We start from the raw sequence: 56,796 nt of genomic DNA on the forward strand, positions 1-56,796 counted from the left end.
GATGTTATGAGGTACAGTAATCGAAATGTTCCTTGAGAGTGTTGTCCCATGAAAAGCCTGAAGAATGGGCACTCTAGCGTAAAAAATGGTTTTCCCATTACCCATTACCCATTACCCATTACCGCGCGAAGCGCTGTAAGCGCTCACCTCCGAATCTCTGCAACACCTGCCGATGTATTGCCTCAACGCCGACCTCCTCGCTGACGAAACCCGCGAAGGGGAAATCGCCCTCACCCTCAGCGAACTGATTTGGGAAATCACTTGTCCCGACGAAGACCCCCCGGAACCCGCCACCCCCGCTGAACTGCGCCGCGACCTCAAAACCCTAAAACGCCGTAACCTCCTCCCCCACCGTGCCATCCTCTTCGGTAGCGAAACGGTTTCCACCCCGACCCAACCCACCCCAGAAGCGATCGCCTTTTGCCAAAAACTGACCGGGGTAATCGCCGTAGCCTTCCTCACTGACAACCCCCTAGAAGCGCCGTTAAAAGGCTTTCCCCCCAATCAACCAAATCTGTTATCTGCCATTGAAACCTGGTTAGAGGCGATTTAAGCAGCCAAGAAACCGGGACCCGTGCGACAATTTCAGCGACAAACCAGAGATTTTGCTAGAAACCCGGTTTCTGAACCCCTTAGTAAACTTCATCATGGCTGCCAATATCAACAAAAGTCGCTTGGCCATCTTCTGTGAAATAGAATAATACTCTTTCATCATAATCTACAGTAAAACTCCATAAATCCTTCAGCTTTCCCGATAGCTTATGGGTTTTCAATCTCGGGTCGTAAGGGTCTAAAGTAAACATTTCTAATTTCTGCCAAAATTTTGACTCCTTATCTTCATTCCCTTTAATCCTTTTTTTAAAAGCCCGTTTAAAAGCAGAACTAAAACTGACTTCCATGATTATTCCTCAATCAGTTGTCTCAATTCGTTAATCTGGTTAGAAAACTTGAGGTTTCCTTGTTTTTGTTCTTGCTGGGCTGCTTGGAAATTCTCATAAATCTTGTCACGACCTTCTTCTCGGAGATACTGCTGCAATAAGGATTGAATTTCTTCTTTTTCATCCGTAGAAAGACCTTTGATTCCCTCAACTACATCATTAAATGTCATCATTGACTAAGCCTCACGGTACTGACTTACTTTGAATCATATCCTATTTCACCACTTAGCAAGCCCCACCAAGGCGAACAAACTTTCGCCTCTTCTTTCACCTGGGAATCCCTGCAACACCTGCCCCTGTATTGCCTCAACGCCGACATCCTCGCTGACGAAACAAACCCCAGGGAAATCGCCCTAACCCTCTGCCAACTCATCTGGGACGAAGCCTGCCCCAATGAAGCCTATCCCCAAGCAGTCACCAAGCCTAGCCAAGCCAACACCTGAAACAACTCAAACTGCGCCAAAATCTCCCCAAACTCGCCATTCTCATCACCCATTGCCCTCCCAGGGATGAACTCATCGCCTTTTGCCGCAAGCTGACCAACATTGTCGCCATCGCCTTCCTCACCGACGCACCCCTAGAAGCGCCGTTAAAAGGCTTTCCGCCCAATCAACTGAATTTGATATCCGCCATTGAAGCCTGGTTAGAGGAGGTTTAAGAAACCGGGTTTGTGCCTGAAACTTGGGATACAATGACAATTAAGATCAAATCCGGTGAAATGACTAGGTTATTTTAAATGGTCAACACTCTAGCTAAATCTCTGACTCTCGAAGAATTTTTACAACAACCTGAAACCAAACCAGCCAGTGAATATATCGATGGAGTAATTATTCAAAAACCAATGCCACAGGGAGAGCATAGCGCAATTCAAGGCGACTTAATACCATTTATTAATGCAGCACTCCGGTCTAAAAAGATTGCTCGTGCTTTTCCTGAATTACGCTGTATTTTTGACGGACGAGCTATTGTTCCTGATGTTTCTGTTTATACCTGGGAACGAATTTCTCGCAAAGAAAATGGTGAGGTTGCTAATGTTTTTTCGGGTTCACCTGATTGGATAATTGAAATTCTTTCTCCCGAACAAAGCCAAACACAGGTGATTAAAAAGATTCTCCATACCTTAAAACATGATACTCAAATGGGATGGCTGATCGATCCTCAAGAAAAATCTGTTTTAGTTTATGCTCCGAACAAAAAAACTGAGATTTTTGATGAGCCAGACTTTATTTTACCTGTGCCAGAATTTGCCGGGGAATTAGAGTTAACTGTAGGTCATTTATTTGCTTGGTTATTAGAATAATCAGAGTGAGTTTTTGGTAAATAGTGATTATTGTAAAATTCAAGAAACCGGGTTTCTGCCATAACTTTCCCTGCTTACCCAAGATTCAAAGAAACCCGGTTTCTAGTCCCGCGAAAATTAACGATCTACTGCTGAAGTTTATCGATTAATTGAGCCTTGATTTCTTCAGCCTTGTCATTATCAATTTGACAAGTTCCGGCATTGGCGTGACCTCCTCCTCCGTATTGGAGCATTAACTCGCCAATGTTGACGGTTGAAGTCTTGTTCAAAATAGATTTACCAACGGCAAAGACTGTATTTTGCTGTTTCAATCCCCACATAATGTGCATGGAAATATTACACTCAGGATACTGGGCATAAATCATAAACCGATTTCCGGCATAAATGGTTTCTTCTTTACGCAGATCGATGACTACCAAGTGATTGTAGGCTTGGGAACAACGATCTAATTGTTGCTTAAATTGTTCTTGTTGCTGTTGGTAGAGGTTGACTCGCTCTTGGACATCGGGAAGGCCAAGAATTTGGTCAATGGTGTGGGCTTTACAATAATCAATTAATTCCATCATCAATTGATAATTGGAGATTCTAAATTCTTTGAATCGGCCTAATCCGGTGCGGGCATCCATGATAAAGTTGAGGAGAACCCAATCAGTGGGATGAAGGATTTCTTCGGCTGAAAATTGGGCAGAGTCAGCTTTATCGACGGCGCTCATCATTTCTTCGGAAATCTGGGGAAACTTGTCTTTTCCGCCATAATAGTTATAGACGACCCTGGCGGCAGAGGGGGCATCGGGATCGATAATATAGTTGTCGGGTTTAGAGTCGATGCGTAGGGTTTCACTCAAATGGTGATCGAAGACGAGGTGTGCCCCTGGAACATAGGGTAAATTGGTGGTGATGTCGCGATCGCTAATTTCGACTTTACCATCCTGCATATCTTTGGGATGGACAAACTTAATCTCATCAATCAAATTCAGCTCTTTGAGCAGAACCCCGCAGACTAATCCATCAAAATCACTGCGCGTGACTAACCGGTATTGTGAATCAACCATTACCAACCTCTTATTCAATGACAAACTGCAATCAGCCAGGGACTCTGGGATAACTATCGAGTATAGTATAGTCAATGGCTGTACGCTCAACCAAATGAGAAACCCATGAGACTCTGGATTAGCTGTTTTGTTCTTGTATTAGTGTTAGCTGAAATATTTCAACAGCTCAAAGCGCTATCAGTTCCCCTTCCTGTGTTTATGGTTGCAGGGGGACTCTTGGCTGTTGCCTCTAATTTTGAGCAAGTACGTCAATGGACTCAAAAAGCGATCCGCCAACCAGAGACTACCCCGGCTGAACCGACGGAAGTAATTGACGCGATCGATGTTACTAGCTATGAAGTAATCGATCCCCCACCAGATGGGGGGATAGGGGGATAGGGGTCAATTTTTAATTTTTAATTGAATTGACCCCATCACAACCTAATCAACTCTCTCAAGTTGCCATAGGATTTGATTTCCCTCTCGTCGAACCCTGGAAACCACCCAGTTTCGCCAAACCCAGTGATCGCCGCGACTGGTCACGGCACTCGCATTGACATCCATTAAGTCTGCCAATTCTGAGCTAGTAATCAAATAAGCATTACTGGCAATTTCGTCAGCAATGCGTAAGGTTTCGATTAGGTTTCGCAGTTGTCCAACCCGTACATCACGGGGTAAATTTTCCGCATTGTCGGAGGAAAGAGGACTCGAAGAAGCACTTACATCTGTCATGCCACTGTTTAAAGCAACATCCGTGGATTGTAGCGCGTTCTGCCTGTTTAGGGGGGAAAGACTCGATCGCTGTTCGATAGCAAGAGGTTGTTTTAAGTCAGGAGAGCGACCACTGGCAAAGGCTTTGGCGATCGCATCACAGCGTTCATTATCGCGATCGCCCGTATGGGCTGGCACATACTGCCAGGTTACCATCATAGAATTCAATTGGTCTAAACTTTCCCACAAATCCTGATTTTGTACCGGTTTTCCTTGAGAGGTTTTCCAGCCCTTATTTTTCCAGCCTCGAATCCATTGAGTAATCCCCTTACGCACATATTCACTATCGGTGAACACCTCCACCGCTTCCGTCTGTCCCAACGCCACCACCAGCCTTAAACCAGCGATCGCCCCCTGTAACTCCATGCGGTTATTCGTCGTTTCGCCCTCCGAGCCTCCCATTTCATAAACGGAGCCATCCGTAAAATTGACCACCACAGCCCATCCCCCCGGGCCAGGATTTCCTAAACACGCTCCATCGGTGTAGACGCTCTTAACCTTACGTTCAGATTCCATTAACTGCACAAACATCTCGATTTAAACCTAAATTTTATACTATAACCCTTATTTCTTTTAATCTTAAGCCTTCTCCATGGTAAAATTATCCCGGACTTCTTAACTGCCTCAACCCATGCCTTCCGATCCTCCCCGCTCCAAACCTGGGCGCAAATCCTCCCTCAGTCCAGAAAAGTATGCTCGCCTCAAAGCAGAAGCTAAAGCGCCCTATCGAGGATTACGTCAATTTATTTACGCCACCTTTGCCACATCCGGTTTCATCGGAGCCTTCATTTTCCTGGCTAAACTTGCTTCCGGAGATCGGATAACTACCAATTTAGGCAACTTAGCCGTACAAATTGGTGTCATTGCCCTCATGGTGTGGCTCTTTCGCCTCGAAAACCGAAAATAGATCCTCGCCCTGAAAAAATTTATTTTGTATGGCTCGTTGGGTATGAGTTACTCTTTGAGTTCAGTGTAACAAACTGAAACAAAAGTAAACCATTGTCCTGGGATTAGACTTAAAATAGTTAAAGACACGATCGTTGGGAGGTTAAAAACATGAAGCGCCTCCCTAGGCTGATGGAGTTGAGGCAACAAGATTAATTGCTCTACAATAATCTATGACTAATGCAAACCCATATCATTTTCCTGATAATCCTTTTCAACCTTTATCTGATTTAATTGCCAGTCATGAAGAGTGGTTAATGAATCAAATCTTGCACTATGCCAAGCGACAGGGATATGCAGTCTATACCTCAACATTGGCAGAAGCTTGGCGAGTCTCGATTTGTGGGTTATCCACCCCTTTGATGGAGGCGATCGCCGAAAATGCTGGAATTCAAGAATTAACCCCCCATCCCCCCAAAACTCTGGATATCGGGACTAGGTTTGGCATTCTTGAGGCGCAACGCCATCGCAGTCGGGGAATTACCATAGAATTATTTTTGGGACTATTTAAGTATTATCGCCAATCCTATCTCGATTTAATTGAAATAGGACAATTTACTCAGAAACAATCTCAGCACTATCGATTATTCATTCATCGGTTTTTTGACCGTATCGAACTAGGATTTTGTGGAGAATGGGTGAGTCAAAATACCAATAATACTATCCGAGAATTACAAGCAGAGAATCGAAATTTAGCGAACATTAAGAATAAATACTTGACTTTATTTGAAAGTCTCAGTGATTCAGTCTTTTTACTTGACAAAGACAATAAAATTGTTAACTTAAATACCTCTGCTGCTCGTGCTTTTACAGAACTGACCGTTCCCGGTTCTCTGTATTATAGTCCAGAACCGATTGAACTCGAACTCCCTTGGCTCACTCAACAGGTACTCAATTTTGTTAACTCTGAGCAATCAGAACAGCGCTATGAAACTCAATTATCGACTCAGACGGGTGAACGCTGGTTTGAAGTCAAATTCAAGCGGATGTTGGATGTCAGTGGTAAATTCACCGGCACAATTGCCCTGTATACGGATATTAGCGATCGCCATCAAGCGGATCGAGACCTGCGTCAAAGCGAACAACGGCTCAAAAATATTATTTCCACTCATATTCATGGTTTAGTAGTCTTAAATCAAAAAGGGCAAATCATTTTTGCCAATCCAGTGGCAGAGAATTTATTAAACCAGAAAAAAGAAGATTTAATTGGAACCTACTTTGCCGTGGACACCTCCGGAAAAACCACAGAAATTGTTTTAGAAAAATTCGGACAAATCCCTATTATCTTGCAAGTAAAATCTGTCGAAATTCCTTGGGAAAAAGAAATGGCTTATCTGGTCTCATTGATTGATATTACCAGCCTCAAACAAGCCCAGGAAAAATTACAAATTCTCTATCAAGCTTCTGAACAAAGTCCCGCTTCTATCGTCATTACAGATGCTGAGGGAAAGATTGAGTATGTCAATCCTAAATTTGAAAAAGTGACTGGATATAGCGCGGAAGAGGTCAAAGGAAAAAGTCCCAGAATTTTGAAATCTGGTCATACTACCGAGCAAGAGTATCAAACCATGTGGGATAGGATCGCATCCGGGAAAGAATGGTATGGAGAATTTAAGAATAAACGCAAAAATGGCCATATTTTTTGGGAATATGCGTCGATTTCACCGATTAGGAATTTAGAAGGAAAAATTACCCATTTTGTCGCAGTTAAAGAAGATATTACCCAACGCAAGCAAAATGAGGCGCTTTTAGAATATCAGGCAAACTATGATACATTAACAGCCTTACCCAATCGGATCTTAGCCCGCGATCGCCTCCAGCAGGCTATTGCCCAAGCCGAGCAGAAAAAAAATCAGGTGGCGATCTTGCTTTTAGATCTCGATCACTTTAAGCAAATCAATGAAAGTCTAGGTCATGAACTTGGGGATGAACTGCTGCAAGAAGTAGCCCAAAGATTACTCCTGTGTATCCAAAAAAGCGATACCTTAGCGCGATTAGGGGGGGATGAATTCTTGATTCTTCTGCCTAATCTTGAGTCCCTTTACGATCCAGAAAATATCGCCCATAATATTTTACAAATTTTGAAGACTCCATTTGAGATTCAAGGGGAAGAAATTTTTATTTCTGTCAGCATTGGTATTACCCTATATCCTGATGATGGACTCGATGCCATCATGCTGATGAAACATGCCGATTCTGCCATGTATCAAGCCAAAAACGAAGGGCGCAATACCTTTAGGTTTTTCACCCCTAAAATTAATCAGCAAGTGCAGACGCGCAACTTAGTCCAAAAATATCTGCGCCATGCTATTTTTCAAAATGAATTGTATATGGTCTATCAACCCTTTATTGACCTGAAATCTGGATGTGTTGTGGGTGCAGAAGCCTTAATGCGATGGTCGAATCCAGAACTCGGTCAAGTTAGACCCGACCAATTTATTCCCATTGCTGAAGAAACGGGATTAATTGTAGAATTAGGAGCCTGGTCTCTAGATCGAGCCTGTTCAGAAGTAGCTCAATGGCAAGAGTTATATGATTATTCTCTCTGGGTTGCCGTCAATTTATCCCCTCGTCAATTTCGGGAATCGAATTTTATCAATGAGATTTGGGCAACGGTTAAACGCTATCACTTGAGCAGTCATTGTTTAGAGCTAGAAATTACCGAACGCCTGCTCATGGAAGATATTCCCGATGCTAAAGAATTAATCGAACAATTACACAATTATCAGATTCGATTAGCCATTGATGATTTTGGCACAGGATATTCTTCTCTCAGTACCCTCAAACGCTATCCCTTCCAAGTCTTAAAAATTGACCGCTCTTTTATTGCGGAAATTCCTGAAGATCCAGAAGCTGTGTCTCTGGTGAAAACCATTCTGGGAATGGCCCAGGGACTGGGCTTAAAATCAGTTGCAGAAGGGATAGAAACGGCTGAACAGCAAGCGTTTTTGCAAAGCTTAGGTTGTGACTATGGTCAAGGCTATTATTTTAGCAAACCATTAACGGCTGAAAAGTTTCGGGACTATCTCAAGAGATACAGCGCTTCGCGCGGTAATGGGTAATGGGTAATTGCATTACCTATTACTGAGTTATTTCCGGTTGGCTAAAAAGCGAGCAGCGAGAACGCCACCAATGAGTCCAAAGAAGTGACCTTCCCAGGAAATTCCGGGTTGTCCGGGAAGTACGCCCCAGATTAGACCACCATAGACGAAACCTACGACTAGGGAAAGGGCGATCGAGGACAAATTGCGCTCAAACAAGCCTCGAAAGAGTAAAAACCCTAAATAACCAAAAATTAAACTACTCGCGCCAATATGAAAGGCTGGGGCCCCAAACAGCCACACGCCACCCCCAGCGACTAACATGGTAATGGCGGTTACCCAAAAGAAATCTGTGGTTTCTTGTACCATCACTAACCATCCCAAAATGAGAAAGGGGCCAGTATTAGCGATTAAATGGGGGAGATTACCATGTAAGAACGGAGACCAGAGGATGCCGCGCAAACCGATAAGATGGCGGGGATAAATGCCATATTGATCTAGTCTTCCTTGATAAAAGATTAGATCTACAATTTCGACCACCCAGAAGGTGGTGACAAACCCAGCCAAGATTAAGATCTGGGTTTTGAGTTCGTTAGCGATCGCCTTTCCTTCCTGACTACTCATGTTTGGTGACTCAAAGGATATCTTCTCTAGGGTAGCAATTTCTCCGGCTCTACTGGCGGAAATCGGCCTTGAAAATGGCTTGAGCGACCGGTAGAGGGGTTTTTCCACCATAACCGCCATTTTCCACCACTACGGCGATCGCCACTTGGGGGTTATAGCAAGTCTAGAACAGAATGCTCGGTTGTAGCTCACCCAAACCCCTTTAATTCAGAAAATCTTTATGATTAGATCAACTTTCCTGCCGGTAAATTATGCTAGAATCACGTTCAATTCTTTTTCTATTTCAACCTAAAGAGGCTAATAATGCCACGAACTTGGACTGATTCTCTGAAAATTGGCATTCCCTTGCTCGATCTTCAACATCAACAGTTACTCGATGAAATGGATCGATTGCTAGAAGGATTGAAGACGAAAAAATCGAGTCGAGAAATTAAAAGTATTTTGAAACTGTTGGATGGCTATGTGGCTGTCCATTTTCGTTATGAAGAAGGATGTATGAATAATTATCAGTGTCCTGTGGGTTGTGATAATCAAAAAGCCCATCAGAATTTTGTGCAGATGTTGACCCAAATTAAAAGCGAGATTGAAAATCATCAAAAATTCGATCTAGTTGCCGATCAAGTGCAACGCAATCTACTCGATTGGTTCGTCAATCATATTCGCCGCATTGATAAACAATTGGAACCTTTGGTGAAGCTGAGTAAACCGATCGCTAGTTAACGATCGCCTGTTCAAGCTGGTCTGGAGCGGTGGGGAGTTGCGCCGTTAGCACCTCTGCTCCCTGGTGTGTGACTAATACATCGTCTTCAATGCGAATGCCGCGTACATCCTTAAATTGGGCCAGTTTGTCCCAGTTGACAACATCATTATATTGGCTGCGAAATTCGGGATTGTCTAAAATCGCGGGAACTTGATAAAATCCGGGTTCAATGGTGACCACCATGCCCGACTGGAGCGGGCGATTTAAGCGCAAAAATTGTAAGCCAAAGCGATCGCTCCTTTTGCGTCCTGGGACATAACCGGCTAAATCCCCCAAGTCTTCCATATCATGGACATCTAAGCCCAGTAAATGACCGATGCCATGGGGAAAAAAGAGGGCGTGGGCATCCCGTTCGACCAAGATTTCTGGATTGCCGATTAAAATGCCGAGATCCACCAATCCTTCCGCCATTGCCAAGGCTGCTTCTAGATGGATATCCTCGTATTCTTGACCCGGTTTAACTTGGGCAATAGAGCGATCGTGGGCTGCTAAAACTACCTCATAAATTGCCTGTTGAGTCGGGGAAAATCGACCATTGACTGGCCAGGTGCGGGTAATATCGGCTGCCCATCCCCCCAGGGTTTCCGCCCCCGCATCCACAAGCAATAAATCACCAGGGGTGAGGGAATGGGGCGATCGGTCATGATGGAGAATTTCCCCGTGAACGGTGACAATACTCGCATAGGCTGGGGTCATTTCATGGGCTGTAAAGACGCTTTCAATGTGCGATCGCACCTGAGCCTCCGTTTTCGCCTGAGCTGTTCCCCTCATCCCCCTTAAGTGCCCTTCCACACTCACCGCGACAGCTTCCCGAATTTCCGATAACGCCGGTTCGTCATGGCACAAACGCAACTCAACTACCGCCCTCGCCAACTCTAAATCTTGACCCTCTAGAGGAGATACCGAACGACCTAAAATCTGTTCTTGTTGCTTGCGAGTTGCCCAATCTTGCACCGGTAGCGTCGCCCCATCTTTCCCCCTCTCAGCCAAAGCAGACAAGGGATAATGGGCATCCGCACCGATTTGTTCTGCCCACTGAGCGCCCGTCGGTTCCGGGCCGTGCCATAAGACCGAACCCGGCTCAGGATCGTTGACAAATAATGCTAACTTGCCCTGGTCGAGACGAATGGCAGCACGGGGAATGGAGAGACCGGCAAAATAGAGAAAATGGCTATTGGCGCGAAAGGGATAAACATTAGCCGGAAAATTGCGGGGACTCGGTTGACCCGACCACAAGATAACCGGAAAATCAATCTGTTGAGCTAGGTTAGAGCAGCGCGATCTCACCAAGTTAGCCAAAATCATAGGGTTATAATGCTTATCAGTAGACAACAGACAATTAGTAATGAATAATTATTCATGAATAATCGTTCATTATTCATTGTTCATTATTCATTATTGACTTGAGTACGCTGCTGAAACAAGTGCGGGCCATCAATCCGATCGCCCAAACTGACCAAATTCAAGATGTGTGGTTAGATCGTGGCGAAATTAAAGCCATGGGTGACTCCATCGATCGCTATCCCCCAGACACCGAAGTGCATGATGGCCAGGGGCTGATTGTGGGGCCGGGATTGGTGGATTTGTATAGTCAAAGCGGCCAGCCAGGGTTTGAGGAGCGAGAAACCCTAGAATCTTTAGTCCATGCAGCCAGGGCAGGGGGATTTATTCGCGTAGGGGTGCTGCCAACGACCGATCCTCCCATCGATAACCCGGCAACAGTATCTTTGCTGCAAGGGAAAACGCCCCAGTATCTGGGGGTGCAACTCTCGTTTTGGGGGGCCCTAACTCAAGGGGCGAAAGGGCAACAGATGAATCAGTTGGCAGAGTTAGCCAGTGTGGGGGTGGTGGGGTTTAGTGATGGTGCTGCGATCGCCAATTTACTCCTGTTACGCCGACTCTTAGAATATGCGGGGCCTTTAGGTAAACCGATCGCCATCTGGCCGTTAGCGGTAGATTTAGCAGCGAATGGAGTCATGCGCGAAGGTCATATTTCCACCCGGTTAGGGTTACCCGGAATTCCCGCGTCCGCCGAAACCGCAGCATTAGCAGCGCTTCTGGAATTGGTGGCCCAAACCCGAACCCGCGTCCATATTATGCGCGTCTCTACGGCTCGGTCTGTGCAATTAATCCAGGAGGCCAAGGAAGGGGGACTTCCGGTGAGTGCAAGTACGAGTTGGATGCATTTGCTGCTGGATACGGAGGCAATTTCCCCCCATAATCAAGATGGATTTATTCCCTACGATCCCAGTTTCCGTCTGGCTGCCCCTTTGGGCAATCGGGAGGATCGACAAGGGTTGATTTGGGGGGTGAGTCAAGGGGTAATTGATGCGATCGCTATCGATCATACCCCCTATACTTACGAAGAAAAGACGGTCGGCTTTGAAACCGCTCCGGCGGGGGCGATCGGCTTAGAATTAGCTCTACCTTTACTTTGGCAAGAATTGGTCGCCACCGGACAACTGACCGCCGTGCAATTATGGCGCAGTTTGAGTACCCATCCGGCTCTGTGCCTGAATCAAACCCCGCCCAGCTTGAATATAGGGCAACCCGCAGAATTGATTCTATTCGATCCTCAAGCGTCCTGGACTCCAGAACCGAACTCCCTGAAATCTCTGGCTTCTAATACCCCTTGGTTGCATCATCCTTTACAGGGTCGAGTCCTTCGCCGATTTGGGGTAATGGCGATAGAATAAACAAAAACGACGCTACTGTTTGCGATCGCATGGATTTACTGAATCAACGTCATGCTCGGTTAATCGGTTCTACGGCTCTTTTGGCTGGAGGAGCAGTTTGTGGTGGGGTTTTGGGTAGTTCCGTGGCTTCCGTGGTTGCGGGGATTATTGCCAATGATGTGATACCGCAGCACATGGAGAATCTCACGGTGCGGTTGCGCGATAGTCGGGGGCAATTGCATAATCACGATTTAGCGGAAGCCGTGGGATTGGCTATAGCATTGCTGATAAAAGCCAGAGCAGAAGCGGGCACGTATCCGGCATCGCAGAAGGGGATGGTATCCCTGGCTGAATATACCGTCAGACACTGGAAAACTATCGCCCAAGAGCTGAAAACGGTCTATCCTGAGAAATTTGCCAAAATTGAAGATAGCCAGGTTCCAGGCTTATTTAGCCAGGCTCTGGGAAATGAGCCGGGGCAAGTGTTGACGGAAGCGGATTGGTTGGAGTTGTTGCAGGAAGTGCGGGGGAAAGCCAATCTGGAATTACCGCAGCATGTGTTGCAAGAGTTGGCGCGGAACTTGCGGGATAACTTCGCGTTTGCCTTGCGGGAGGTGTTGAAAGCGGATTGTTCCGAGGGCGGGAAAGCCTTTGGGGGGTTGGTGATTTCCCTGTTGGGGGCGATTCACAACGGGTTGCAGCAGGTGCAGGTTCCCCAGGAGAGTCGGGAGGACGTGAACCGGGTATTGGCAGAACTGGAGAAGGTTGAGCAGGAGTTGGCAGGAATTAAGGCAGAAAATCAGGCGCGGTTTCAGGCGTTATCGACGCAGTTGGGGTTGGGGATAGAGGTAATTTTAGGGGAAATTGACAGAACTCAGGAGATTCTCGACAGCTTGCGGGAATGGTTGGGGGATGAGTTACGTCAGATCGGTAAAACATTGGCAGAGATTGAAAAAACGACTGGCGAAATTAAAGATATTAGTCTCGGAAATAGTGGGAAGCTGGATGAGTTGATCGACAGAGTTGGCACATTTACCCCCACATCCCAACCGGAAAGCACTTCATCTGTTGTCGGGGATGCGTTGCCCCAGATTAACCATTGGCAAGGAAGAGCGCAAGAGTTAGCGACGATTCATGGATGGTTGGATGATGAAAATCGGAAATTGGGGATTATTGTCGGCATAGCGGGGATGGGGAAAACCTCCCTTGCAGTCAAGGTGTATCGAGAGCGTGAGGATTTTACCCGCAAATATTGGGCAGAGTTGGGGGAACGCCCCCGGTTTGCAATTTTAGCGCGGCAGGTTTTGCAGCAGTTGGTGGGGATAGATCGGGATATTATAGAAAAAATGCCGGATGCTCAGTTATCGGCAATGCTGGTACAGGAGTTGCAACGGCAGCGATTTTTGTTGGTGTTGGATAACTTTGAGTCGGTAGTTGGGGATGAGGACTATTTAGAGTTTTTGCAACGGTGGTTAGGGAGTTGTCATCAGACGGAGATTTTGGTGACGACGCAGGTTGAGCCGAGGTTATCGTGGGGAGAGAAACCCCAGATCTTGCCCTTGAAACGGGGATTATCGAACTCAGAAGGAGCGCAGTTATTGGCAGCGCGGGGAGTTGAGGAACCCCTTGAGGAACGAGAGCAATTTTCCCAGAAAGTAAGCGGACATCCGTTAACGTTAAATCTAGCGGCAGGGATGTTAAGCACTCAGAGAGGAGAGGAGCGGATAACCCTGGCAGAGTTAACGACAGATATCAGTGAAGCGATGCAGCAGCTTGCAGGAAGGCATCGCCAAGAAAATCATGTCCAGTTGCTGGTGGTGTTGGATCGCTGTTTTGGTTGGTTATCTCCAGTTTGGCAAGAGCGGTTATTGCGGCTGACGGTATTGCGGCAAGGATTTAATCGCCCTCTGGTAGAAGCCATGGTGGGAGAGGGTATTGGAGATGAGGAACTGCCGAATTTAGGGATTCAAGGGTTTCTGGTGGCTTTGGCGAAAAAGGATCGGCAAGAGCGACAGCGCTATGAGTTTCAGCCGTTTATTTTGGAGTATTTGCACTGTCGCGCTGGGGAGGTGAAGGAAGCGCACCAGCGAGCGGTGGAGGTATATCGCAGTCGGTGTGAAATGCCCCAAGAGTGGAACAGGGCAACGGTTGAGGATGTACAGGATTATTTGGAGCTGTTTTATCACCTGTGCCAGTTGGGAGAGTATGTGCAGGCGTTTGATGCGATTTACAATCATCTCGGCAGTCATAAGAAATCTGTTGATAAGTTTCTAGAAGTACGCGGTTACAACTCTCTACGGGTTGAACTCTATCTGCAATTAATACCTCATTTACCCAACCGGCAAAACTGGCGCTATACTGCCTCTTTAACTAGCTTAGGCATCGCTTACTATGCCCAAGGAGACTACGAAGCAGCCCTATCCTTCCACCAGCAGTCTCTGGAAATCGAACAACAAATCGGCGATCGCTCTGGCATTGCCTCTTCTTTGGGCAACTTAGGCAACGCTTACAGTTCCCAAGGAGACTACAAAGCAGCCCTATCCTTCTACCAGCAGTCTCTGAAAATATCTCAAGAAATCGGCGATCGCTCTGGCATTGCCAATTCTTTCACGGGCTTAGGCATTGCTTACCGTTCCCAAGGAGACTACAAAAGCGCCATATCTTTCCACCAGCAGTCTCTGGAAATATCTCAAGAAATCGGCGATCGCTCTGGCATTGCCTCTTCTTTGGGCAACTTAGGCAACGCTTACCGTTCCCAAGGAGACTACGAAAGAGCCATATCCTTCTACCAGCAGTCTCTGGAAATCAAACAAGAAAGCGGCGATCGCTCTGGCATTGCCACTTCTTTCAACAACTTAGGCATCGCTTACGGTTCCCAAGGAGACTGCGAAAGAGCGATATCCTTCCACCAGCAGTCTCTGGAAATTGCACAAGAAATCGGCGATCGCTCTGGCATTGCCGCTTCTTTGGGCAACTTAGGCAACGCTTACGATTCCCAAGGAGACTACGAAAGCGCCATATCCTTCCACCAGCAGTCTCTGGAAATCAAACAACAAATCGGCGATCGCTCTGGCATTGCCGCTTCTTTGGGCAACTTAGGCAACGCTTACTATTCCCAAGGAGACTACGAAAGCGCCATATCCTTCTACCAGCAGTCTCTGGAAATCCAACAACAAATCGGCGATCGCTCTGGCATTGCCAATTCTTTCAACAACTTAGGCTTAGCTTACTATTCCCAAGGAGACTACCAAAGAGCGATATCCTTCTACCAGCAGTCTCTGGAAATCCAACAACAAATCGGCGATCGCTCTGGCATTGCCTATTCTTTCATGGGCTTAGGCAACGCTTACAAATCCCAAGGAGAGTACGAAAGAGCGATATCCTTCCACCAGCAGTCTCTGGAAATCCAACAACAAATCGGCAATGTTGCTGGTGAAGGAGTATTACGGGGTAATCTGGGAGAACTCTTAATCCAACTCGAACGCTATTCAGAAGCAGAAGAGTCCTTACAAACCGCCTTAACTCTTGCCACCCGCGTTAACGATCTTCCCAATCAAGCCCATGTTCACTACAACTTGGCCGTACTCTATCAAAAGCTGGGCAATCTCGATCGCGCTCGCAGCCATTGTCAGCAAGCCCTGGCGTTAGCCACCCAGTTAGGGATACCCCTGGTTGAAGAATGCCAGAGGTTGAATGAACAATTAACAATGAACAATTAACAACGTTGCCGCTAGAAACCGGGTTTCTATCCGAATCTAGGGTTGGAGTTGGAAGAGGGTGAGAAACCCGGTTTCTTTGGGTGGGGGGAGCGATCGTTACTCTCTCTCTTCATGTTCTAGTATAGCTTCAACACAACTTTTCAACGGTTCTAACTTAGTTTCAATAATACTCCATATAATTTGAGTATTGAGCGAGAAATAGGCATGGGCAATAATATCTCGCAGTCCAGCAATCTTTTTCCATTCCACTTGTGGATATTTAATCCGGATAGTCTCAGGAATCTGCTTCGTTGCTTCTCCAATGATGTAGAAGTTGTGAATGACAGCATCTAACGTTCGTCCATCTTCAATCAACTCATCATAGGTCATCGATCGCGTGTAGCTTTGGATATTGTCAATGCTGCTGAGAATATCAGCCAGATATAAACTGAGATTACGCGACATGGATGGCTTGATTAATCACGACTTCACGAATTCGAGGCTTCAGATCTTCTTTGATCACCAGATCGACTTTCTTCGTAAACAAGTCTTCTAGAAAGAATTTTAAATCCATATAAGCATCAAATGTGATTTGTCCTTCAAATTCTACCAGGAAATCCAGGTCGCTATCGGGTCTAGCTTCGTTGCGAGCAACAGAACCAAACAGCTCTAGAGATTTTACCCCCAAATTATGCAAAGTTTCTAGATGCTCTTTGAGGGTAGAAATGACGGTTTCTTGATTCATCATTTGAGGGATGGATTGTAGAATGGCTAGATGACGCTCATTATAGCAGTCTCGATTAGATCGCCATTATTCATTGTCACGATCCACATTCTCTAGGATTTCGGTCACCGTTTCTACTGGCAGATCCAAGATTTCGGCGATCGCTTCAGGAGATAAACCATAACGAGCCATCTGGGAAATAACCTCTTGTCGCGTCTCTTCTCGCCCTTCTTCTCGCCCTTCTTCTCGTCCTTCAGTTAAGGCTTCTTGGTAAACTTTAGTTTGTCGAATTTCGCTCAGTCCTAACATCACTTCAATCTCCTCCCGGCTTTTGGTGGGTAGCTTATAGACTATTATAGTCTCGATCAAATCAATCAGATTCTGTTGTACCTGTTGTTGGCTTAACTGAGATTTCGCTTGTGCTATCAGGGTTTTGGCTTTTTCCGGAGCGCTACTTTCATCTTCGATAATCAGTTTAACCACGCCTAACCCCAACGACTGTTGAGGCAGTTCATTCAGGTAAATGCGTCGCACTTGGGGAAGTTGGAGGGGTTCAGCAAAGTGTAGGGGATTTATCCTCTCCGTGTTCCGGTTGGGATAAATGACAACCACTTGCCAAGGGTGAGGAGGCTTATATTGTCTCAGATAGAGGAACACTTCACTAAATAAGCGGTAATAGAGATCTTCATCCGGTTGAAATTGCACCTCGGTGATATAGAAAGGAAGATCGGGGTTATTGCTACTGGGAAGAAACAGTCCATCCAGACGGAAAGCCAGTTGCTTCACTTCTACGGAGGTAAAAGTGTAGAGATTGGCTCTGGTTGAGGGAAGTCCACAGAGTTCAAAGAAGAATTGGGGAAAATCTTGGAAGACTTTGTAAAAGAGGGTATCGGTTTTCATCCGGTTATGGAGATTGAGGCATGAGTTTATTATCCCAGAAACCGGTGCTTATGGAGTTACAACCCAGTTTCTATCCGTATCTAGGGTAGGAGTTGGAATAGGGTGAGAAACCCGGTTTCTTTCGGAGTGCGTCCGACATGAATGGGTGGGGGGCGATCGCGCTGGCAACCAGAAACCGAGGCACTTGAGGATACAATGTCTCTACAGTATCAACTAAAAGGTTAAATACAACCGATGGTTTCCAAAATTACTAAATGGGGGAATAGTTTAGCCATTCGTATTCCTGAATCTCTAGCTCAGGAGATTGCACTTTCTGAAGGAACGGATGTCGATCTGCAAGTCATCGATGGCAACTTGGTGATTAAAGTGCGATCGCATTCCTCCTATTCATTAGAAGAATTGGTTACTGCTATTACTCCAGAAAATTGCCATCAAGAGCAAGAAACTGGTGGGGCTGTGGGGAATGAGATGTGGTGACTACGGAAGCAGAAGATCGATATGTTCCCAAGCGAGGGGATATTGTTTACATCAACTTTAATCCAACTAAGGGCCATGAACAAAAAGGCTCCCGCCCTGCTTTTGTAATATCGCCGTATAGTTACAATCTGAGAACCTCTCTGGCGTTATTCATGCCAATTACGCGACAGCAGAAGGGTTATCCTTTTGAAGTGATATTGCCTTTGCAGCTAGAGACTCAGGGAGTAATTTTAGTCGATCAAATTAAGTGCTTGGATTGGCAAGCTAGGAAGGTACGGTTTAAAGAGACTGTACCAGAGGAGGTTGTGGAGGAAGTCAAAGCTAAGATTACACCTCTAATTTTGTAAAGATTGACATGAATAGGTGGGGGGCGATCGCTTCTTGGTAAACTTTGGTTTGTCGAATTTCCCTCAGTCCTAACATCACTTCAATCTCCTCCCGGCTTTTGGTGGGTTATAGATAAGAGGATAAGCCAAATGGGGTTTTGTCGAAGCCACGATCGCCAACTTCCCCCCTTATACTCTATTTTGGGGGGGCCAACTAGGGGCTGTTCCTGATTATGGTATAGGGTGCAGTCCTTTGCCATTGGTCGTTGGGGAAAATCACAGCTATCATCGGCATGATAGATGCAAGTGTCACACAGATAGCCCTCCCCTTGGGAATGGTGCAGGGTAATACCTGGATGACCATAGGCTTTGAGGATAAATTGACAGTGGGGACAACTCACCGCATCAGAAGCGATCGCCTGTTCACATCTAGGACATTGAACCATAATTCCTATTACCTATTACCTATTATCAGCGCGAAGCGCTATAACCATTCTGATTGAGTCATCAACGAAGCAACGGCCTCAGACATTTCTACTTGTTCAAATTCAGTATAAAACCGGCTCACACTTAAAAATGGGTCAGGGGTCGCTAAAATAATCACCCGATCGCACCAAGAGCCTAACTGCTCCTCTAATCCTAGGGGAGCGATGGGGGTGGCGACCCAAACTTGGGCAGGGCAACGGGCGCGGGCGGCTAAAATAGCCACTGCCATGGTCATGCCTGTGGCTATCCCATCATCAACTAAAATGGCGATCGCCCCTTGAGGATCGATCTTAGGGCAGTGGGGGGCTACGGTGGCTAACTGCTCTTGGGCCCGTTGCTGGGCAACCGCTTGACGACTTTGCCATGTTTTCCCTGAACCTTGTTCTTGGGAGAGGGGAGACCAGACCACTTGTCCACAGGCCGTGACTGCGCCTACAGCTAATTCTTGGTTTTGGGCACTAGTGATTTTTTTGGCCACAATTACATCTAAGGGACAGCGAAGGGCTTTAGCAATCGGTTGAGCTACGGGTAATCCCCCCCTCGGAAGAGCATAAACAATTACCCGTCCTGAATGGGTCAAGTAAGCTTGCCACGATTCTAGTTCGGGTTGAATGGCGATCGCCAATTGTTCGCCCGCATCTTGGCGATCGCGAAATGGTAGGATGATATTGCTCATCTGCACAAATTGCCTAACTGCAATTAGCCATAATCATAAACAATCCAACTCGGTTAGCCGAGTATGAAGGATTGGCACAAACTTCAATCATCGATTACTCTATTATCCATGATCTCAAAACTAGCGATTCAACCTTGATTCATTCTAGTGGTAAATTATTAGTCATTCACGGTAGCCGAGACCCTCGCACCCATCAGGGCATTCAGGACTTGGCTCAACAGGTGCGTACTCGTTTAGAAAGCCAATGCAGTTCCTCCCATATAGTAGCAACCGCCACTCTAGAATTGGGGAAATACACTTTATCCGAACAAATTCAACAGTTGGGCGATCGCCTCTTGCGGCAAAATATTGCTCATCTGCAAATCATTCCCCTGTTTCTACTTCCGGGAATGCACGTCATGGAAGACATACCAGCCCAAGTACAGGAAGCGCACACCCTGTTAGCAGAGGATCTGCATTTAGAAACCTGTCCTTATTTGGGTAGCCATCCCCAACTGCAAAAACGATTGGCAGAACAAATCAACCCCACAGATCGAGAAATTTGGATCATCATGGCCCATGGTAGCCGCCGAGCGGGTGGTAATCAACCCGTAGAAACCCTCGCCCATCAATTGGGCATTCTGGATGCCTATTGGTCGGTGATGCCATCCTTAGACTGGAGAATCAGTCAATTAATGGATCTGGGATATCGTCGGATTGGGGTGTTGCCCTATTTCCTCTTTCCTGGCTATATTACGGATGCGATCGCCACAACTCTAGCGGAAAAACAAGCCGCTTATCCTCAATTCAAATATAGTCTTGGCTCTCCCCTCAATCAAAATCCCCATTTAGTCCAAATGGTACTGGACTTAACAGTATCTTCCCCAGTTTCTACCCTAATCTGAACTCTACACAACGTAACTCAAATCCCTATGACTTCTTCTCCTTCTCCCGTCGGTAAAGTCTATCTCGTTGGGGCTGGCCCTGGCGATCCAGGGTTAATGACGCTTAAAGGTAAAGACCTGCTTCAGATGGCTGATGTGGTGGTTTATGATGCCTTGGTGAGTCCTCCCATTTTGGAGATGATTAACCCGAATGCTACAAAAATTCATGGGGGAAAACGACGGGGAAGACATTCACTCAAGCAGGATGCAATTACCCAAATTTTAATTGAAGAAGCCCAACATCAGGCGATCGTTGTGCGTCTCAAAGGGGGCGATCCGTTTATCTTTGGGCGCGGTGGGGAAGAAATGAGGGATCTGATCGCTGCGGGAATTCCGGTGGAAATTGTGCCCGGTATTACCTCCGGAATTGCTGCCCCCGCCTATGCAGGTATTCCATTAACCCATCGGGGCTATAGTTCTTCAGTGACTTTTGTAACGGGTCATGAGTCCGTGGGCAAGTATCGACCCCAGGTCAATTGGCCGGCGATCGCCCAGGGTTCAGAAACGATTGTCATTTACATGGGTATTCACAATTTACCCCAGATTATCCCCCAACTGCTTGAGGCACAGTTATCTCCCCAAACTCCCATCAGTCTTATCCGTTGGGGAACTTGTCCCGAACAAGAAACTTTGGTTGCTACCTTGGAAACAATCATTGCCAAAGTGGAAGCAACGGGATTTACTGCACCGGCGATCGCCATTATCGGTCATGTCGTGGAAGCTATCCCAAACACTGAGTTTCTACGAGCATCGGGGATAGCCTAACATTCTTTTCTAGATTTGAGATAACGTCGGATAATCAATATAACCTTTGGCATCATGGGTGTAAAAGGTCGCTTGATCCGGTTCATTTAAGGCGGCTCCTTGTTGGAACCGTTCCACTAAATCAGGATTGGCAATAAAGGGGACACCGTAGGCGATCGCGTCAGCTTCCTGGTTGCGAAGGGCTGCGGCTCCCGTGTGAGCATCATAACCCCCATTGAGGATAATCGAATTTTTGAATTCCCGGCGCATATGGGGTGCGGCTCGTTCGACTCCTTCCACGCCAAAGAAATGACCGGGCAAGGGTTCCAGAATGTGGAGATAGGCAAGGTTGAAGGCGTTGAGCGCGGCTGCGGTATAGGTAAAGCTGGCGATCGGATCGCTGTCTTTCATGTCGTTAAAGGGGTTGTAAGGGGATAATCTCACCCCAACGCGATCGCCACTCCATTCTTGAATGACGGCTTCCGTCACTTCCAGCAGAAACCGGGCACGATTTTCGATACTGCCCCCATAACTATCGGTGCGGTGATTCACGCCATCCCGGAGAAATTGATCGATCAAATAACCGTTCGCTCCATGGACTTCTACCCCATCAAATCCGGCTTCTTTGGCATTACGGGTGGCAAGGACATATTCTTGAATCACACCGGGAATTTCTTCTAAGGTGAGAGCGTGGGGGATAACATAAGGCTTTTTACCTTTGGGAGTGCGAACTTCTCCTTGGGGAGCGATCGCCGAAGAAGACACCGGTAAACCCCCTCCCGGCTGAAAGTCGGGATGGGAAGCTCGCCCAGTATGCCACAGTTGCAACACAATTTTTCCGCCTTTTTGGTGGACAGCTTCCGTTACTTTTTTCCATCCTGCCACCTGTTCCGCCGTATGAATACCGGGACTTTGTTCCCATCCGGCAGCTTGTTCGGAAATTTGAGTGGCTTCTGAGACGATCAAGCCTGCACTCGCTCGCTGAGTATAATACTCAACCATCAAATCATTAGGAATTCGGGAAACTCCGGCACGCCCTCTGGTTAAGGGAGCCATCAAAATTCGATTGGAAATGGCGATCGCCCCTAGGTTGAGCGGTTCAAAAAGGACAGATAAGGATTCATCTGTGGGAGAAGAAACGGTAGCACCAGACATAATCGCAGCTCCTATGTTAGTTTTCTGTTCGATACTTCAATTTTATTGAACTATTAAACTATATGCTTGAATGTCTTTACAAAAAAACCCGCTAACTTAGCGGGTTTTTTCATCAACGGTATGATGGCTCAGTTTAAGCTAATCAGGTTTAAGCATCACTTTCAATGTGAATGAACAACAAACCCATAACCACAGCCGGAGTTACTAAACCGACTAAAGGAACCAAGATAAACGGTAAGAAAGAAGCAGCGTAAGCACCTGTCATGTCAAAAACTCCTTATGACCAATTTGCAGTTAAAACTTTATACTGTTTTCCTCAAAGGAAATTCTGGGCTGAACCAACTCAATTAGGTTAGTTATTCAGAGTCTATCCCACAGACCAGATTTTATTCACAACCTCTTGTAGAGGAGCTAGGTGGGGGGTGAGACAGAGGAAGTAGGCAAAGAATGCACCACCGCAAGCGCCTAGGAAGAAGCTGCTTGCAAAGTCACCCCAGCCATCTTTATCCCACAGATTAGAAGGAGCAGATGGAGTTGCCGATTCTACAGGAGGATATTTGACATCAGCCGCACCATGGAGAGACAGAGCGATGGTTAAAATCGAAATCAGACCAATGGTGGCTAATAAACCTGCCAGGTTAGCTAATTCTGTTTCGCGCAGGGGGCCGAGTACGAGAAAGGGGCCATACAGGAAGTAACCGTGAGCCATACCAATTTCAAGACCTCTGCGGCTGGCAGAAAGACCTTTACGATAGGCAGGAAGATTGCCAATAAAGGCGCGAGTGAATGCAGAATCGCTAATCGGAGTCGAGAGGTGACCAACCTGGGGATTGCCCCCATAGGCTGCGATCATCTCAATATCTCTGGAATCAGCCATGTGTTCTTCTCCTCATAATATATGTATGATCGATGGAAATTAGGCTCGAAGGCTTAACGTCATATCTTAAGCAAAAAGGGGAAATGTTGTTACAAAGTCACCTCTGTCCTTTAGAAAAGTTTATGTTTTGGGGATCAAAATCAGAATTGAGACAGAGTTAGAGCCAGATTTGTGGGATTATTGTAAATTTTTGTTAAGTCCTCCCCAGGAAAAAGTTGGGGATCGGCCGACATCGACTAAAGTTCACAGGTAAGTTATCAGAGATAGCACCAGAAGTGATTCACTTGGGTGTACGATCGATATCAGTTTTGGAGGAAATCAGATTATGTTTGCCATTATTGGCTTGATTGTCGGTATCGCCGCAGGGGTAGCCCTGTCCTACTGGCTCGTAGAAAAAAGACTCGATGAACAAAAAGAAGCCTTAGAACAAAAACATCAGAAGGCGATCGAAGACCTAGAGCGCAATCACCAATTCCGGTTAGACAAAACCGTTGAAGACATCCGAGAACAGGCGATCGCCGATGCGAAACAATCGGCTCAAACCACGCCCACAGACGGCAAAGCCCAAGTTACCCGTCCAGAAACAACCGAACCCTCTCAAGCCACACAAGAGACTCAACAGAGCCTTCAGGAAATGAAAACCCTGGTGGCCCAAGAATCCCGGATTCGCCAAGTTACCCTCGCCCAGCGAGAACACTATCAAAGCCAGGCTCAACAAGCGGTTCAATCCTTAGAACAACCCGAAGCCCCAGAAGACCCTCCCATTCCTGATACAGAAATCGCACCTTCAGTACCCGTTTCTAACCCCTCACCCCCCCCATCTCCGGAGTTGAACTAAACGCCAACACCGAAACCCCTCAGACTCCAGAATCTGAAACACCAGAAACGGTTAACCCCTCTGAACCTAGCCCAGTTTCTACTTCCCTCGACCCCAGTCAAATTCTGCGATCTTTAGGAACTTGGCCCCAACTGTCCGCATTACCCCAATTGCTCGGCTACACCCGCCATCAAAGTCCTCAAATTCGCCAGCAAGTCGCTTTAGCCCTCGGACAACTCGCCGCCTCCTGTCCCTTGCGCTCAGAAACCGAACGAATTATTTCCACCCTTGGGTCACTGAGTCAAGACTCCAGTCCCCTCGTGCGTGAAGCGGCCATGACTGCCCTGGGAAGTATTAAATCCGACCAAGTGTTGCCCTATTTACAACGGGGCTTAAACGATGCTGTGTCTGATGTTAAAAAAGCAGCGTCTTTAGCCTTGCAACACGCTAGACACTCCCAGTCCCCCTCTTCAAAACCTCGGTCTTTATGGGAAAACCGACCCGGAAGTGGGGGAATGGGGGAATAGGGGAATGGCGGGAGAACCCCTTACCATTTTCTTGTAGGTTGGGTTAAGCAACGAAACCCAACCTAACGATAGGATCGCCAACGATCGCACTCTAGCCGTATCTACCCGTTCAATTATGAATCAACAACTCGCTTTTTTAGGACTCGGAGTCATGGGTGGGCCCATGAGCGCTAACCTAGCTCGTGCTGGATACGCCATCAAAGGATGGAATCGTACCCCCGATCGCCCAGGAGTGAAAATTGCTCTAGAGGCAGGTGTAAACATTGTTTCCTCTATCCAAGAAGCAGTAGCCACAGCCGATATCATTTTCTCCTGTGTAGGTGATGTGCCCGACGTGGAGGAAGTCCTATGTGGTGCTGGCAGTGTGGCAGAATGGGCAAGACCGGGGACGCTGGTGGTGGATATGAGTACCATTGGCCCAAAAGCGGCACAGGCGATCGGCCAAACCCTATCCGCTAAAGATTTACACTTCTTAGATGCTCCCGTCTCTGGGGGAGATGTGGGGGCCCAAAACGGCACATTAACCATCATGGTGGGAGCAAATGAAGCCGATTTTCAGGACTGCCTACCCTTCTTTGAAATCATGGGAAAATCCATCCACCTCTGTGGCCCTGTCGGCAGTGGCCAAGCCGTTAAACTCTGTAATCAAGTCCTTTGCTCGGCTAATTTAATTGGTTTATGCGAAGCCATCAAACTTGCCCAAAAACAGAACATTGACCCCAATTTAATTGTCGAAGTCTGTAGTGGGGGTGCGGCCGGTTCTTGGGCCCTATCCAATCTTGGCCCTAAAATTAATCAGTCCGATTTTGCTCCTGGTTTTGCCATCAAGCATATTTTAAAAGACTTGCGCTTGGTTCTAGAAATGCTTGAAAACCAAGAATTTCCCGGAACCGAGTTAGCTAATCAATACTTTAAGCAAGTTGAAACCTTAGAAAATGGAGGAGAATTGGGAACTCAGGCTATGATGAAAATTTATAACCCCTAGGGTGCATTCCTTGGAAGATCAGGAAAAGGAATAGGGGTAGACGTTATGGCCACCATAACGATCAATTAGGGTCAACTAGGGTGGATTTCCTAGACTTGGAAAAACTGCCCCTACCAACCGGTCAACCGCTATCAGTCTATGTCATCATCATCCCCAAAGCGCCCTTCCTTAACCACAGGGTTAGCTGCACTCAAGCATCGAAAGTATGAGCAGGCGATCGCCCACTTAAACGGTGTTTATACCAATGAATCGGAGGGCATTCGCAAAAGACGGGCCCAACAAGGATTAGTCATTGTCTATCATAAACTCGGTCAAGGGCAAAAAGCGCTTAATTTATGCTACTTGCTCACCTACAGCCCGGATGCCACCTTCCAGACTTGGGCAAAAAAAACTTTACCGAAACTCAAGCATCAGTTCCCCGATCTTGAGCCATCAACCGATATCTCCCCGGATGCTCCCACGGATGCTTTGCCTGTTGCTCCTCCTCCAGTTCCTCAAGGGGAAGTGAAAGAAAACCCTCAGCCTGTATCCCTTTCCCCTGCTTCTCCAGAGGTGAGAACCTGGAAACAAGCGGGACGCGCTAAACGATGGGGTACGCTTCCAAAAACCTGGAAACTCGGATCGGAGAGGCGTTGGTTATGGGGTTTGCAAGGGATAACGGCGATCGCCTTTTTTGTCTGGATGGTGACTGTCGTTGAGATCAGCTTTTCCCTAGTCCAGTATCTGCTCTCTCTGCTGCCCTTACTCAGTCCCTGGCAAATTCTCTATCGAGACCCCAGTTTATTCCTATTTATCTTCTCCTTATTAATTTTTATCGCCTCTCCAGCTCTGCTCTCTCTGCTGCTCAAAAAAGAGTATGAACTCGAACCCCTGAATCTAGAGCATCTGAAAACTATCCGCCCAGAATCTGCCACTGTGATTGAGCGCGTCTGTCGTCAACGTAAACTTCCTCCCCCGAAATTGGGAATTTTACCGACTGCCTTACCCCTAATTTTCACGTATATTCAATATCCAATCGGTCACTTACGGCCTACGGGTTATATAGCGATCTCTCAGGGAATGCTCGATCGCCTGGACGATGATGAACTGGCTATCCTTTACTCTACCCAACTTGCTCATATCCTTAACTGGGATTTTCTCCTGCTCTCTTGTTGTGTCTGTTTCTTACAACTTCCCTATAGCCTCTATTGGTCGGTGTCTAAATTGGGAGAGCGTTTGGCCGATCGCCTGGAGATCCCTCTACTAGAACTCACCATCAGAGGGCTATCGACCCTCTTAGCCAATCTCAGTTATACCTACTATCATCTGTTCCGTCTCCCCCTCGTCTTACTCTCCCGATGGCGACTGCTCTATAGTGATGCCACAGCAGTGAGTATAACGGGTAACCCCAATGCCCTCACCCGTGGACTGTTGAAACTGGCTCAAGGTTGGCACAGGGGCATGATGGACGCATCGAGTATCCCGGAAGTTCTAGAACGCTTCGATCTCTTGCTTCCCCTGGGAATAGAACAGGCGATCGCCATCGGGAATTTAGCCCCCAATCAACCCTTTGAACCGCTTCTCCAGTGGGATATACGCCATCCCTATCGCTACGGAGTCACCCTGTTGAGTAGCCATGGACGGTTGGGCGATCGCCTGCAACGGTTAACGGATCTAGCCCGATTTTTCCGCTTAGAGACAGAGCTAGATCTGCCCTTTATCCCTCCCCGTCGCTTCTCCTTACCCTCTGATTTTCAATCATGGCTCAAAGCAGGGGTGAATTTCATTATCAGCACTGGGATCGCCATTGATCGAGGGCTGCCCCTACTTCCTCGCGCCCTCTGTCAAGCGCTCATTTTGGGGATTGGATTTCGTCTACTGCTGATGCTGGTGGGGAAGATCGCCGATGTTTTCTATGTTGGTCAACTGGTTTGGCTCTCCCAAGATCAAGATGGGGATTTAATCACTGCCTGTTATTTGATTAGTTTCAGCCTGATCTTGATGTTTCAGATTAATCGCTTTTATCCGGAAGTACGCCCCATTAAGCATCAGCGCATCGATCGCTCAGATACCTTAACCGCCCTACAAACTGATGCTACCTTACCCCCCAAAAAGCGCGAAATTATTCGCTTAGAGGGCAAACTCTGGGGGCGACGCGGGGTTCATAATGGCTTAGGACAGACGTTAATCCTACACTCTTCTGCGGGGTTGATTCGTTTACGCCATTGCCCCCGTGTCAGTGTTTTCGGGGATTGGGGGATTAACATCGTTTGTCCCAAGGATTTGATCGGACAGTCCGTGAAGGTGGGGGGGTGGTTGCGTCGCGGCGCTGATTTGGCCGTGGATTTAGCCTATTTGGAGGGCAGATCCCAACTGGGAGCCTATAGTTATCATCCCCCGATCCTGTCTGTGGTGGCGATCGCCTCCGGACTTTGGGGCGCTTATCTGGTTTGGCAAACTTAATGTAAAGATATTTGGCGAGATTTGAATCGATGTGTTACATTTCTTAACAAGAAGACTCAAGCCAGAACAGTCAATCAACCTAGCGATCGACAATCGATCAACCATAGTGCAGGATGGGCTGCTTTGGAATCATGTGTTCTTCCTCCCAACACAGCAAGTTGACCAGCCGCACAACCGGCTGGTTTTTACTATCCGTTAGCCAGAGAATGAGGAAAATTTCAGCACAAGGGGATGACAAATTCTCTAACTTAAGGGTAAAATAATTGAGTTTTGGGTAGCTCCATCTGCCAAAACGTGATAGGTTAAATATGGCATGAAGTAAACATGGTAGAGCCACCTAAAGAAGATAAATATGTGCTCGATCGCGATAGGAATATCCGGAAAATTTATAGTGACTCCAAAGGGAAAACCCGGCTCTTCCTTTTCCGAGTCTTCGGAATCGATAAAGCCTGCCATGAGACTCAATGAGCAACGAGATGCCTAACCCAATTCCAATAGTAAAGGTTTACCAACGAGGTGAATATTTTACTGTGTTTGCCAATCGTCTTCAGTGTGTCGAACGCTACATCAGCGATCGATACACGAGGTCATGCCATGTCTATAGTTAACTCAGACTAAATAGGGAGGTCTTATCAATGTCTGTTCGGTTATACGTTGGTAACTTACCGAAAGAAACGGAAAAGCAAGAGCTAGAAGCCGTTTTTGCTGAAACAGAACCCAAAGTTTCCACCAAGGTCATTACAGACCGTAAGACAGGAAAATGTCGCGGATTTGGGTTTGTGACGGTTAAAAATGAAGAGCAAGCCGACCAAATTATTGAGCAATTTAACGGTTATTTGCTCAACGAGAATGCCCTCAAAATTGAAAAAGCCCAGCCTCGGAACAAGGGTAAAGAGGGGGGAAGTGCCGAGGGTGGATCGGTTTCGAGTGGTTCGACTGCCAGTTCAAGTGGTGGCGGAAACCGCAAGAAAAATAAATCCAAGAAAAGCTCTTCTGGTTCTAGCCAAGATAGCGGTTCCATTCAACCCGATCCTCGTTGGGCTGCGGATCTGGAGAAACTTAAAGAAATGCTGGCAGCACAAACAGCTAAAAATTAGCCCAGTTTTACCAGCACTGCTTGCTGACGAAGGTAAAGGAATGAATCCTTTACCTTTATTTGCTATTGGCTTTGATCGATAAAACCCTGGACAATATCTTGTAGGGTTTGGGCATCAAAAGGCTTAGTCAGATACTGAGTGGCTCCAGCGAGTTGCCCTTGTACTTTATCAAACGGGCTATCCCGCGCCGTCACCATAACAATAGGAAGGGATTCAAACTCAGGGATACTGCGAATCGTGCGGCACAGTTCAAGACCATCAACCCCTGGCATGGAAACATCGAGTAAAACCAGAGTGATGGATTCATTATAAATCAGATTTAAGGCATCTACAGCATTATCAGCAGTTAAAACCTCTACGCCTCGATCCTTGAGTGCATTTTGAATCGATTTTTGGACGATCGCACTGTCGTCAACGGTAAGAACTTTCGGTGCAGATGGCGGAGTTGTGAACAACACGGTTGCCTCATCACGTACAGATTTAGGAATCCTCACAAGGGAAATTGGGTGAGTTTGGGAAATTTTAAGTCAAACCCTTGACAAATCCCTAGCACTTAAGGTTATCATATCAAAGGTGAAGGCAATGGGGTGTAGCCAAGCGGTAAGGCAGCGGGTTTTGGTCCCGCCATTCCTAGGTTCGAATCCTAGCACCCCAGTTTTAACATCATAGATACAACAGAGAATTAGGGAAATCCTTAATTAAAGTTCGCGATCAAAGTTCGCGATCCTGCAACGGCAGGCGATCGCCTGTTATCCTGGCCGGTAGTGTTGTAGCCAGCAAGCATTATGGACATTCCAGAGGTTCTCGCCCTAGATTTTGATGGGGTATTGTGTGATGGATTAATCGAGTATTTTCAAACCGCTTGGCAAACCTATAGTCAGGTATGGATGGTGGGTGAGAATCCTCCCCCAGAGGGAATGGCAGAACGATTCTATCGACTGCGCCCGGTGATTGAAACGGGTTGGGAAATGCCGGTGTTGATCCGAGCAATGGTGGAGGGAACTTCCTCAGAGGAGATTTTAGTTAATTGGCGCGGGATCTGCGAGCAAATTATGACTAGAGATGGACTCAAGGCTGGGGAACTTATGGATCGGGTTGATGGTAGACGCGATCGCCAAATCCAAACGAATCGTTCAGACTGGTTAGCCCTGCACCGATTTTATCCCGGAATTGCGCCCCAACTGCGATCGCTCTTGGCTAACCCAGATCTGGAACTGGCAATCGTCACCACCAAAGAAGCCCGGTTTGCCCAAGAATTGCTACAAATGGCAGAAATTGACTTTCCGGGCGATCGCATCATTGGCAAAAGCATCAAGCGCCCCAAAACCGAAACCCTACTCACATTCAACCCCGCAGAAAAACGGATTTGGTTTATCGAAGATCGCTGGAAAACCCTGCTTTCTGTAGCCCAACATCCCCAATTAACCTCCGTAGAACTCTTCCTCGCCACCTGGGGCTACAATACAGAAGCTGAAAAACAAGCCGCCAGCGCCCACCCTCGCATTCATTCCCTATCCCTAGAAACCTTTAGCCAACCCTTAAACCATTGGCTCTAACTTCTTTAACTAATTTCTTCTATATATAACTCATTTAGGTTTGCTATATATTATGCTCGATTTTAATAAACTTGCTCGTCAGATGGAAGGTATCAGCCAACATCTGCAAGACGAAGCCACCGCCACCCAGAAACGACTCAACCGCGCTAGAGAAACCCTAGCTCAAGCGAGCGATCGCCTAGATGAGTTAATCTCTTCCTATGAGCAATGGTCGAGTCATTTTAGCTTTAATGCCGCCTTTCCCATCGAACCCTTAGATACAGTCGTCAATATCCAGAGCGCCCCTCGAGTCCATAGTGTCATCTCTACCGACGGTTCCCAGATGGCTCCCTCTCACCATGAAATTGCCTATTGCTATCTGATCAATACGGGACAGGTGGTTTTACACTACGGCCAAAATCTTGCCCCCATTCTCGACAGTTTACCCGAAGCCTTTTATCGCCCAGAAGATCTTTATGTCTCTCGCCAATGGGGAATTCGCACGGATGAATGGATGGCCTATCGGCGCACGGTATCGGAGGCGACGGTATTGGCAGAATTGGGGGAGAGCGTCACTTCTGAAGATGGGGGAAAATTGCCCAAACTGGCGATGGTGGATGGTTCCCTGATTTATTGGCATTTAGAACCCCTACCGGTTGAAGCCCGCGATCGCATTTTGCCCCCCATTTTAGAAGCTTGGGAAACCCTGCAACGCCATCGTATTCCCCTGGTTGGCTATTTGAGTTCGTCTCGCAGTGGGGAGGCGCTTAATTTTCTCCGTCTTGCCCACTGCCCTTATCCCCAACCCAATTGTGCCAGTCACTGCGGTGGAAAGACGGATAAGGCTCCCTGTCAAGGGTTACATCCCCTGCGGGATAGTTCCGTCTGGGGCAGTTTACTGCAACCGGGACAGCGCAGTGGTTTGTGGCGGTCGTCGGCACGAATTTTAGAGCAATATCGGGAACAGGTGGTGTATTTTTGTTATCTCCATGTGGGCAAAGAGATTGCCCGTGTGGAGTTTCCCCAATGGGTGGTTGAAGATGCCCAATTATTGCAGCAGTCCTTAAGTTTAACCCTTGCACAAGTGGCGAAGGGCTATGGTTATCCGGTAGCCTTAGCGGAAGCTCATAATCAAGCAGTGGTGCGGGGAGGCGATCGCCATCGGTTTTTCGTATTGTTGGAGCAACAGATGATTAAATCTGGTTTGAAAAATATTGGCACATCCTATAAGGAAGCCCGTAAGCGTGGTTCGATCGCCTAATCGATCATCAAGCGATCAGAATTCGGGATCTTCGCTCAAGGTCTCAATCAGAAGATCCATTTGCGATCGCTTTTGAGCCAGAAAGCTTTCACACTGTTTGAGATATTCTACAGCGAGAGTAAATTGATCGAAAACTTCAGCCAAGTCCATATCTCCAGCTTCCATTTGGCTGATAATAGCTTCAACTTGGGCAACGGTTTCTTCATAATTCCAGTCCGATTGAGGTGTGGAGTTACTTTTGGAGGATTTAGGCATAATAAACCTGAAGAGGTGAAGTGAGTTTACGGTAGGACAGGGGATCGTTAGATATTAACAGTTCTCGATCTACCCCTATTGGCCGTCACCCATATGAATAGCTTAAGACGCTCAGTTGTTTTAAGTAAGTCCTAGCGAATACATTCTCCTTGCCCTCAGCAACCAGTGAATCGCTATCTATAAAGGTCTGGAACAATTCACGGATGGATAAAACAGGACGTAAAATAATGAGCCGATCCTCAAGGGAGGGTATCAATAATTTTAACCTTGACTTTACCTTGACCGAATTCAATCGATAATTCTTCTTCCAATTCTAGAGAATCTATCGAACGAACAATCTCACCGTTTTCGTTGCGAACTAGAGCATATCCCCGTTTCAAGACATTATGAGGGTCAAGGGTGGCCAGTTTTTGGCGCAAATAATCACATTTTTGGCTTTGTTGTTGCAGCGCTCCGAGACTCAGTTGAATCAGTTGACGGCGTTCCCAGTCTAGGGTTTGTTGTTCCCGTGCAATTTGTTGATCCGGTTGTAGACGATGCAGACGGTTACGCAGGAGATTGAGTTGATGTTGATGTTGGTCGAAATAGGTTTGAGCGACCTTAATTAAGGACAGAGTACGATCTTGATGTTCGCTCAGGAGGGTAGATAGTTGGGGGATGGCAAGATCGGCAGCAGCAGTCGGGGTGTGGACATGGAGATCGGCGGCTAAATCGGCAAGGGATTCGTCGCGCTGATGGCCAATACCAGAAATAATGGGAATGGGACAAGCGGCGATCGCCTTTACCACTCGTTCATCATTAAACGCGGCTAAATCTTCCGTTGCTCCTCCACCTCTGGCTACAATAATCACTTGCGCTCGACCATCGGTTTGTACTCGTTGAATGGCGCTAACAATGGAGCCTGGGGATTGTTTTCCTTGCACTAAAGCGGGACAAAAGAGGACATGCAAGCCTGGATAGCGCCGCTTTAGGGTGCGTTGAATATCACCCCAGGCGGCGGCTTGAGGTGAGGTAATCACGGCGATAATTTGGGGATGGGGAGGAATGGGTTGTTTGCGATCGGCATCAAAATAGCCTTCCTTTGCTAGGCGATCGCGTAATTGCCGATAACGCAGCGCTTGTAAGCCCTCTCCCCCCGGCAGCACTTGATTGACCATTAATTGATATTGGCCTCTAGGGGGATAGATCCGCAGAGTTCCCAACACCACAATTTTAGCCCCTGAAGTGGGTTCAGTCATCAGTCGAGACAGGGCATAGTTCCAGACTACACAATTAAGGCTTGCTTTTACTTCTGGATCTTGTAGCGTGAAAAACAAGCCACTGCTATATTGACTGGCGCTGGAGACTTCACCCGTAATCCAAATTTGCTGAAGGTATTCATCTCCTTCTAAACGGTTTTGCAAATACCGGGTGAATTCACTCACTGAAACAGCTCTTTCAGGCACTAATAAGTTAGGTAAGGGAAACGTCATGATGATTAATTTAAGACCAATTTAAGAGAACCTAAGCGTTCTTTTCACAAGATAACAGATAGTGAAGTTTTCTTTACCTTTCCCCTAGAGGGCAAGCCCCTTGAGTTACGCTACAAATGTACCAATCTCCTCAGCGATCATGTTTATCCCCTACCTTCTCACTTCATTGTTAGCATTGACGATCGCCTTAAGTAGTACCTCCATTGATGCTATTCCTAAACATCGCCAGAGTCAAGTTAGAGCCATATCTCTTCTGATCAGTTTAATCGGTTTTTTGGCCACCCTATCCCAATGCTTAGTTGTGATGCCAACCGGTAAAGTCGCCGTTGTCGAAATCCTAGGCAAAGTTCAAGAAAAGCCCCTGTCACCCGGCGTACACTTGAGCAATCCGATGGCTAAAATTACCACTTTTTCAACCCGCCTCAAAGACATTAAAGAAACGGTAACCGCCACCTCGAAAGAAGGGTTAAATCTCAGTATTGATGTCAGTTTACAGTATAAAATAAATTATCAAGAGGTTGCTAATGTTTATCAAAATATTGGCACAGATGAAACCGAAATTGTGATCTCTCGGTTTCGCTCGCTGATTCGGGAAATTTCCGCTCAATATGAAGCCCGCGAAATTTATGGAGACAAGCGGCAAGAAATTGCCCAAACCCTACAAAATTCTTTAATTGCCCAATTAGAACCATTAGGCTTTACCGTCGATCAAGCCCTGCTCAGAAATGTCATTCTTCCCGATGCCATTCAAGCCGCAATTCAGGAAAAATTAGCCGCTCAACAAGAAAGCGAGCGCCAGGAATTTGTGAATGAAAAAGAGCGGCAAGCGATCGAATTTGAGATTGAAAAAGCGCAAAAAGAAGCAGAAAGACAACGGATTGAAGCGAAAGGAATTTCTGATGCTCAAAAATTGATTGCCCAAGGCTTAACTCCGCCAATTATACAGCTTAAGTCCATTGAGGCAACGGAAAAATTGGCTGCATCTGAAAATAGCAAAGTGATTATAATTGGTGGCGGAAAAGACAACTTACCCCTGATTCTGCAACAGTCCGAATAAGGTCATTACCCCTCTTCTGTCAAACTGGGAAAACACTTGTCTTGACTGAATTCTAGAACTCTTGCAGTATGAGTGATCGCGACAGTTTTTCCTAACAGAAACTCAAAAATCCAGTCAGATCGGCAAATGTCTCTCTCTATAGGGGATACAGCGATCGCGATTTCCGAAAGTGACAAAAGAGGGTTACAGCGCTTCGCGCGGTAATGAGGTACAGTCAGAAAAGATCCCCCTAAATCCCCCTTAAAAAGGGGGACTTTTACTGCCCCCCTTTTTAAGGGGGGTTGGGGGGATCGAAATGTGCGGAAAGAGGTAATAGATTCCTCACCTCTTAAACCGCTATGATTACCAATCAAATCATGTTCGGCTAATGGGTTAAGAAGCGGGCATGATGCCCGCACTCCCTCAATTATTTGATAGGACTGGAGTGGGAGCATCTTGCTCCCTGGATTTTTAATTAAGGTATTTAATCGGAACGAAGCGCTGTAAGTGATTCCTACAACATCACCGTATTGGCATCGCGAATTCCCGGAACCTTGAGGATTTCCTCTAAAATTCCCTCTGGTAGGGGATCGTCAATGGTCAATACCATAACTGCATCGCCGCGCACGATTTGTCGTCCCACTTGCATACTGGCAATATTGACATTAAAACTACCCAACAGAGAGCCAATCTTACCGATAATCCCTGGCATATCCCGGTGACGGGTAAAGAGCATATGTTGATTGGGGGGCACATTAATCGGGAAGCCATCAACTGTGGTAATGCGAATTTCGCCATCACCGAGCAATGTCCCGGTTACATCATGTTCTTCTGAGGGGCCTTTGGCTTGCAATAACAGAGACCCCCTATAATCCCGGATACTAGCATCGCGGGTTTCAATCACCCGAATACCCCGCTCTTGGGCTTCGATGGAGGCATTCACGTAATTAACGCGCTCTCGCAATGCTCGTGAGAGTAAACCTTTAAGAGCCGCAATTACAATGGGTTGACTTTGATTATTAGCCAGTTCCCCTTGTAAATGAATATTTAGGCTTTCCACGCGATCGCCTACCAACTGACTAACAAGATTACCCAACGTTTCCGCCAATTGCAAATAGGGGCGCAACTGTTCCAAGGCATCCGGATGCAGTCCAGGAATATTGACTGCCGAGCGTGCCGGGAGTCCCAGAAGCACATCCCGAATTTGTTCAGCCACATCAACAGCCACATTCACTTGAGCTTCTGTGGTAGAAGCCCCCAGATGGGGCGTTAAAATAGCTTCTTTACCCAACTCCGTTAAGGGAGATTCACCCAGGGGTTCATTGGCATACACATCTAGAGCTGCCCCCCCAATTTGACCGTTTTTGAGCGCTTCGGCTAGGGCTGCTTCATCAATAATTCCCCCTCTGGCGCAGTTAATAATCCGGGCTGTGGGTTTCATTTTGGCCAAAGACTTAGCATTGATTAAATTGGTCGTTTCTGGCGTTTTGGGAATGTGGAGGGTAATATAATCAGCTTCTTGCATGAGAACATCCATATCCACAAGCCGACAGCCCAACTGATCTGCCCGTTCTGCGGAGATAAAGGGATCGAAGGCAATGAGCTTCATCCCCATCGCTTTAGCGGCTGCGGCGACATGGGAGCCAATTTTACCTAAGCCAACAATTCCTAGGGTTTTCTTATAAACTTCTGTACCTACAAATTTTTTACGCTCCCACTTGCCATTTTTCACCGACTGGTTAGCATCAGGAATATGGCGGGACAGGGATAACATTAAGGCTAGAGCATGTTCAGCCGCCGCAATGGTGTTGCCTTCTGGTGAATTGACGACAATAATTCCTTTACGGGTGGCAGCCGGGACATCCACATTATCAACTCCGACTCCAGCGCGACCGATAATTTTCAGTTGTACGCCAGCTTCGATGATTTCTGCGGTGACGCGGGTTCCGGAGCGAATCATGAGGGCATCGTATTCCGGAACGACTTTGACCAGTTCTTCGACAGGTAGGCCAGTTTTTACGTCAACCTGGGCAACTTGAGATAGGATATCAATTCCAGCTTGATCGATGGGGTCACAAACAAGGACTTTAGGCATGATTGGGAGAAAGTGATGAACAAGTTGTTGAGTGAGAGGGACAGGGGGTTCAGGATAGAGAAAACACCCATGACCCATTCACCGATTACCAGCGATCGGGACAACAGTAGGCTATTGTAACCCTAAAACCGGCCCGGTCATAATCTCTGTGTCATTGCCCTTCTTCGGGCCCTTGCCCCAAGACCGAAATCTCCTATCTCCAGTGCAAAATACAACACTTAGTCGCCGACTCTAACTTTGAAAAAGATGGGCAGCCATTCGATTATGATCCCCTAAAATAAAATCAATGGACTGATATCCCACGGAAGCAATCATCGATTTAAACACTTCAGGGGGATATTTGAAAGAACTCAAGGTATGAACCTTCTGTCCTTTGGCGATTTCTATGGTTTGTCCTTGAAGTTCCAGGGTCTGAGGTTCAGTTGCCGTCAAAACATGCTTGAGATCGTGCCTCTCCGGTTCCCATTCCGGTTTATAAGTAAAGGCTTCGGGTTTCATCCCCACTACCCCCGTATCCCGGTCAAGACGAAACATAATGTTCTCCATCAGAAGGGCCATTTTTGGCGTATCGTAGGCCTCCATCAAAGACTTTTCATCTTGGTTCGCATCATGAACGAGCAGCAAATAGTGGGGTTTACCGATTAATGCCTTCATCTGAGCAATGAAAACGGGAACTTCTTCTTTTCTCAGATTGGCGATCGTACTGCCCTTGAACAAAACAACCGGTTTTTCATATTCGGGGATATTCTCTAATTGAGTAAAGTCTTGCTGCATTCCCTCCACAGAAATGTTGGGCAGTTCGGCCCGAATGACTTCAACAACTTTATCTACAAAATCTTGGGAAATATCAATTCCCAAATATCCTTTTAAGTCGTGACAAGAGCGAAGTAGGGGCAACGTTTTTAGACGGATACTTTGCTCGCTTCCAGGGCCTAATTCAACAAAGGTTGCATTGGTTCCAATTTTTTCAGTCAGAAGATGGCCTTTACTTTGAAAGAGTTTAGCCTCATACTTGTAAAGGTAATAATCTTTTTCACCCGCCAACATTTCGTTGTATAAGATTCCACCCCGGACGGGATCGTTGTCATCTTCAGGGGTTCCATACAGATAAGGCCATAAATTGCCACTCAGTTTACCGAGCAAGAATTCCATTGCATCTTGCTCAAGCTTATTGATGACTTTTTTATCTCCAGTTATGCTGGTCATGGTTTTGTGCGGTTACATCAACAAATATTCTCGTTTCATCTAAGCATAAAATGATCTTTTCGGAGTATTCTTTATTTTTTCTTTAGAAAGTGAATTAACCTCAATTAAAGAAGCTCAAGCATAATCGCAATGAAGGGGATGCCATGGGAAGTTTTATAAGTGTAATTAGGGTTCGATACAACCTTAAAGAGTAACATTTGATTTACGAGATTGGTTTTTGGGAAGGTTGATAATCAAGGCAGTTTCTTGTGCTGAAGAGGCACACTCCAAACTGCCTCCATGTTTTTCGACGATAATTTGATAGCTGATCGCCATTCCCATCCCGGTTCCCTTACCCACAGGTTTAGTCGTGAAAAAGGGATCAAAAATGCGGGCTTTAATCTCTGCGGGAATACCAATACCATTATCACTGATTTTGATTTGGGCTTGCCCTAAATCCTGGAGCCATTGGGTTTGAATGCCGAGGGTATAGGGAAATTTAGGATGTTCTTTTTCTGCTTGATATCTTTCCTGTAAGGCATCAATGCCGTTCATCATAATTTGCATAAACGCTTGATTGAGTTCTCCAGCAAAACAGTCGAGTTTGGGCAGTGAGCCATAGTCTCGTTCAACTTGGATTTCTGGCACGTTGGTTTTATGAATTCCAGGGGAAGGTTGGAGTTTGAGGCGATTGTTTAGTATGGTGAGTACGCTTTCAATTTCATCATGAATATCAACTCGTTTGAGTTGGGATTCATTTAAATGGGCAAACCGACGCAATGAGTTCACAATTTTGGTGATTCTATCAGTTCCACTTTTCATGGAAAGGATGACATTGGGTAAGTCGGTTAGGGTAAAGTCGATTTCGAGATCGGCAATGAGTTGGGTGAGGCGATCTGGGGGGGTGGGATAGGATTGTTGATAGGCATAATAGACTTGAATCAGATCTTGGATGTAGTGTTCTAGATGCTCGATATTGCCGGTAATAAAGCTGACGGGGTTGTTGATTTCATGGGAAATTCCAGCGACGAGTTGCCCTAGACTGGACATTTTTTCGCTTTGGATCAGTTGAATTTGGGTGGTTTTAAGTTGGTGTAGTGCTTGGGCGAGATCTTGGGCTTGTTGTTGCAGTTGCAGTTCGCTTTGTTTGCGTTGGATTAGGAGACTGATTTGGCTGGCGATCGCCTGAACGAGAGCGACGATATTTAATTGACAGGGGGTGGTTTGACTTTGGTAAAATATTAAGATGGCCATCACTGTTTGCTTGACCATAATTGGGATGCCAAAGGCGGATTTTAATCCAATTTGAATGGCGGGGGATTGCCGGGTATATAAATTTTCAGGGTTTTGAGTAATATCTTCAATCCATTCTAGGGTTTGAGTTTGCCAAATTTTTCCGGGTAATCCTTCTCCGCAGGAAAACTGCAAGGTTGAACTGAGTTGACAAAAAGATTTAAAGGTTGGATGATTTCTGAAAGGATTGGCAAGATAGGATAAGGTTTGGCTGTTGTCCTGGGGTAACCAAGCTTCTCCATAATCCCAGAAAATATGATCGCAAATACTTTTGATGATTTGGGCGATCGCCTTTTCCCAAGTCGAAGCTTGGGTTAAGTATTGAGTCACTTCTAACAAGAGCCGAGTTTCTCGCTCTGCTTCTTGAAGTTGATGGTTTTTCTGGAGTAAGATTTTATTGTTTTCCTGAAGCTTGAGATTTAAATCTGTCAACTTCAAGTGATGGGCAACCCGCACTAAGACTTCTTCGGCTTGAAACGGTTTGGTAATATAATCTACGGCTCCTAATTGAAAACCCTTGACTTTATCGGCTCCTTCATTTAGGGCGGTTAAAAAAATAACGGGAATTTTTTGCGTGTCTGGATTCTTCTTTAATTGTTCGCACAGAGCATATCCATCCATTTCGGGCATCATGATATCTAAGAGAATCAGATCCGGCACAAATCGAGTTAGACTGGCGAGGGCAAATTTAGCATTAGGGGCAAAGCGTACATCATATCCTTCATTTTTCAGTAGACTTTTCAGCAGGCGCAGATTTTCTGGTACATCATCAATCACCAGTATTTTGCTGGCTTCATTCCTGAAAATCTTGTTCTCTTCAGGGGTTGTCCTATTGCTATCTACCATTACTCTAACCCATTAATTTTCTAACTGAATGCTTACTGGGAAGCACTGAGGACTATCTCTTTATCTTAAATGAAGGTGCAGAATCTAGGGAAGGGAAAAGATTGATGAAATTGAGCTGCGTCATTTATACCAGGGATTTTGCGGTAAGATGCAACCTGGGCGAGATCAATTTGGTTTATTGTCGGCGATCGCTCTTTGGTTATCCTCTTTGCTTGTTCACCCTTGGTTGATTCTATGGTTGCCTGCTACCCATCGACTCCCTGGATTATTCCCCCTCCTAAGCGCTTTGATGCTCCCTTGCGTCTGTTTTGTTTTCCTCCCGCAGGAGCAGGCGCTCTCTTATTTCGACCTTGGTTAACCTACAGCTCCCCCGAAATTGAACTTTTTGTGATTCAATTACCGGGCAGAGAACATCGGTTAAAAGAACCTTGCTTTACTGAGTTAGCTCCGTTAATTAAAGCACTTACGGCAGCTATGATTCCTAGTTTAGAACCAGGAAAATTCGCTTTCTTTGGCCATAGTATGGGAGCTTTAATTGCCTTTGAACTTACCCGCGAACTACGCCGCCAAGGGTTGGTTTTACCAGAATATTTGTTTGTTTGTGGTCGCCGTGCGCCCCAAATTCCGATTGATAATCCACTTTATACTCAAAACGAGTCTATTTTAATTGAAGCTTTACGTCAATATGGAGGAACACCAGAAGCGGTGCTACAAAATTCGGATTTAATGGAGTTATTTTTACCCATTTTTCGGTCAGATTTAACTTTGAATGAAACCTATCAGTATCAATCAGAACTTCCGTTAGAAGTACCGATCGCGATATTTGGAGCTATGAACGATCCGGTGGCGACTCCGGAGCAGTTTGAGCAATGGAAGCAACAGACTTCGGGAGCCTTTGAATTAAAACTGTTTGAGGGCGGTCATATGTTTTTTAAGGATGATCCGAAGCTGCTCTTAAAGCCGATTTTTGAGCGGTTAAATTGTCGTTTATAGGGGCGTATCCTGTAAAGTGTTACTGAGCTGAACCCAATTTTCTAGGCTGAGATCTTCGGCGCGGGCTTGGGGATTGATATTGAGTTGTTCTAGGATGGGGGTGAGGCGATCGCTCTCAATCATCGATTTTAAGTTATTGCGTAACATTTTCCGTTTGGAGGAAAAGCCCAGAGTGACGATCTGTTCTAAGTGACGGGGGTTGAGGGCGGGTTGTTCTAGACTTCTGGGGGTGAGGCGAATGACGGCTGATTCTACTTTTGGAGGCGGATAAAAGGCTTTTGCGGGTACTGGGCAGATGAGTTCGCAATCGGCTAAATACTGGACGCGGACGGATAATGCGCCAAAGGCTTTGGTGCTGGGATGGGCGACGAGGCGATCGGCTACTTCTTTTTGTACCAATAGGACAATGCTTTCATAGTTTTTCGGCACAGGTGAAGCGATTTTTCCCAAGAGTTTTTCTAAAATGGGCCCTGTAATATTGTAGGGAATATTGGCGACTACCTTATTCGGATTTTGAAATAAGGGATAGGGGGAAAGTAGATCTTCTAAGTTTAAGGATAAAATGTCTCCTTGTAAGAGGAGAAAGTTTGGCTTTTCTCCGAATTTCTTGGCCAATTTTTTACACAAATCTCGGTCAATTTCTACGGAAACAACAGCTTCTGCACGGGTAATCAGTTGACGGGTTAAAATCCCTGTACCTGGGCCAATTTCTAATACTCGGTCTGTGGATTGCAAGTTGGAGGCTTTAATGATTTTATGTAGAATTGCCTCACTGTTGAGCCAATGTTGGGCAAAGCGTTTGCGGGGTTGAGAATTCATGTTATGATTGGAATAAATTTTCTATTAACCACCAATGACAACTATAATGCGATCCACTCATCAAGAGGGATGGCGCGATCGATAATTTCCTCAACTTCTCGAATCATCATTCGCAGTTGTGGGACGGAATACTCATCATTAGAAGGAATTGTTAAGCGATTTTCATCGAATACCATAAATTGATGTCGAGTGCCGGAAAAGGGCCCATCAAATCCTAGTTGCCGCAACTTTTTAATAAAATTTCTACGCTTACAGGGTGTCCACCGGCTCACGAATTGGCTCCTTATTCAGATCAATATTGTTGATGATGGGCAGAGTATGGCCGAGTTTGAGTCCAACTAAAATCCAGTCTTCTAAGATTGAGCGTAATTGGCGATCGCACTCACGTAATGTGGATGCAAATGCGATCGCTCCTTTACAAGATGGAATTCGAGCGACAAATGTACCATCTTCGAGTTTATCGTAAGTGGCTTGGGACATTGCTTCCTCAATGTATTGGCTTAAAATGTAATTGACGCTCATCACCAAACCTCGTTTAATATCCTGCTAAATGTGGGAATATCCATTATTTTTTTAGGGATCGCTATAATATCAGTTGTAGCATACAGGGGTCAAACCAAGGAGCGATCGCTACTAAGGACATCACTTTATGGGTAATCTTATCAAAAATTCGGCTCCTTTTCCAGGGGTAGAGTTGCAGAGCAGTTCGCCCTTATGTTTATCGACAATAATTTGATAGCTAATGGAGAGACCTAAACCGGTTCCCCGGCCAATGGGTTTGGTGGTGAAAAAGGGATCAAAAATAGAAGAGATGACGGATTCACTAATTCCTGGGCCGTTATCAGCAATGCGAATTTGCACCCGATCTTGTGATATGTCTTGGGTTTCAATCCATAGGGTGGGATCGACACTCTGAGCTTCAGATAGGGCATCTATGGCATTTTCGATGATCTGAAAAAAAACTTGATTGATTTCTCCGGGATAGCAAAATACATTAGAGACTCTGGTATAGTGGGTAATGACATTAATGGATTGTAGATTAGGTTGCAGAATCATTAAACTACTTTCTAATCCATCTTGGATATTGACCCATTTTTGATCGGATTCATCTAACCGGGAAAAACTCCGCAAGCCTAAGACGATTTTTTGAATGCGATCGGCTCCGCTTTGCATGGAGTTCATTAGTTCTTGAAAGTCATCAATAATAAATTCTAAATCTATGGAATCGATTTTTTCTTGAATCTCTAAGGTGGGATCGGGATGTGCTTTTTGATAGAGTTCAATTAATTCAATTAAGCCTTGTAAGTATTCTTTAGCATGGGGTAGGTTGCTGTAGATAAAACTAATGGGGTTGTTGATTTCGTGGGCAACTCCGGCAACCATTTGACCCAAGCTGGACATTTTTTCAGTTTGAATCAGTTGGGATTGGGTATGCTTGAGTTCTTGTAGGGCTTGCTCGGTTTTTTCCTTGGCGAGTTTTAGGGCTTCGGTGCGTTTTTCTACGCGCTCTTCTAAGGTTTGATTGGCGGTTTCTAAGGCTTGGAAAGAATGGCGCAATTGTTGGGACATTTGGTTAAAGGAACGGCGCAAGGTTTCCAATTCTCGCAGATAGAAGTGGGGCAAGTTTTGATTGAGGTTGCCTTGGGCGATCGCACCAGTAGCCTGAATAAGCTGATTTAGGGATTGGGTAATCCAACGGGAGGTTCTTAAGCCGAGTAAAATGGATACGAAGAGGGCGATCGCACACAATTGGATAGTAATCCAGGTATTGGCGTTGATTTGCTGCATGAAATCCGCTTCTGGAACCACCACCACAATGATCCAATCGATACCCTGGGCATTCTGAAAGGGAGTGACTTGTAAAAATTGCCGCTCTCCTTCGAGGAAAAACTGTAATTTTTTCCTGGTTTGGACTTCTTCTAACGTGCCAAATGTTTCTTGGAGATATTGGGCAGAGGATTGAATGAGGCGATCGCTGGTATTGGTGGCTTGAATTCTTAAGGTTGTGCCATAGGTAACTAAAAAGGGGCGATCTAAGGTAGAACTAGCGACTAATAAGCCGGAACGCTCTAAAATAAAGGCTTCTGCCCCCGGACTAATGTTGAGTTCTCGTAAAAATTCGCTGATTTCTGAGAGTCGAAATTCTGCCCCAAATACCCCTAAGAGTTTGCCCCGGTTGCTGTAAACGGGCTGATTAACGGTGGTGGCTAGGGTTTCTGAACCCAGATGGGTGTAAATCCCCCCCCAAGTGGCTTTTCCGGCTTGAATGGCATTCTCGTACCATAGTTCTAGGCGGCTATCATAGTCTGGGGTGGAGGCTAAGAGCTGCCCCCTTTCTCGATCGCCATTTAACTCATAGGTTTGTAGGGCTTGCTCTGTCTCTCGATTGGCTAAAGATAGCACATATCCATCAGGCGATCGCTCTAAACCCAAAAACTCTCCCTGCTCGCTACTAAATTTAATCGCACTAATCGATTCAAAAGCTTGTAATTGCTTGCCAAAATAGGCTTGCAGTTGCTGAAAATCTTCTAGATCCAGCAAGTTGAGATGTACAGCATCCTGATTAATTTGATTGACTAAATATAAATCATGAATATAGGTAGCAAGTTCTTGCTCAATCCGAGCCGTGATTTCTTGACGGAGTTGAGTCGTAACTTGATTAATCGCTTCTTGCCCATTGCGGAGGGAAAACCAACCCGTTAACCCAACCGCTAAAGAAACTTGCAGCACAAAGGGCACAACTAAAACAACCCGCAAAGAAAGTTTACGGGGCAGAAGGGCACTCCAAATTTTTAGACGTTTAAGCATGGGAAAAAAGGAGCTAAAATTCCCTCCCAGACGCTGGAATGAGTAATCATATCAAACCCTAGATATGTGCTACAGATGGTTGACGCGGGGACACGGAGACACGGAGACACGGAGATTGATGTGCAGCATAATTTTTGGGATTTGATATTAGTTTTGAGTAATGAGTAATGGGTAATAAGTCAGAACTGTGCTGGTGAATGGGGCTGAATTAACTGAACCATTTCTGGATCAGTTCTTTGATTTTCCCCGTTTCTTTCATTTCAGTTAGCACTTGATTAAAGGATTCGGTATAGGGTGAACCTTTGGGGAGGGCGATCGCCGATCCACTCGATTCAGTATCAAAGGGCTGGGTAAAATCTAAATCCGGGTTCGCAGAAGCATAGCGCTCTGCCACCGTTGACTCGATAATCGCTGCATCTAGGGTTTTAGCTTTCACCGCTTGAATAATTTCGCCAATTTTATCAAACTCCACCAACTCAATCCCAGTGATTTTTTTAGCTGCATCCGCTTGAATCGATCCCCCTTGCACCCCCACGCGCTTATCTTTTGCGTCCTCTTCCAGGTTCAAATTTGCCCCTCTGGGCATAAGAATAATACTAGAAGCTTGATAATAGAGATCCGTAAACTCTACCTTAGCTTGGCGCTCCGGTGTCGGAGACATCCCCGCCATAACAAAATCAACCTGACTATTTTCTAAAGCAGGAATGAGCCGATCGAAGTTCATATCCTCAATTTTTAGCTCAAAATTCAGGGAATCCGCTAAATATTGGGCAATGTCAACATCAAAACCAATAATCCGCTCTTCTCCTCCTGTATTATCTTTAAATTCATAGGGAGGATAATCAGCAGACGTTCCCATAACTAAAGTGTTTGGAGTGCTGGTTGGGCTACAAGCGGAAAAAAACAGCACACTAAAGAAAGTTGTGATACTGAGAATCAGAAATGTTTTTATCGATTTCATGGGTGGGAGCCATTCGCAAAGGATGAGTAGTTTTAAGGAGTTTTGAGAATAAGATAGATCAACCTATAATTATATCAAAAAAAGAGAGAGGGATCGTCACAAGCACTCTTTTTGCTCAAATCCCCGATTTCCCCTCACGGAAATTTGACAAGAAAACTCTAAAACTCCCTCACCTGTAGACTGATTATTGAAAATTGAATTTCCTCGCCCTCCTTGAGAAGCTTTAGCCACAATATTGCCATGGACTTGATTATTTTCAATCCTGACATTGTTCATCTGACTTTCGCCCCGATTGGTATCCGCACTAACATAAATATTCGCGTTTCCAATGGGAGCGGGTAAAAGGATATTATCTGTAATGGTCACATTTTCAATCTCAGGGATTTTATAAATACCAATATACGCATTTCCTCGATTGCCCCGAATGACTGCCCCCTGAACCGACGTGCCTCCACAGCACTCTTGAATTAAAATCCCTTCTCCGTCCACACTCCAATAACGATTTTCCATAATTCGATGGCGATAAACTTCATACTCATTGCCCTCAATAGTCACTTGATGACCTGACCAATCAATCCCCCGATTTTCATAGGTATTAGCATTTCTCGGTTGGGTTAATCCGGTGGGGTGACTCCAGACTTGTTTTCCTTGTTTATCGTGAATTTCATTATCTTTCACGATCAATCCTTGACCAGAGGCTTGAATTCCTGTACGCATGGTATGATAAACCCAATTATCGCGGATCGTAATTCCTTGGCGAAATAATCCTGGTTGAGTTGTAGGGGTTTCGGCTAAATCGAATTGAGCAGAACGATTCACCTTAATGCCATAATGGGCGCTATAATCAAAGGGGACGCGATCGCCTTCAGAATAAGTCATAATACTTTTCTTGTCCAGGCTTTTCACTTTATATCCCGGTTGCTCGTAAGTATCTGTAATCCGGTCGTTAAGGCGATTATTGGCGACTAAAATATTTTCATAGCCATTAATTTTGAAATTGGCCGTAAAGCGATCGCTAAACCGCATCCAACCCTCTTGAAAGGAGCGATCGGGTATTCTACCATCAGGATAAGCCACATTATTGCTGCGAAGACCAAATAGAATGATATTACGATTCTGGGCTGAGGCTAATTCGGGTACAATCTGTACCCCAGCGCGATTAATGTCTAAATAGACTAATCCCAAATGACTATCGGTTTGGGGGTGAGCGGTGCGAATGGTTTTGAATGCGGTGTCGTTGGGGGTTCCATTTCCCGATAATTGGGGTTTATATTGGGGGAACACCAAACGGGAGGGGGGTTGAAAGTCATCTGATTTGGCTTGGGTTATCTTCGGAGTCTCTCCCCGCAGAATGATGCGATCGTCTAGAATCAAATCATCAGCAAATTCATAGGTTCCGGCGGGAAAATAAATGACTCCGCCTCCTTGAGCAAGGGCTGCGGCTTTGGCTTGCTCAAATTGGCGATCGCTGGTTTCTCCAGGAAAATCCTTGATATTATACACGCAACCCCAAGGTAGCCGATCGCTCCAGGGATAAGCCTCTTTTTCGTAAAACCTGGCGATCGCATTATTTTCCAGCCCTGAATCAACCGCAGGACAACCCCTATCTGCAACTCGATTAACAGATATCGGTGAATTCTTTACACCAACCGTCTCTGGAGATGATTCCAAGAATAGAAAAGAAATGAGCAAGCCCACAATCACCATCCCCCCGATCCCAAACCCTAATTTTTTGTACTTTCTCCAGAGTTTATAATTCATGAAACCTCATTTTAAGGACTTAGCACAACACAGATTGAGTCAACTGATAAAAACTCGACTTATGATTCATCTAGAGGATGATAGCAAAACTTATTTCTTCCTAATTGTTTAGCTTCATACAAGGCCAAATCAGCCGCATTAATTAGAGACTTAGTTGACCCTAAATTAGTAGCCATTGCACTACTAATTCCTAAACTTAATGTAATATATTGATTAATTTCAGAGGTTTGGTGAGGAATCTGCAAATCGGCAATTTCTTTCTGTACAGAACGCACAACTTCAGATGCACCTGTCGGATTGGTATTGGGTAAAATAATGGCAAATTCTTCTCCGCCATATCTAGCCACTAAATCCCCCGGTCTTCTGGCTGCTCTCGTCAAACATTGGGCAATTTTAATTAAACAATCGTCTCCTTTTAAGTGTCCATAAAAATCATTGTATTTTTTAAAAAAATCAACATCACATAAAATCAAAGATAAACAAGTATTTTCACGTTTCATCCGTAACCATTCTTGTTCCAAGACCGAATCAAAAACTCGCCGATTCGCCACCTTGGTTAATCCATCTCGATGGGCCAAGTATTCTAACTCTTGATTTACTTTTTCTAGTTTTTGATATAATTTTGATTTTTCTAAAGGAGAAGCCAGTTGATTAACCACGGCTTGAATTAAATCAACCAATTCATCATTGCGATTTTCAATATTTAATTTATAAAAAACTAGAATTGCTAACACTTTTTGGCTTTGATTAGAAATGATGGGCACGCCAAAAACAGACTTAAATCCTGATTGTTTAGCTAAATGCTTACGAATGTATAAATGATCTGCACAATTGGAACAATCCTCAATCCATTCTGGTTTTTGAGATTGCCAAATTCTACCGGGTAAACCTTCATTCAGCGTAAAAGTTATATGGGAGCTTTCCTCTTGGAAGTTTTGAAACCGAGTTATACCCTCTTCTAGGCAAGGAATATAAGTCAATAAACTTTCTTCCTGATTGGGAACCCAGGCTTCTGCATGATCCCAAACAATATGAGAACATACTCGCTCTAAAACCTGAGAAATTGCTGAATTAATGTCCAGAACATCATTAATTATTTTAGTGACATCTAGCATTAAACTCATGTCTCGTTGAGTTTTTTCTAATTCTTTATTCTTAATCTCTAAAACCCCATTTTTGAGTTGTAACTCTTTTTGTAAATTCCTTAATTTTAGGTGATGTTTGACTCTAGCTAAAAGTTCTTCCACTTGAAAGGGCTTTGTTAGGTAATCTACACCTCCGAGTTGAAATGCTTTCGCCTTATCTATACCTTCTTGAAGGGCGCTTAAGAAAATAACGGGGATATCAGAAGTGTGGGGGTTTTTCTTGAGAGTCTGACAAAAAAGATACCCATTCATTTCGGGCATCATGATATCTAGAAGAATTAAATCCGGTTGAAAATGGTCAAGGCTGGTGAGGGCAAATTTACCATTAGCGGCTAAACGAACCTCATACCCTTGTTGTTGTAAAACAGTTTTCAGTAGACGAAGATTTTCGGGGAAATCATCGACAACTAACAGTTGTGGACATAGCTTAGGTTTAGAAGACTTACTCATCTGTTTCAATCGGAGGGGTGCAAGTTGCTAAGTCCAATTATAAGAACAGTTCTAAATGATTACAGCTAATTATCATAAATTTTAGGAATCTAAGAGCAAGGAGTTGGCAAGCTGAAATTAGGAGGACTTAGGGTTGGTCTCTAATTCTTATGATATGGCATATTCCAGCAATCAACCCGGCGATCGCTGGCATGATTGCCGGTTTGCCTCTTCCTACCTTAACGCCTTCAACGGTCAAAAGGGGTTAAAATTCAATCAGCACACCCGATCTTCTCTCAAACCCTGTGACCTCTCAACTGTTATCCTCAAATACTTTAACGCCTCAAACCTGGCTCTGGCAGAACCACCGGATTACCTATACGGTTCAAGGCCAAGGCCTTCCCCTAGTCTTGCTCCATGGTTTTGGTTCATGTATCGGCCATTGGCGCAAAAATATCCCCACGTTAGCCCAAGCTGGATATCAAGTGTTTGCCCTGGATTTGCTGGGGTTTGGAGCGTCAGACAAACCTCCCTTAACCTACTCCCTAGACCTCTGGTATGCCCTGCTTCAGGACTTTTGGGAAACTCACATTCAACGGCCAGCCGTATGGATTGGTAATTCGATTGGTGGACTGCTGAGTTTAATGATTCTCTCGCAAACCCCAGAGAGGGGAAAGGCTGGGGTTTTGGTTAACTGTGCAGGAGGGTTGAACCACCGTCCTGAAGAACTGAATTTTCCCTTACGGATGATCATGGGAGGGTTTACTCGTTTGGTGAGTTCTCCTCTGATTGGGCCATTGGTGTTTAATCAGGTGCGGCAACAACACCGCATTCGTAGGACGCTTCATCAAGTGTATATGTCTTCCGAGGCGATTACGGATGAGCTAGTGGATTTACTTTATCAACCGTCCTGCGATCCTGGGGCGCAAAAGGTGTTTGCTTCGGTACTGACGGCTCCTCCGGGGCCAAAACCGGAAGAGTTATTACCCCAGGTAAAACAGCCTTTGTTGGTTTTGTGGGGGGAAAATGACCCTTGGACTCCCATTTCGGGGGCGAAGTTATATCGTCGTTTGGCTCAAAGCCGGGCGGATGTTGAGTTTATTTCGATTCCGAATGCGGGTCATTGTCCCCATGATGAATATCCGGATTTAGTCAATCGGCTGATTTTAAGGGGATTAACTCAATTTTGCTAACTCAATTTTGAGTTGAGAGATCGGTTCGCTCTTGGGTAAAGTGGCGAGGCCAAATGCGATCGCAGAACAAGAGCGTTCCCCCAGACACACAAAGGGGAATGGTTAAGATATTGATAAAGGGGACACTGACTAAGGCAAAACACACTAAGCCAAAGGTGGCGCTGGCGGGAAAGGTTCGCCAAACTAAGGTTAACTTTTGCCGAAATGGAAGTCGTCGGCGCTCCAAGGGGGAGTCGAAAAAATCTAAGCAAACGATGGTTGTGGCTAGGGTTAAACTGCCGATACTAAAGATCAAGGTTCCGATCGCAGGAATGCCGTTGAACAGGATCAGGGGAATACTGGCGATCGCCATCAACAGCAGTTTTTTTAGCTCAAATAGGATCGCTCGCCAAATATCATGGGCGATCGCCAACGGATGGGTATTAATCTCCGGCAGTTGTCCCAGGCGCGTTTTTTCAATTTGTTCTGATAATTGACCGTACCAGGGAGAGCCTAAAATCGCCCCAAACTGCACCAACAAAAAGCCCGTAACCAGGAATAACACCAGCAGCAGCAAAGCATTCAACAGCCAATGTACCACAACGGCCAACCCAGTCAAAAACCCTAACCACACCGGTAAAGCACCAATCCACTCATTCCACTCAAGCGCCCAGCGATCGACCAGGGTTTCCACCAGTTCTAAACTGGGAAACACCAAACCCACATAGAGGGCAATACCAATCAAAATATTAATTAAAATCGGCACAATCACATAACCGCGCAACTTCGGCCGATTCACCAACAGTGCCAGAGCGCGAAACGGGTAAGTTGCTCCCGCAATCAATCCCATGGGAAAATCAAACATAGCGATAGAGTCAAAATAGCGATCGCACCTTCTCGTTATACCCTATCCCCATACAAGAAGAAATTACGGTATTCATCCATGAGCTTTATGGCTATCCGTCATACCTTATCCACCGATCGACTGCAACTTTCCTACCTGCAATGGCATTGCGGACAAGAACCCATTTTATTATTGCATGGGTTAGCCGATCACGCCCTAGTTTGGTCAAGTTTAGCCACATCCCTAGGGCCAGACTTCCATTGTATTGCCCCCGACTTGCGCGGCCATGGCGAAAGTGATAAACCCGAAACTGGATATACCTTTCATCACCTGATTGCCGATCTAGAAGCCCTAATGGAGCATCTGGGATGGGAAAGTGCCCATATTGTCGGTCATTCCTTTTCCGCCAAATTTCTACCGCTCTGGGCTAGTCAAAACCCAAAACGCTTTCGGAGTATGACCTTAGTCGATCCCTTTTTTATCGATCGAATTCCCAGTCTCTTTACAGTTACTTTTCCCCTACTCTATCGCGTCCTCCCCTTCCTACAAGGAATGGGCCCATTTAGCAGCCATGAAGCCGCCGAAACCAAAGCCAAAACCCTCAAACAATATCGGGGATGGAGTGAGTTACAACAACAAGTTTTTCAAGAAAGTATAGAACCTAAACACGATGGAACTTGGGGCAGTAAATTCACCATTGCTGCTCGCAACGAGATTTTTAAAGAAGTGATGCAAGTGGCTGGACTAACCCAATCCCTAGAAGTCCCCACCTTATTGATTACTCCAGAAAAAGGACTCAATCGCACGAACTGGCAATTAAAACCGTACCAAACGTATCTGCATAATTTAAGGATTGAAACTGTTCCTGGTAACCATTGGGCTTTTTTAGTTGAGCCAGAACCGTTTAACCTAGTTTTAGGTGATTTTTTAAGGATTTAATATTATAGTTGATTTTCCAGTAAACTTAATGCCCTTTTCCCATCCATAGGGCGAGAGAAAAAGTAACCTTGTCCCCACTCACAACCCAGTTCAGACAATATTTTTAGTTGTCCCAATGTTTCTACTCCTTCAGCAATCACTTCCATATTTAAGTGATGAGCTAAATTAATAATTGTCATAACAATATCCGAGTGTTCTCCATCTTCGCCCATGTTGCTCACAAAGGACTTATCAATTTTGAGAATATCTAAGGGAAATCGATGTAAATAACTTAAGGATGAATAGCCTGTACCAAAATCATCCATGCAGAGTTTAATCGATCGTTGTTTTAATTGACTTAATACTTGTTTAACATAATCAGCATTGTTGATGATCATACTTTCTGTAATCTCTAGTTTCAAATGATCGGCATGAATCTGGGATTTATGAATAATTTGATCGATTTTTTCTAATAAATCGGGTCTAGATAACTGACAACCCGATAAATTAACCGCCATGGTTAAGCGATGGTAGCCATAGCTTTCCCATAGCCGTAATTGATGGCAGGCTTCTTCGAGTACCCATTGGCCGAGTAAAGCAATTAATCCGGTTTCTTCGGCAATGGGAATAAACTGCACGGGTGAGACCATGCCTAATTGTGGATGCTGCCAGCGTAATAGGGCTTCAAATCCAGCAATTAAGCCGGTTTTTAAGCAGGTGATGGGTTGATAATAGACAATAAATTGATTATGTTTGAGGGTATCCGGACTTTCTAGGAATTGAACAGCACGACGGAGATCGTTTTCGAGTTGCAATTGAGCCATGACTCGTGTATGAGTTTCTAAATCAAAAACTTCATAGCGAGCGCGTCCTTTAGATTTGGCATGATACATGACAATATCTGCATCCCGAAGCACTTGTTCCGGTCGTTGATAACCGGTAGAACTCAGAGCAATGCCAATACTAACCGTGGTAAGAATTTCATGACCATCGACAACAAAGGGATGGTTCATCTCTTGATGAATGGTTTCGGCTAATTGATTGGCTTGGGAAAGGTCTGAGAGAGGGGCTAAAAGAATAGCAAATTCATCACTGCCTAAATGGGAAATGAGACCCTGTTCGATCGCTAAATGGGTTTGTTGTTGTAAAATCTGATTCAGGCGTTGGGATAATTCAATCAGGAGCAGATCGCCGAGGGTATGACCCAGAGTATCATTAACTACTTTGAAACGGTCGAGATCTAAAAATAAGATGGCAAATTGATAGTCTTCAGAGGCTTGAGCTTGGTCGATCGCTGTTTGTAAATGCTCCATAAACAGGGCACGGTTGCCTAAGCCAGTGAGGGGATCGTGGTAGGCGTTATAGCGCAGTTGAGTGGCAATTTTTTCTTTCTTGTTGATTTCCCCTTGCAGTTGTTTCACGGCTGCTCTGAGCTTAAACGTCCGCTCCTCAATGGCTGCTTCGAGTTGAGTTTGAATGTGATTGAGTTCGGTTTGAGCGCGATGGTGAGCGATCGCTCCCCCAAAACTACCGGCAAGGGTGGTTAAAATTCCGATTTCTTCTGCTGTCCATGGGCGATGGGTTTGACAATCATCACACTCGATAAAGCCCCAAAATTCTCCATCCACAAAGATCGGCAGCACCAACAGAGAACAAACTTGGCGATCGCCTAATAACTGCTTTTCCCATTCTGGCAGCTCATCTGGATAACCGGTAATCGGTTTGCCCTGGGAAAGGTAATCATACCAGCGCCGCAGCACCGTAGTGTAAGATAAGTTTTGTAATTCTAGATTATTAAACGGAAGAGAGATCCATTCTGGAGTCCATTCCCACCATTGACTGGCTAATAAAGACTGGGTAACCGGATCGCTATGATTCTGGAAAATATAAACCCGATCAACCGCCAGAGCTTGTCCGACATGAGCTAAAGCCTGATGTATCGCTTCATGGCGATCCGAAAGGGTGAGCAAGCAATGGCTTGCTTGAGTCACTCCTTGAAGAAGACTAATGTGATATTCAGGATCGAGCATAGAAGCTTTGGGGAGGTATATTACTGAAAACAATCTAAGGGACTATCGTTGGCGATCGCTCATAGCCAGTGGACAACCAACTGTGAGCCTATGCAGAGCAAAATAACCCAACATCACCTAAATTAACGAGGCTTGAAGCCCCGTCTCTTTAGAGCGGGGTGCTGACCAGAGACTAATAGCGATCGCTACAATCTTATCCTAGAGATTTCCTGAACTTAGTCATCCTTGGATCTCATGACCCATAATTATAAATTAACCCACCTTGAAAAAGCTAATCATTTCTTTTAAATCTTCTGCTTGCTCGGCTAAGTCTTGGGAGAGTTCGGAGAGATCGTTGGCCAACTGAGAATTTTGTTGGGTCACTTCATCTAACTTCACAATCGCTTGATTAATCTGATTTGAACCTTGTAATTGATCGTTGCTAAACCAGCTAATCTTTTCCACTAATTGATTGGTACTTTCAATACCAGAAAATAACCGATCGAGCAAAGTTTCTGCTTTGGCAATACCGATCAGACTGGAACTCGCTAATTGATTAATTTCCGAGGCTGCATTGCGGGAGCGAGTTGCTAACCGTCGCACTTCAGCCGCCACCACACTAAAGTCTTGTTCCGATTCCTGCGATCGCGACGCTTCAATACTCGAATTTAGAGCTAAAACAGTGGTTTGTAGGGCAATTTCTTCCACCACCCCAATCTTTTCCGCAATCGCTTTCATCACCTCTAGTGCTGCTAACATAGACTCACGAGTTTCTTGGGCATCACCAGACGCTTTCGAGGCTAAACTTAAGGTTTCCGAAGCATGGCGAGTAGTCTCACGAATAGAGTCAACCATATTATGAATAGACGTAGACGCTTCTTCTGTTGAAGCCGTTTGCTCCGTTGCCCCCAAAGCCATATTCATCGCCCGCTCTTTCATCCTTTGGCTACCGATCGCTAAGGTATTACTCACCGTTTGAACTTGTAAGAGAGTGGACTTAAAATTCTCGACCATACGTTCAATCGAATTCATTAATTGGCCAATCTCATCCTGGCTATTGACCTCAATCTTAGTCTGTAAATTTCCCTTAGATAATTGCTCATTGATCTCGATTGCTTCCGCCAGAGAACGGCCAATGGAGTTAGTAATGATGCCCCCGACAACAATACTAGAAAAAGCAAAAACAACCAATAAGATCGACGTATTTCTAAGCACCTGCGATCGCGCTGTTTTGACTTCTCCTAAAAACTCTTGGGCTTTGTTCTCTGCAAAGTCAATGATTTCTTGCACATCTCTTAGAAGAGACTCCACATAATCAGCTCCCTTTTCCTGGGTAATATTAGCCGCTTCTTCAGCTTGTCCCGCTTGCATTAATTGAATCACTTCATCCCGAATCGGTTTCCAATTAGAAAACTTTTGTCGAGCCTCATAAATTTGTTGGGGATCGCCTAAAAATTGCTGAGTGATTCGATCGAACTCTGCATAAACTTGCCGCTCATACCGATCCACTTGGGTGCGAGCTTGGTTAATCCCCTGGGGAGTCTTTGCTAAGGCGACATCTTTCATCGAGCGATGCATTTTAACAATCCCTGACTCCACCCGCAAAACTGAGGTACTTACAGTATACGGATGCTCATAAAGTTCAGTTGTTAATTGAGCCAGACGGTTCATGCTAAACAGGTTATAGAGACTCGTGCCAATCACTAAACCTGTCATTAAGCCATAACTTAAAGTTAAGCGAGTGCTAATTTTCATTAATTCAATTCCGTTTATCTTCTCTCCTGAAACGGATGTTTGATTTATGGACGGGGAAAAGAGGGCAAATCGATCGCCGCTAAGGATTTGCGCTTTTTCGGGGGGCGCAGGGGATACACTAAGGGCGAGGGCCAATTGCCTTGGGGAAGATTAACCGGAACCTCCGATGACTCAGAGCCTAGGGGAAGCTCTTCAACCGGCAGATCCTCTGCTGGTTTTGATTCTTCAAAGGTGGATTGAACCTCTTCTTGCTCTTGTGTCTCTTCCTCTTGTGCCTCTTCTGGCTCCATGAAACTCTCCTCTGAATCGTCAAATTCGGCACTAAAGGAGGGAGGTTCGGGTTCTAAGTCCTCTGGGTCTTCTAACAGTTCTAACTCTTGTGAGGGAGCATCCTGGAGAGTCTCGATGGCAGGACTAGGGGATGCCGCCATTTCTGGGTTTGAGGGCGAGGACTCTTCCGGTTTGAATAGTTTCAAGTGAGGACGATTTGCAGATTCTGGCGACTCTAGAGGTCGGGTTTCTGGATGCTCTGTTTGTGTCTCTGTAGTGTCGATCGCCTCGGGTCTAGGATCGCAGAGATCGGTTTCTGGTAACGTATCTTGCCATTGATTGATTGACCAAGGTTGAATCGCCACCACTTTGGGGGTTAATCCCGGTTCAATTTTGGTTAATTTGGGGTCGAGAGTCTCTGGGGATTCATTCAGGATTTGTTCTCGATGAGAGGGAGATAATTCTAAACAGCGATCGAGGGCGTTTTTGAACTGTAGGGTATATCGTTGTTGACGATGGAGACGGGTTTGTAAGTCAATGCAAAATTTATCCCGTTGATTGAGTTGGGTGGCTTGTTCGTGACAGCGCTGTTGGGCGATCGCACAATCTCGTTCGAGTCTCGCTGTTTGAGTTTGGGTACTTTCGAGTTGTTCGCTTAAGGTTTCGACTAAAATTTGTTGCCGTTGGTTATTTTGTCGGGATTGTTCTAATTCCCGCGATAGCCGTTTATTTTCTTCTTGCAGAGTATTTATTTCTTCTAGACGTTGGGATAAAAGGGCTTCTGTGGCTGGTTGGCGCTCTTGATAGGTTTGTAGGGCATGTTGAGAATGGCCTAGGGCGTTTTCCAGTTGACTGATGCGATCGAGCAGAGCCACATTCTTATGTAAGACTTGCTCCATTTCCTGTTGTAGAGCGTCTAAGACCTCTGGAGCAATACATTCATTCACCGATTCTTCAATTTCTTGCCAGTTGAGGCTATCATGGGTAATCGCGTC

56 protein-coding genes and 1 tRNA gene (1 of these 57 only partly in view) are annotated in these 56,796 nt (G+C 45.6%); 26 read left to right on the plus strand and 31 right to left on the minus strand.

Annotated features, from left to right (window positions below):
• The first annotated feature begins 172 nt into the window (after positions 1-172).
• Positions 173-553 carry an NACHT C-terminal alpha/beta 1 domain-containing protein gene (locus PJF56_RS00710; RefSeq protein WP_283760705.1) on the plus strand — a complete coding sequence of 127 codons (381 nt, stop codon included), beginning with the start codon at positions 173-175 and terminating at the stop codon, positions 551-553.
• Between the two features lie 79 nt (positions 554-632).
• Here PJF56_RS00710 and PJF56_RS00715 read toward each other — a convergent pair whose 3' ends face one another.
• Together PJF56_RS00715 and PJF56_RS00720 are read right to left on the minus strand one after the other, a co-directional pair.
• Entirely contained in the window at positions 633-899 is a 267-nt protein-coding gene (locus PJF56_RS00715; protein ID WP_283760706.1) for a type II toxin-antitoxin system RelE/ParE family toxin, read from the minus strand.
• 2 nt (positions 900-901) lie between these two features.
• The gene (locus PJF56_RS00720; protein WP_347179399.1) at positions 902-1,108 is read right to left on the minus strand and encodes a hypothetical protein; all 207 of its coding nucleotides are present in this window, start codon (positions 1,106-1,108) and stop codon (positions 902-904) included.
• Positions 1,109-1,255: 147 nt separating this feature from the next.
• Here PJF56_RS00720 and PJF56_RS22310 point away from each other — a divergent pair, with 147 nt between their 5' ends.
• The 3 genes from PJF56_RS22310 to PJF56_RS00725 all read left to right on the plus strand — a co-directional run bounded on the left by PJF56_RS22310 (position 1,256) and on the right by PJF56_RS00725 (position 2,238).
• Positions 1,256-1,381, plus strand: coding sequence for a hypothetical protein (locus PJF56_RS22310; protein WP_430540863.1), 126 nt, complete (start codon positions 1,256-1,258; stop codon positions 1,379-1,381).
• Positions 1,382-1,425: 44 nt separating this feature from the next.
• A complete protein-coding gene (locus tag PJF56_RS22315) occupies positions 1,426-1,596 on the plus strand; it encodes an NACHT C-terminal alpha/beta 1 domain-containing protein (protein WP_430540864.1) in 171 nt (56 codons plus the stop codon).
• A 78-nt stretch (positions 1,597-1,674) separates the two neighbouring features.
• Positions 1,675-2,238 (plus strand): Uma2 family endonuclease, encoded by a 564-nt coding sequence (locus PJF56_RS00725; RefSeq protein ID WP_283760708.1) that lies wholly within the window; start codon positions 1,675-1,677, stop codon positions 2,236-2,238.
• A gap of 125 nt (positions 2,239-2,363) precedes the next feature.
• On the opposite strand, the gene PJF56_RS00730 is transcribed toward PJF56_RS00725, so the two are convergent.
• Positions 2,364-3,290, minus strand: a complete 927-nt coding sequence (locus PJF56_RS00730; protein ID WP_283760709.1) for a DHH family phosphoesterase — start codon at positions 3,288-3,290, stop codon at positions 2,364-2,366.
• A gap of 105 nt (positions 3,291-3,395) precedes the next feature.
• Here PJF56_RS00730 and PJF56_RS00735 point away from each other — a divergent pair, with 105 nt between their 5' ends.
• Complete coding sequence (locus PJF56_RS00735) at positions 3,396-3,668, plus strand: hypothetical protein (protein WP_283760710.1); 273 nt, start codon at positions 3,396-3,398, stop codon at positions 3,666-3,668.
• A 42-nt stretch (positions 3,669-3,710) separates the two neighbouring features.
• Here the strand turns inward: PJF56_RS00735 and rnhA are convergent, their stop codons facing one another.
• Positions 3,711-4,571, minus strand: coding sequence for a ribonuclease HI (gene rnhA, locus PJF56_RS00740; RefSeq protein ID WP_283760711.1), 861 nt, complete (start codon positions 4,569-4,571; stop codon positions 3,711-3,713).
• Positions 4,572-4,671: 100 nt separating this feature from the next.
• On the opposite strand from rnhA, the gene PJF56_RS00745 reads away from it, so the two are divergent.
• Entirely contained in the window at positions 4,672-4,947 is a 276-nt protein-coding gene (locus PJF56_RS00745) for a DUF3493 domain-containing protein (RefSeq protein WP_283760712.1), read from the plus strand.
• Between the two features lie 211 nt (positions 4,948-5,158).
• A complete protein-coding gene (locus PJF56_RS00750; RefSeq protein WP_283760713.1) occupies positions 5,159-8,047 on the plus strand; it encodes a sensor domain-containing protein in 2,889 nt (962 codons plus the stop codon).
• A gap of 27 nt (positions 8,048-8,074) precedes the next feature.
• Here PJF56_RS00750 and PJF56_RS00755 read toward each other — a convergent pair whose 3' ends face one another.
• Complete coding sequence (locus tag PJF56_RS00755) at positions 8,075-8,650, minus strand: rhomboid family intramembrane serine protease (protein WP_347179400.1); 576 nt, start codon at positions 8,648-8,650, stop codon at positions 8,075-8,077.
• A 303-nt stretch (positions 8,651-8,953) separates the two neighbouring features.
• Here PJF56_RS00755 and PJF56_RS00760 point away from each other — a divergent pair, with 303 nt between their 5' ends.
• On the plus strand, positions 8,954-9,370 hold the full coding sequence (locus PJF56_RS00760) for a bacteriohemerythrin (protein WP_283760715.1): 417 nt from the start codon (positions 8,954-8,956) through the stop codon (positions 9,368-9,370).
• Here PJF56_RS00760 and PJF56_RS00765 read toward each other — a convergent pair.
• Positions 9,363-10,715, minus strand: coding sequence for an aminopeptidase P family protein (locus tag PJF56_RS00765; RefSeq protein WP_283760716.1), 1,353 nt, complete (start codon positions 10,713-10,715; stop codon positions 9,363-9,365). The genes PJF56_RS00760 and PJF56_RS00765 overlap by 8 nt on opposite strands.
• A gap of 98 nt (positions 10,716-10,813) precedes the next feature.
• On the opposite strand from PJF56_RS00765, the gene PJF56_RS00770 reads away from it, so the two are divergent.
• Together PJF56_RS00770 and PJF56_RS00775 are read left to right on the plus strand one after the other, a co-directional pair.
• Positions 10,814-12,106: a dihydroorotase gene (locus tag PJF56_RS00770; protein WP_283760717.1), complete on the plus strand. Its 1,293-nt coding sequence runs from the start codon at positions 10,814-10,816 to the stop codon at positions 12,104-12,106.
• The gene (locus PJF56_RS00775) at positions 12,043-15,804 is read left to right on the plus strand and encodes a tetratricopeptide repeat protein (protein ID WP_283760718.1); all 3,762 of its coding nucleotides are present in this window, start codon (positions 12,043-12,045) and stop codon (positions 15,802-15,804) included. The genes PJF56_RS00770 and PJF56_RS00775 overlap by 64 nt, the downstream gene beginning before the upstream one ends.
• A gap of 96 nt (positions 15,805-15,900) precedes the next feature.
• Here the strand turns inward: PJF56_RS00775 and PJF56_RS00780 are convergent, their stop codons facing one another.
• From PJF56_RS00780 to PJF56_RS00790, 3 genes are all read right to left on the minus strand, one after another.
• A complete protein-coding gene (locus PJF56_RS00780) occupies positions 15,901-16,248 on the minus strand; it encodes a HepT-like ribonuclease domain-containing protein (protein WP_283760719.1) in 348 nt (115 codons plus the stop codon).
• Entirely contained in the window at positions 16,238-16,528 is a 291-nt protein-coding gene (locus PJF56_RS00785) for a nucleotidyltransferase family protein (protein WP_283760720.1), read from the minus strand. Before PJF56_RS00785 ends, PJF56_RS00780 begins: the two co-directional genes overlap by 11 nt.
• A 66-nt stretch (positions 16,529-16,594) precedes the next feature.
• Positions 16,595-17,407, minus strand: coding sequence for an Rpn family recombination-promoting nuclease/putative transposase (locus PJF56_RS00790; protein WP_283760721.1), 813 nt, complete (start codon positions 17,405-17,407; stop codon positions 16,595-16,597).
• 234 nt (positions 17,408-17,641) lie between these two features.
• Between PJF56_RS00790 and PJF56_RS00795 the strand changes: the two genes are divergently transcribed.
• Positions 17,642-17,884 (plus strand): AbrB/MazE/SpoVT family DNA-binding domain-containing protein, encoded by a 243-nt coding sequence (locus tag PJF56_RS00795; RefSeq protein WP_283760722.1) that lies wholly within the window; start codon positions 17,642-17,644, stop codon positions 17,882-17,884.
• Positions 17,878-18,231, plus strand: a complete 354-nt coding sequence (mazF, locus tag PJF56_RS00800; protein WP_283760723.1) for an endoribonuclease MazF — start codon at positions 17,878-17,880, stop codon at positions 18,229-18,231. The genes PJF56_RS00795 and mazF overlap by 7 nt, the downstream gene beginning before the upstream one ends.
• A gap of 80 nt (positions 18,232-18,311) precedes the next feature.
• On the opposite strand, the gene PJF56_RS00805 is transcribed toward mazF, so the two are convergent.
• On the minus strand, positions 18,312-18,656 hold the full coding sequence (locus tag PJF56_RS00805) for a zinc ribbon domain-containing protein (protein WP_283760724.1): 345 nt from the start codon (positions 18,654-18,656) through the stop codon (positions 18,312-18,314).
• A 38-nt stretch (positions 18,657-18,694) separates the two neighbouring features.
• Positions 18,695-19,372 (minus strand): phosphoribosyltransferase, encoded by a 678-nt coding sequence (locus PJF56_RS00810; RefSeq protein ID WP_283760725.1) that lies wholly within the window; start codon positions 19,370-19,372, stop codon positions 18,695-18,697.
• Between the two features lie 134 nt (positions 19,373-19,506).
• Between PJF56_RS00810 and PJF56_RS00815 the strand changes: the two genes are divergently transcribed.
• Together PJF56_RS00815 and cobA are read left to right on the plus strand one after the other, a co-directional pair.
• Positions 19,507-20,256 carry a sirohydrochlorin chelatase gene (locus PJF56_RS00815; RefSeq protein ID WP_283760726.1) on the plus strand — a complete coding sequence of 250 codons (750 nt, stop codon included), beginning with the start codon at positions 19,507-19,509 and terminating at the stop codon, positions 20,254-20,256.
• A gap of 27 nt (positions 20,257-20,283) precedes the next feature.
• Complete coding sequence (gene cobA / locus PJF56_RS00820) at positions 20,284-21,060, plus strand: uroporphyrinogen-III C-methyltransferase (protein ID WP_283760727.1); 777 nt, start codon at positions 20,284-20,286, stop codon at positions 21,058-21,060.
• Between the two features lie 9 nt (positions 21,061-21,069).
• On the opposite strand, the gene PJF56_RS00825 is transcribed toward cobA, so the two are convergent.
• From PJF56_RS00825 to PJF56_RS00835, 3 genes are all read right to left on the minus strand, one after another.
• Positions 21,070-22,194, minus strand: a complete 1,125-nt coding sequence (locus PJF56_RS00825) for an alkene reductase (protein WP_283760728.1) — start codon at positions 22,192-22,194, stop codon at positions 21,070-21,072.
• Between the two features lie 148 nt (positions 22,195-22,342).
• Positions 22,343-22,459 (minus strand): photosystem I reaction center subunit VIII, encoded by a 117-nt coding sequence (locus PJF56_RS00830; RefSeq protein WP_283760729.1) that lies wholly within the window; start codon positions 22,457-22,459, stop codon positions 22,343-22,345.
• A 102-nt stretch (positions 22,460-22,561) separates the two neighbouring features.
• Positions 22,562-23,071: a photosystem I reaction center subunit XI gene (locus PJF56_RS00835; RefSeq protein ID WP_283760730.1), complete on the minus strand. Its 510-nt coding sequence runs from the start codon at positions 23,069-23,071 to the stop codon at positions 22,562-22,564.
• A 325-nt stretch (positions 23,072-23,396) separates the two neighbouring features.
• Here PJF56_RS00835 and PJF56_RS00840 point away from each other — a divergent pair, with 325 nt between their 5' ends.
• The 5 genes from PJF56_RS00840 to PJF56_RS00860 all read left to right on the plus strand — a co-directional run bounded on the left by PJF56_RS00840 (position 23,397) and on the right by PJF56_RS00860 (position 28,939).
• Positions 23,397-23,909, plus strand: coding sequence for a hypothetical protein (locus tag PJF56_RS00840; protein ID WP_283760731.1), 513 nt, complete (start codon positions 23,397-23,399; stop codon positions 23,907-23,909).
• 149 nt (positions 23,910-24,058) lie between these two features.
• A complete protein-coding gene (locus PJF56_RS00845; RefSeq protein WP_283760732.1) occupies positions 24,059-24,415 on the plus strand; it encodes a HEAT repeat domain-containing protein in 357 nt (118 codons plus the stop codon).
• 115 nt (positions 24,416-24,530) lie between these two features.
• Entirely contained in the window at positions 24,531-25,400 is an 870-nt protein-coding gene (locus PJF56_RS00850; protein ID WP_283760733.1) for an NAD(P)-dependent oxidoreductase, read from the plus strand.
• 138 nt (positions 25,401-25,538) lie between these two features.
• Positions 25,539-27,842 (plus strand): M48 family metallopeptidase, encoded by a 2,304-nt coding sequence (locus tag PJF56_RS00855; RefSeq protein WP_283760734.1) that lies wholly within the window; start codon positions 25,539-25,541, stop codon positions 27,840-27,842.
• Positions 27,843-28,477: 635 nt separating this feature from the next.
• Complete coding sequence (locus PJF56_RS00860) at positions 28,478-28,939, plus strand: RNA recognition motif domain-containing protein (RefSeq protein WP_283760735.1); 462 nt, start codon at positions 28,478-28,480, stop codon at positions 28,937-28,939.
• A 62-nt stretch (positions 28,940-29,001) separates the two neighbouring features.
• Here the strand turns inward: PJF56_RS00860 and PJF56_RS00865 are convergent, their stop codons facing one another.
• Positions 29,002-29,394 (minus strand): response regulator, encoded by a 393-nt coding sequence (locus tag PJF56_RS00865; RefSeq protein WP_347179401.1) that lies wholly within the window; start codon positions 29,392-29,394, stop codon positions 29,002-29,004.
• Between the two features lie 128 nt (positions 29,395-29,522).
• Between PJF56_RS00865 and PJF56_RS00870 the strand changes: the two genes are divergently transcribed.
• From PJF56_RS00870 to PJF56_RS00880, 3 genes are all read left to right on the plus strand, one after another.
• Positions 29,523-29,594 (plus strand) — tRNA-Gln (locus tag PJF56_RS00870).
• Between the two features lie 130 nt (positions 29,595-29,724).
• Positions 29,725-30,495: an HAD family hydrolase gene (locus tag PJF56_RS00875; RefSeq protein ID WP_283760737.1), complete on the plus strand. Its 771-nt coding sequence runs from the start codon at positions 29,725-29,727 to the stop codon at positions 30,493-30,495.
• A 52-nt stretch (positions 30,496-30,547) separates the two neighbouring features.
• Positions 30,548-31,735: a DNA double-strand break repair nuclease NurA gene (locus PJF56_RS00880; protein ID WP_283760738.1), complete on the plus strand. Its 1,188-nt coding sequence runs from the start codon at positions 30,548-30,550 to the stop codon at positions 31,733-31,735.
• Positions 31,736-31,750: 15 nt separating this feature from the next.
• Here PJF56_RS00880 and xseB read toward each other — a convergent pair whose 3' ends face one another.
• Positions 31,751-31,990 carry an exodeoxyribonuclease VII small subunit gene (gene xseB / locus PJF56_RS00885; protein WP_283760739.1) on the minus strand — a complete coding sequence of 80 codons (240 nt, stop codon included), beginning with the start codon at positions 31,988-31,990 and terminating at the stop codon, positions 31,751-31,753.
• A 239-nt stretch (positions 31,991-32,229) separates the two neighbouring features.
• Positions 32,230-33,462, minus strand: a complete 1,233-nt coding sequence (gene xseA, locus PJF56_RS00890) for an exodeoxyribonuclease VII large subunit (RefSeq protein WP_283760740.1) — start codon at positions 33,460-33,462, stop codon at positions 32,230-32,232.
• Positions 33,463-33,598: 136 nt separating this feature from the next.
• On the opposite strand from xseA, the gene PJF56_RS00895 reads away from it, so the two are divergent.
• Positions 33,599-34,519 (plus strand): prohibitin family protein, encoded by a 921-nt coding sequence (locus PJF56_RS00895; RefSeq protein WP_347179402.1) that lies wholly within the window; start codon positions 33,599-33,601, stop codon positions 34,517-34,519.
• Positions 34,520-35,012: 493 nt separating this feature from the next.
• Here PJF56_RS00895 and serA read toward each other — a convergent pair whose 3' ends face one another.
• The 3 genes from serA to PJF56_RS00910 form a co-directional block, all read right to left on the minus strand.
• Positions 35,013-36,593: a phosphoglycerate dehydrogenase gene (serA, locus tag PJF56_RS00900; RefSeq protein ID WP_283760742.1), complete on the minus strand. Its 1,581-nt coding sequence runs from the start codon at positions 36,591-36,593 to the stop codon at positions 35,013-35,015.
• A 231-nt stretch (positions 36,594-36,824) separates the two neighbouring features.
• The gene (locus PJF56_RS00905) at positions 36,825-37,799 is read right to left on the minus strand and encodes an L-histidine N(alpha)-methyltransferase (protein WP_283760743.1); all 975 of its coding nucleotides are present in this window, start codon (positions 37,797-37,799) and stop codon (positions 36,825-36,827) included.
• 183 nt (positions 37,800-37,982) lie between these two features.
• On the minus strand, positions 37,983-39,917 hold the full coding sequence (locus PJF56_RS00910; RefSeq protein WP_283760744.1) for a response regulator: 1,935 nt from the start codon (positions 39,915-39,917) through the stop codon (positions 37,983-37,985).
• Positions 39,918-40,151: 234 nt separating this feature from the next.
• Here PJF56_RS00910 and PJF56_RS00915 point away from each other — a divergent pair, with 234 nt between their 5' ends.
• Positions 40,152-40,910, plus strand: a complete 759-nt coding sequence (locus tag PJF56_RS00915; RefSeq protein WP_283760745.1) for a thioesterase II family protein — start codon at positions 40,152-40,154, stop codon at positions 40,908-40,910.
• Here PJF56_RS00915 and rsmA read toward each other — a convergent pair.
• The 7 genes from rsmA to PJF56_RS00950 all read right to left on the minus strand — a co-directional run bounded on the left by rsmA (position 40,905) and on the right by PJF56_RS00950 (position 48,854).
• Positions 40,905-41,729 (minus strand): 16S rRNA (adenine(1518)-N(6)/adenine(1519)-N(6))-dimethyltransferase RsmA, encoded by an 825-nt coding sequence (gene rsmA / locus PJF56_RS00920; RefSeq protein WP_283760746.1) that lies wholly within the window; start codon positions 41,727-41,729, stop codon positions 40,905-40,907. The genes PJF56_RS00915 and rsmA overlap by 6 nt on opposite strands.
• A gap of 41 nt (positions 41,730-41,770) precedes the next feature.
• Positions 41,771-41,956 carry a hypothetical protein gene (locus tag PJF56_RS00925; protein WP_283760747.1) on the minus strand — a complete coding sequence of 62 codons (186 nt, stop codon included), beginning with the start codon at positions 41,954-41,956 and terminating at the stop codon, positions 41,771-41,773.
• 22 nt (positions 41,957-41,978) lie between these two features.
• Complete coding sequence (locus PJF56_RS00930; protein ID WP_283760748.1) at positions 41,979-42,251, minus strand: type II toxin-antitoxin system HicB family antitoxin; 273 nt, start codon at positions 42,249-42,251, stop codon at positions 41,979-41,981.
• Between the two features lie 120 nt (positions 42,252-42,371).
• Positions 42,372-44,537, minus strand: coding sequence for a sensor histidine kinase (locus PJF56_RS00935; RefSeq protein ID WP_283760749.1), 2,166 nt, complete (start codon positions 44,535-44,537; stop codon positions 42,372-42,374).
• Between the two features lie 208 nt (positions 44,538-44,745).
• Entirely contained in the window at positions 44,746-45,396 is a 651-nt protein-coding gene (locus PJF56_RS00940; protein WP_283760750.1) for a transporter substrate-binding domain-containing protein, read from the minus strand.
• Between the two features lie 198 nt (positions 45,397-45,594).
• Entirely contained in the window at positions 45,595-47,259 is a 1,665-nt protein-coding gene (locus tag PJF56_RS00945) for a hypothetical protein (RefSeq protein WP_283760751.1), read from the minus strand.
• A gap of 59 nt (positions 47,260-47,318) precedes the next feature.
• Positions 47,319-48,854, minus strand: coding sequence for a diguanylate cyclase domain-containing protein (locus PJF56_RS00950; RefSeq protein WP_283760752.1), 1,536 nt, complete (start codon positions 48,852-48,854; stop codon positions 47,319-47,321).
• Positions 48,855-49,138: 284 nt separating this feature from the next.
• Between PJF56_RS00950 and PJF56_RS00955 the strand changes: the two genes are divergently transcribed.
• Entirely contained in the window at positions 49,139-50,026 is an 888-nt protein-coding gene (locus PJF56_RS00955; RefSeq protein ID WP_283760753.1) for an alpha/beta fold hydrolase, read from the plus strand.
• A gap of 1 nt (position 50,027) precedes the next feature.
• Here PJF56_RS00955 and PJF56_RS00960 read toward each other — a convergent pair whose 3' ends face one another.
• Complete coding sequence (locus tag PJF56_RS00960; protein WP_283760754.1) at positions 50,028-50,855, minus strand: EI24 domain-containing protein; 828 nt, start codon at positions 50,853-50,855, stop codon at positions 50,028-50,030.
• Between the two features lie 102 nt (positions 50,856-50,957).
• On the opposite strand from PJF56_RS00960, the gene PJF56_RS00965 reads away from it, so the two are divergent.
• Positions 50,958-51,788: an alpha/beta fold hydrolase gene (locus tag PJF56_RS00965; RefSeq protein ID WP_283760755.1), complete on the plus strand. Its 831-nt coding sequence runs from the start codon at positions 50,958-50,960 to the stop codon at positions 51,786-51,788.
• Between the two features lie 2 nt (positions 51,789-51,790).
• Here the strand turns inward: PJF56_RS00965 and PJF56_RS00970 are convergent, their stop codons facing one another.
• The 3 genes from PJF56_RS00970 to PJF56_RS00980 form a co-directional block, all read right to left on the minus strand.
• Complete coding sequence (locus tag PJF56_RS00970) at positions 51,791-53,797, minus strand: bifunctional diguanylate cyclase/phosphodiesterase (RefSeq protein WP_283760756.1); 2,007 nt, start codon at positions 53,795-53,797, stop codon at positions 51,791-51,793.
• 252 nt (positions 53,798-54,049) lie between these two features.
• Entirely contained in the window at positions 54,050-55,531 is a 1,482-nt protein-coding gene (locus PJF56_RS00975; protein WP_283760757.1) for a methyl-accepting chemotaxis protein, read from the minus strand.
• Positions 55,532-55,575: 44 nt separating this feature from the next.
• A protein-coding gene (locus tag PJF56_RS00980; protein ID WP_283760758.1) for a hypothetical protein crosses the window boundary here: on the minus strand, positions 55,576-56,796 show its 3' portion. It continues 171 nt past the right edge of the window; only the last 1,221 of its 1,392 coding nucleotides appear in the window; its start codon lies beyond the right edge, outside the window — the gene reads right to left on this strand; the stop codon is at positions 55,576-55,578.

Origin of the sequence: Roseofilum halophilum BLCC-M91 (assembly GCF_030068445.1) — a bacterium.
Taxonomy (GTDB): Bacteria; Cyanobacteriota; Cyanobacteriia; order Cyanobacteriales; family Desertifilaceae; genus Roseofilum; species Roseofilum halophilum.

What these genes read in the sequence shown, in the direction of transcription:
- PJF56_RS00785 (WP_283760720.1), bottom strand. Translation starts at nt 16,528, where the DNA reads ATGAATCAAGAAACCGTCATTTCTACCCTCAAAGAGCATCTAGAAACT.
- PJF56_RS00745 (WP_283760712.1), top strand. Translation starts at nt 4,672, where the DNA reads ATGCCTTCCGATCCTCCCCGCTCCAAACCTGGGCGCAAATCCTCCCTC.
- PJF56_RS00795 (WP_283760722.1), top strand. Translation starts at nt 17,642, where the DNA reads ATGGTTTCCAAAATTACTAAATGGGGGAATAGTTTAGCCATTCGTATT.
- PJF56_RS00725 (WP_283760708.1), top strand. Translation starts at nt 1,675, where the DNA reads ATGGTCAACACTCTAGCTAAATCTCTGACTCTCGAAGAATTTTTACAA.
- PJF56_RS00905 (WP_283760743.1), bottom strand. Translation starts at nt 37,799, where the DNA reads ATGACCAGCATAACTGGAGATAAAAAAGTCATCAATAAGCTTGAGCAA.
- PJF56_RS00935 (WP_283760749.1), bottom strand. Translation starts at nt 44,537, where the DNA reads ATGCTTAAACGTCTAAAAATTTGGAGTGCCCTTCTGCCCCGTAAACTT.
- PJF56_RS00975 (WP_283760757.1), bottom strand. Translation starts at nt 55,531, where the DNA reads ATGAAAATTAGCACTCGCTTAACTTTAAGTTATGGCTTAATGACAGGT.
- cobA (WP_283760727.1), top strand. Translation starts at nt 20,284, where the DNA reads ATGACTTCTTCTCCTTCTCCCGTCGGTAAAGTCTATCTCGTTGGGGCT.
- rsmA (WP_283760746.1), bottom strand. Translation starts at nt 41,729, where the DNA reads ATGAATTCTCAACCCCGCAAACGCTTTGCCCAACATTGGCTCAACAGT.
- xseB (WP_283760739.1), bottom strand. Translation starts at nt 31,990, where the DNA reads ATGCCTAAATCCTCCAAAAGTAACTCCACACCTCAATCGGACTGGAAT.
- PJF56_RS00970 (WP_283760756.1), bottom strand. Translation starts at nt 53,797, where the DNA reads ATGCTCGATCCTGAATATCACATTAGTCTTCTTCAAGGAGTGACTCAA.
- PJF56_RS00750 (WP_283760713.1), top strand. Translation starts at nt 5,159, where the DNA reads ATGACTAATGCAAACCCATATCATTTTCCTGATAATCCTTTTCAACCT.
- PJF56_RS00875 (WP_283760737.1), top strand. Translation starts at nt 29,725, where the DNA reads ATGGACATTCCAGAGGTTCTCGCCCTAGATTTTGATGGGGTATTGTGT.
- PJF56_RS00755 (WP_347179400.1), bottom strand. Translation starts at nt 8,650, where the DNA reads ATGAGTAGTCAGGAAGGAAAGGCGATCGCTAACGAACTCAAAACCCAG.
- PJF56_RS00950 (WP_283760752.1), bottom strand. Translation starts at nt 48,854, where the DNA reads ATGAGTAAGTCTTCTAAACCTAAGCTATGTCCACAACTGTTAGTTGTC.
- PJF56_RS00810 (WP_283760725.1), bottom strand. Translation starts at nt 19,372, where the DNA reads ATGAGCAATATCATCCTACCATTTCGCGATCGCCAAGATGCGGGCGAA.
- PJF56_RS00760 (WP_283760715.1), top strand. Translation starts at nt 8,954, where the DNA reads ATGCCACGAACTTGGACTGATTCTCTGAAAATTGGCATTCCCTTGCTC.
- PJF56_RS00850 (WP_283760733.1), top strand. Translation starts at nt 24,531, where the DNA reads ATGAATCAACAACTCGCTTTTTTAGGACTCGGAGTCATGGGTGGGCCC.
- PJF56_RS00930 (WP_283760748.1), bottom strand. Translation starts at nt 42,251, where the DNA reads ATGAGCGTCAATTACATTTTAAGCCAATACATTGAGGAAGCAATGTCC.
- PJF56_RS00840 (WP_283760731.1), top strand. Translation starts at nt 23,397, where the DNA reads ATGTTTGCCATTATTGGCTTGATTGTCGGTATCGCCGCAGGGGTAGCC.
- PJF56_RS00715 (WP_283760706.1), bottom strand. Translation starts at nt 899, where the DNA reads ATGGAAGTCAGTTTTAGTTCTGCTTTTAAACGGGCTTTTAAAAAAAGG.
- PJF56_RS00780 (WP_283760719.1), bottom strand. Translation starts at nt 16,248, where the DNA reads ATGTCGCGTAATCTCAGTTTATATCTGGCTGATATTCTCAGCAGCATT.
- PJF56_RS00825 (WP_283760728.1), bottom strand. Translation starts at nt 22,194, where the DNA reads ATGTCTGGTGCTACCGTTTCTTCTCCCACAGATGAATCCTTATCTGTC.
- PJF56_RS00830 (WP_283760729.1), bottom strand. Translation starts at nt 22,459, where the DNA reads ATGACAGGTGCTTACGCTGCTTCTTTCTTACCGTTTATCTTGGTTCCT.
- PJF56_RS00910 (WP_283760744.1), bottom strand. Translation starts at nt 39,917, where the DNA reads ATGGTAGATAGCAATAGGACAACCCCTGAAGAGAACAAGATTTTCAGG.
- PJF56_RS00790 (WP_283760721.1), bottom strand. Translation starts at nt 17,407, where the DNA reads ATGAAAACCGATACCCTCTTTTACAAAGTCTTCCAAGATTTTCCCCAA.
- PJF56_RS00765 (WP_283760716.1), bottom strand. Translation starts at nt 10,715, where the DNA reads ATGATTTTGGCTAACTTGGTGAGATCGCGCTGCTCTAACCTAGCTCAA.
- rnhA (WP_283760711.1), bottom strand. Translation starts at nt 4,571, where the DNA reads ATGTTTGTGCAGTTAATGGAATCTGAACGTAAGGTTAAGAGCGTCTAC.
- xseA (WP_283760740.1), bottom strand. Translation starts at nt 33,462, where the DNA reads ATGACGTTTCCCTTACCTAACTTATTAGTGCCTGAAAGAGCTGTTTCA.
- PJF56_RS00915 (WP_283760745.1), top strand. Translation starts at nt 40,152, where the DNA reads ATGGTTGCCTGCTACCCATCGACTCCCTGGATTATTCCCCCTCCTAAG.
- PJF56_RS00735 (WP_283760710.1), top strand. Translation starts at nt 3,396, where the DNA reads ATGAGACTCTGGATTAGCTGTTTTGTTCTTGTATTAGTGTTAGCTGAA.
- PJF56_RS00965 (WP_283760755.1), top strand. Translation starts at nt 50,958, where the DNA reads ATGGCTATCCGTCATACCTTATCCACCGATCGACTGCAACTTTCCTAC.
- PJF56_RS00835 (WP_283760730.1), bottom strand. Translation starts at nt 23,071, where the DNA reads ATGGCTGATTCCAGAGATATTGAGATGATCGCAGCCTATGGGGGCAAT.
- PJF56_RS00940 (WP_283760750.1), bottom strand. Translation starts at nt 45,396, where the DNA reads ATGGGAACGTCTGCTGATTATCCTCCCTATGAATTTAAAGATAATACA.
- PJF56_RS00880 (WP_283760738.1), top strand. Translation starts at nt 30,548, where the DNA reads ATGCTCGATTTTAATAAACTTGCTCGTCAGATGGAAGGTATCAGCCAA.
- serA (WP_283760742.1), bottom strand. Translation starts at nt 36,593, where the DNA reads ATGCCTAAAGTCCTTGTTTGTGACCCCATCGATCAAGCTGGAATTGAT.
- PJF56_RS00855 (WP_283760734.1), top strand. Translation starts at nt 25,539, where the DNA reads ATGTCATCATCATCCCCAAAGCGCCCTTCCTTAACCACAGGGTTAGCT.
- PJF56_RS00730 (WP_283760709.1), bottom strand. Translation starts at nt 3,290, where the DNA reads ATGGTTGATTCACAATACCGGTTAGTCACGCGCAGTGATTTTGATGGA.
- PJF56_RS00720 (WP_347179399.1), bottom strand. Translation starts at nt 1,108, where the DNA reads ATGACATTTAATGATGTAGTTGAGGGAATCAAAGGTCTTTCTACGGAT.
- PJF56_RS00945 (WP_283760751.1), bottom strand. Translation starts at nt 47,259, where the DNA reads ATGAATTATAAACTCTGGAGAAAGTACAAAAAATTAGGGTTTGGGATC.
- PJF56_RS00960 (WP_283760754.1), bottom strand. Translation starts at nt 50,855, where the DNA reads ATGGGATTGATTGCGGGAGCAACTTACCCGTTTCGCGCTCTGGCACTG.
- PJF56_RS00860 (WP_283760735.1), top strand. Translation starts at nt 28,478, where the DNA reads ATGTCTGTTCGGTTATACGTTGGTAACTTACCGAAAGAAACGGAAAAG.
- PJF56_RS00805 (WP_283760724.1), bottom strand. Translation starts at nt 18,656, where the DNA reads ATGGTTCAATGTCCTAGATGTGAACAGGCGATCGCTTCTGATGCGGTG.
- PJF56_RS00710 (WP_283760705.1), top strand. Translation starts at nt 173, where the DNA reads ATGTATTGCCTCAACGCCGACCTCCTCGCTGACGAAACCCGCGAAGGG.